This is a genomic window from Haemophilus parainfluenzae, assembly GCF_003253005.1.
Taxonomy (GTDB): Bacteria; Pseudomonadota; Gammaproteobacteria; order Enterobacterales; family Pasteurellaceae; genus Haemophilus_D; species Haemophilus_D parainfluenzae_M.
Genome location: NZ_QEPZ01000001.1, coordinates 1 through 57,671 on the forward strand (window position 1 = coordinate 1; position 57,671 = coordinate 57,671).

At 39.5% G+C, this 57,671-nt stretch carries 52 protein-coding genes (1 of these 52 running past the window's edge); 22 read left to right on the forward strand and 30 right to left on the reverse strand.

The window, feature by feature from the left end; all coding sequences use genetic code 11:
* Positions 1-334 precede the first annotated feature (334 nt).
* The gene (locus DPV97_RS00005) at positions 335-1,156 is read left to right on the forward strand and encodes a DUF5718 family protein (protein WP_070714345.1); all 822 of its coding nucleotides are present in this window, start codon (positions 335-337) and stop codon (positions 1,154-1,156) included.
* An 88-nt stretch (positions 1,157-1,244) separates the two neighbouring features.
* On the opposite strand, the gene birA is transcribed toward DPV97_RS00005, so the two are convergent.
* Positions 1,245-2,159 carry a bifunctional biotin--[acetyl-CoA-carboxylase] ligase/biotin operon repressor BirA gene (birA, locus tag DPV97_RS00010; protein WP_083313300.1) on the reverse strand — a complete coding sequence of 305 codons (915 nt, stop codon included), beginning with the start codon at positions 2,157-2,159 and terminating at the stop codon, positions 1,245-1,247.
* A 132-nt stretch (positions 2,160-2,291) separates the two neighbouring features.
* Between birA and guaB the strand changes: the two genes are divergently transcribed.
* The 3 genes from guaB to DPV97_RS00025 all read left to right on the forward strand — a co-directional run bounded on the left by guaB (position 2,292) and on the right by DPV97_RS00025 (position 6,446).
* Positions 2,292-3,755, forward strand: a complete 1,464-nt coding sequence (guaB, locus tag DPV97_RS00015) for an IMP dehydrogenase (protein WP_070714342.1) — start codon at positions 2,292-2,294, stop codon at positions 3,753-3,755.
* Between the two features lie 109 nt (positions 3,756-3,864).
* Positions 3,865-5,424, forward strand: coding sequence for a glutamine-hydrolyzing GMP synthase (gene guaA, locus DPV97_RS00020; RefSeq protein ID WP_070714339.1), 1,560 nt, complete (start codon positions 3,865-3,867; stop codon positions 5,422-5,424).
* A gap of 125 nt (positions 5,425-5,549) precedes the next feature.
* Entirely contained in the window at positions 5,550-6,446 is an 897-nt protein-coding gene (locus tag DPV97_RS00025) for an AEC family transporter (RefSeq protein ID WP_243585041.1), read from the forward strand.
* Between the two features lie 17 nt (positions 6,447-6,463).
* On the opposite strand, the gene DPV97_RS00030 is transcribed toward DPV97_RS00025, so the two are convergent.
* From DPV97_RS00030 to DPV97_RS00070, 9 genes are all read right to left on the reverse strand, one after another.
* Complete coding sequence (locus DPV97_RS00030) at positions 6,464-6,709, reverse strand: YgjV family protein (RefSeq protein WP_070714337.1); 246 nt, start codon at positions 6,707-6,709, stop codon at positions 6,464-6,466.
* A 121-nt stretch (positions 6,710-6,830) separates the two neighbouring features.
* Complete coding sequence (locus tag DPV97_RS00035; RefSeq protein ID WP_070714335.1) at positions 6,831-7,160, reverse strand: branched-chain amino acid transport AzlD family protein; 330 nt, start codon at positions 7,158-7,160, stop codon at positions 6,831-6,833.
* Positions 7,157-7,882: an azaleucine resistance protein AzlC gene (azlC, locus tag DPV97_RS00040; protein ID WP_070714333.1), complete on the reverse strand. Its 726-nt coding sequence runs from the start codon at positions 7,880-7,882 to the stop codon at positions 7,157-7,159. The genes DPV97_RS00035 and azlC overlap by 4 nt, the downstream gene beginning before the upstream one ends.
* A 9-nt stretch (positions 7,883-7,891) precedes the next feature.
* Positions 7,892-8,821, reverse strand: coding sequence for a LysR family transcriptional regulator (locus tag DPV97_RS00045; protein WP_070714331.1), 930 nt, complete (start codon positions 8,819-8,821; stop codon positions 7,892-7,894).
* Between the two features lie 114 nt (positions 8,822-8,935).
* Positions 8,936-10,891, reverse strand: coding sequence for a site-specific recombinase (locus tag DPV97_RS00050; RefSeq protein ID WP_070714329.1), 1,956 nt, complete (start codon positions 10,889-10,891; stop codon positions 8,936-8,938).
* A gap of 145 nt (positions 10,892-11,036) precedes the next feature.
* Positions 11,037-12,089 carry a ferric ABC transporter ATP-binding protein gene (gene fbpC / locus DPV97_RS00055; RefSeq protein WP_070714327.1) on the reverse strand — a complete coding sequence of 351 codons (1,053 nt, stop codon included), beginning with the start codon at positions 12,087-12,089 and terminating at the stop codon, positions 11,037-11,039.
* Positions 12,090-12,113: 24 nt separating this feature from the next.
* A complete protein-coding gene (locus DPV97_RS00060; RefSeq protein ID WP_070714325.1) occupies positions 12,114-14,171 on the reverse strand; it encodes an ABC transporter permease in 2,058 nt (685 codons plus the stop codon).
* Between the two features lie 65 nt (positions 14,172-14,236).
* The gene (locus DPV97_RS00065; RefSeq protein ID WP_070714323.1) at positions 14,237-15,271 is read right to left on the reverse strand and encodes an ABC transporter substrate-binding protein; all 1,035 of its coding nucleotides are present in this window, start codon (positions 15,269-15,271) and stop codon (positions 14,237-14,239) included.
* Between the two features lie 137 nt (positions 15,272-15,408).
* Positions 15,409-16,449, reverse strand: coding sequence for an ABC transporter substrate-binding protein (locus DPV97_RS00070; protein ID WP_070714321.1), 1,041 nt, complete (start codon positions 16,447-16,449; stop codon positions 15,409-15,411).
* A 187-nt stretch (positions 16,450-16,636) separates the two neighbouring features.
* On the opposite strand from DPV97_RS00070, the gene udk reads away from it, so the two are divergent.
* Genes udk through DPV97_RS00090 form a run of 4 tightly spaced genes read left to right on the forward strand, consistent with a single transcriptional unit; the run spans position 16,637 to position 20,237 of the window.
* Positions 16,637-17,278 (forward strand): uridine kinase, encoded by a 642-nt coding sequence (udk, locus tag DPV97_RS00075; RefSeq protein ID WP_070714318.1) that lies wholly within the window; start codon positions 16,637-16,639, stop codon positions 17,276-17,278.
* 8 nt (positions 17,279-17,286) lie between these two features.
* Positions 17,287-17,868 (forward strand): dCTP deaminase, encoded by a 582-nt coding sequence (dcd, locus tag DPV97_RS00080; protein ID WP_070714316.1) that lies wholly within the window; start codon positions 17,287-17,289, stop codon positions 17,866-17,868.
* A 3-nt stretch (positions 17,869-17,871) separates the two neighbouring features.
* Positions 17,872-19,059 carry an AsmA-like C-terminal region-containing protein gene (locus DPV97_RS00085; RefSeq protein ID WP_070714314.1) on the forward strand — a complete coding sequence of 396 codons (1,188 nt, stop codon included), beginning with the start codon at positions 17,872-17,874 and terminating at the stop codon, positions 19,057-19,059.
* Positions 19,059-20,237: a sugar transporter gene (locus tag DPV97_RS00090; protein ID WP_070714312.1), complete on the forward strand. Its 1,179-nt coding sequence runs from the start codon at positions 19,059-19,061 to the stop codon at positions 20,235-20,237. The genes DPV97_RS00085 and DPV97_RS00090 overlap by 1 nt, the downstream gene beginning before the upstream one ends.
* Before the next feature lie 47 nt (positions 20,238-20,284).
* Here the strand turns inward: DPV97_RS00090 and DPV97_RS00095 are convergent, their stop codons facing one another.
* From DPV97_RS00095 to uvrD, 5 genes are all read right to left on the reverse strand, one after another.
* Positions 20,285-21,268 (reverse strand): peptide ABC transporter ATP-binding protein, encoded by a 984-nt coding sequence (locus DPV97_RS00095; RefSeq protein ID WP_070714309.1) that lies wholly within the window; start codon positions 21,266-21,268, stop codon positions 20,285-20,287.
* Positions 21,261-22,244 carry a dipeptide ABC transporter ATP-binding protein gene (gene dppD / locus DPV97_RS00100; RefSeq protein ID WP_070714308.1) on the reverse strand — a complete coding sequence of 328 codons (984 nt, stop codon included), beginning with the start codon at positions 22,242-22,244 and terminating at the stop codon, positions 21,261-21,263. The genes DPV97_RS00095 and dppD overlap by 8 nt, the downstream gene beginning before the upstream one ends.
* Positions 22,245-22,252: 8 nt before the next feature.
* Positions 22,253-23,149 carry an ABC transporter permease subunit gene (locus DPV97_RS00105; protein WP_070714306.1) on the reverse strand — a complete coding sequence of 299 codons (897 nt, stop codon included), beginning with the start codon at positions 23,147-23,149 and terminating at the stop codon, positions 22,253-22,255.
* A gap of 12 nt (positions 23,150-23,161) precedes the next feature.
* Positions 23,162-24,166, reverse strand: coding sequence for an ABC transporter permease subunit (locus DPV97_RS00110; protein WP_070714304.1), 1,005 nt, complete (start codon positions 24,164-24,166; stop codon positions 23,162-23,164).
* A gap of 108 nt (positions 24,167-24,274) precedes the next feature.
* Positions 24,275-26,452 (reverse strand): DNA helicase II, encoded by a 2,178-nt coding sequence (uvrD, locus tag DPV97_RS00115; protein ID WP_070714302.1) that lies wholly within the window; start codon positions 26,450-26,452, stop codon positions 24,275-24,277.
* Between the two features lie 143 nt (positions 26,453-26,595).
* On the opposite strand from uvrD, the gene DPV97_RS00120 reads away from it, so the two are divergent.
* Positions 26,596-27,642: an ABC transporter substrate-binding protein gene (locus DPV97_RS00120; RefSeq protein WP_049381459.1), complete on the forward strand. Its 1,047-nt coding sequence runs from the start codon at positions 26,596-26,598 to the stop codon at positions 27,640-27,642.
* Between the two features lie 67 nt (positions 27,643-27,709).
* Here the strand turns inward: DPV97_RS00120 and fdhD are convergent, their stop codons facing one another.
* Positions 27,710-28,519: a formate dehydrogenase accessory sulfurtransferase FdhD gene (fdhD, locus tag DPV97_RS00125; RefSeq protein ID WP_070714300.1), complete on the reverse strand. Its 810-nt coding sequence runs from the start codon at positions 28,517-28,519 to the stop codon at positions 27,710-27,712.
* A gap of 274 nt (positions 28,520-28,793) precedes the next feature.
* Between fdhD and fdnG the strand changes: the two genes are divergently transcribed.
* The 4 genes from fdnG to fdhE are packed head-to-tail and all read left to right on the forward strand — an operon-like array spanning position 28,794 to position 34,492.
* A complete protein-coding gene (gene fdnG / locus DPV97_RS00135; protein WP_148130216.1) occupies positions 28,794-31,877 on the forward strand; it encodes a formate dehydrogenase-N subunit alpha in 3,084 nt (1,027 codons plus the stop codon).
* 1 nt (position 31,878) lies between these two features.
* Positions 31,879-32,814, forward strand: coding sequence for a formate dehydrogenase subunit beta (fdxH, locus tag DPV97_RS00140; protein ID WP_070714293.1), 936 nt, complete (start codon positions 31,879-31,881; stop codon positions 32,812-32,814).
* Positions 32,807-33,523, forward strand: coding sequence for a formate dehydrogenase subunit gamma (locus DPV97_RS00145; protein ID WP_049365400.1), 717 nt, complete (start codon positions 32,807-32,809; stop codon positions 33,521-33,523). The genes fdxH and DPV97_RS00145 overlap by 8 nt, the downstream gene beginning before the upstream one ends.
* Before the next feature lie 60 nt (positions 33,524-33,583).
* Positions 33,584-34,492 carry a formate dehydrogenase accessory protein FdhE gene (fdhE, locus tag DPV97_RS00150; protein WP_070714291.1) on the forward strand — a complete coding sequence of 303 codons (909 nt, stop codon included), beginning with the start codon at positions 33,584-33,586 and terminating at the stop codon, positions 34,490-34,492.
* Positions 34,493-34,547: 55 nt separating this feature from the next.
* Here the strand turns inward: fdhE and rimI are convergent, their stop codons facing one another.
* From rimI to DPV97_RS00165, 3 genes are read right to left on the reverse strand one after another with little or no spacing between them, the layout of a single operon-like run.
* The gene (gene rimI, locus DPV97_RS00155) at positions 34,548-34,988 is read right to left on the reverse strand and encodes a ribosomal protein S18-alanine N-acetyltransferase (RefSeq protein WP_070714348.1); all 441 of its coding nucleotides are present in this window, start codon (positions 34,986-34,988) and stop codon (positions 34,548-34,550) included.
* Positions 34,989-34,990: 2 nt separating this feature from the next.
* Entirely contained in the window at positions 34,991-35,395 is a 405-nt protein-coding gene (locus DPV97_RS00160; protein WP_070714290.1) for a DNA polymerase III subunit psi, read from the reverse strand.
* A 3-nt stretch (positions 35,396-35,398) separates the two neighbouring features.
* Complete coding sequence (locus tag DPV97_RS00165) at positions 35,399-35,989, reverse strand: hypothetical protein (protein ID WP_070714288.1); 591 nt, start codon at positions 35,987-35,989, stop codon at positions 35,399-35,401.
* Between the two features lie 87 nt (positions 35,990-36,076).
* On the opposite strand from DPV97_RS00165, the gene rsmC reads away from it, so the two are divergent.
* Positions 36,077-37,069, forward strand: coding sequence for a 16S rRNA (guanine(1207)-N(2))-methyltransferase RsmC (rsmC, locus tag DPV97_RS00170; RefSeq protein ID WP_070714285.1), 993 nt, complete (start codon positions 36,077-36,079; stop codon positions 37,067-37,069).
* 10 nt (positions 37,070-37,079) lie between these two features.
* Positions 37,080-37,577, forward strand: coding sequence for a YbhB/YbcL family Raf kinase inhibitor-like protein (locus DPV97_RS00175; protein WP_070714283.1), 498 nt, complete (start codon positions 37,080-37,082; stop codon positions 37,575-37,577).
* Between the two features lie 76 nt (positions 37,578-37,653).
* On the opposite strand, the gene DPV97_RS00180 is transcribed toward DPV97_RS00175, so the two are convergent.
* Positions 37,654-38,004: a DUF496 family protein gene (locus DPV97_RS00180; RefSeq protein WP_070714280.1), complete on the reverse strand. Its 351-nt coding sequence runs from the start codon at positions 38,002-38,004 to the stop codon at positions 37,654-37,656.
* A 178-nt stretch (positions 38,005-38,182) separates the two neighbouring features.
* Between DPV97_RS00180 and serC the strand changes: the two genes are divergently transcribed.
* The 3 genes from serC (at position 38,183) to tpx (ending at position 40,945) form a co-directional block, all read left to right on the forward strand.
* Positions 38,183-39,265 (forward strand): 3-phosphoserine/phosphohydroxythreonine transaminase, encoded by a 1,083-nt coding sequence (gene serC / locus DPV97_RS00185; RefSeq protein ID WP_070714279.1) that lies wholly within the window; start codon positions 38,183-38,185, stop codon positions 39,263-39,265.
* Between the two features lie 64 nt (positions 39,266-39,329).
* A complete protein-coding gene (hisC, locus tag DPV97_RS00190; protein ID WP_070714277.1) occupies positions 39,330-40,439 on the forward strand; it encodes a histidinol-phosphate transaminase in 1,110 nt (369 codons plus the stop codon).
* Between the two features lie 8 nt (positions 40,440-40,447).
* The gene (tpx, locus tag DPV97_RS00195; protein ID WP_070714276.1) at positions 40,448-40,945 is read left to right on the forward strand and encodes a thiol peroxidase; all 498 of its coding nucleotides are present in this window, start codon (positions 40,448-40,450) and stop codon (positions 40,943-40,945) included.
* Between the two features lie 36 nt (positions 40,946-40,981).
* Here the strand turns inward: tpx and DPV97_RS00200 are convergent, their stop codons facing one another.
* From DPV97_RS00200 to gshAB, 4 genes are all read right to left on the reverse strand, one after another.
* Positions 40,982-41,767: a Cof-type HAD-IIB family hydrolase gene (locus DPV97_RS00200; RefSeq protein WP_070714273.1), complete on the reverse strand. Its 786-nt coding sequence runs from the start codon at positions 41,765-41,767 to the stop codon at positions 40,982-40,984.
* An 18-nt stretch (positions 41,768-41,785) separates the two neighbouring features.
* Positions 41,786-42,250 (reverse strand): rRNA maturation RNase YbeY, encoded by a 465-nt coding sequence (ybeY, locus tag DPV97_RS00205; protein WP_070714271.1) that lies wholly within the window; start codon positions 42,248-42,250, stop codon positions 41,786-41,788.
* Position 42,251: 1 nt separating this feature from the next.
* On the reverse strand, positions 42,252-43,340 hold the full coding sequence (locus DPV97_RS00210) for a PhoH family protein (protein ID WP_070714269.1): 1,089 nt from the start codon (positions 43,338-43,340) through the stop codon (positions 42,252-42,254).
* A 98-nt stretch (positions 43,341-43,438) separates the two neighbouring features.
* The gene (gene gshAB / locus DPV97_RS00215; RefSeq protein ID WP_070714267.1) at positions 43,439-45,712 is read right to left on the reverse strand and encodes a bifunctional glutamate--cysteine ligase GshA/glutathione synthetase GshB; all 2,274 of its coding nucleotides are present in this window, start codon (positions 45,710-45,712) and stop codon (positions 43,439-43,441) included.
* A 245-nt stretch (positions 45,713-45,957) separates the two neighbouring features.
* On the opposite strand from gshAB, the gene DPV97_RS00220 reads away from it, so the two are divergent.
* The 4 genes from DPV97_RS00220 to DPV97_RS00235 all read left to right on the forward strand — a co-directional run bounded on the left by DPV97_RS00220 (position 45,958) and on the right by DPV97_RS00235 (position 51,340).
* Positions 45,958-47,505, forward strand: coding sequence for a methyltransferase regulatory domain-containing protein (locus DPV97_RS00220; protein ID WP_070714266.1), 1,548 nt, complete (start codon positions 45,958-45,960; stop codon positions 47,503-47,505).
* A gap of 165 nt (positions 47,506-47,670) precedes the next feature.
* Positions 47,671-48,669 (forward strand): iron ABC transporter substrate-binding protein, encoded by a 999-nt coding sequence (locus DPV97_RS00225; RefSeq protein WP_070714263.1) that lies wholly within the window; start codon positions 47,671-47,673, stop codon positions 48,667-48,669.
* Positions 48,670-48,753: 84 nt separating this feature from the next.
* Positions 48,754-50,274, forward strand: coding sequence for an ABC transporter permease (locus tag DPV97_RS00230; RefSeq protein WP_049370161.1), 1,521 nt, complete (start codon positions 48,754-48,756; stop codon positions 50,272-50,274).
* Positions 50,275-50,287: 13 nt separating this feature from the next.
* Positions 50,288-51,340, forward strand: coding sequence for an ABC transporter ATP-binding protein (locus DPV97_RS00235; RefSeq protein ID WP_070714261.1), 1,053 nt, complete (start codon positions 50,288-50,290; stop codon positions 51,338-51,340).
* Positions 51,341-51,378: 38 nt separating this feature from the next.
* Here DPV97_RS00235 and DPV97_RS00240 read toward each other — a convergent pair whose 3' ends face one another.
* The 6 genes from DPV97_RS00240 to msbA form a co-directional block, all read right to left on the reverse strand.
* Positions 51,379-52,098, reverse strand: coding sequence for a TerC family protein (locus DPV97_RS00240; protein ID WP_070714258.1), 720 nt, complete (start codon positions 52,096-52,098; stop codon positions 51,379-51,381).
* Positions 52,099-52,166: 68 nt separating this feature from the next.
* Complete coding sequence (gene uvrC, locus DPV97_RS00245; RefSeq protein WP_070714257.1) at positions 52,167-53,993, reverse strand: excinuclease ABC subunit UvrC; 1,827 nt, start codon at positions 53,991-53,993, stop codon at positions 52,167-52,169.
* Between the two features lie 9 nt (positions 53,994-54,002).
* Complete coding sequence (gene kdsB / locus DPV97_RS00250; RefSeq protein ID WP_070714255.1) at positions 54,003-54,761, reverse strand: 3-deoxy-manno-octulosonate cytidylyltransferase; 759 nt, start codon at positions 54,759-54,761, stop codon at positions 54,003-54,005.
* Between the two features lie 9 nt (positions 54,762-54,770).
* Positions 54,771-54,950, reverse strand: a complete 180-nt coding sequence (locus DPV97_RS00255) for a Trm112 family protein (protein ID WP_005696424.1) — start codon at positions 54,948-54,950, stop codon at positions 54,771-54,773.
* 17 nt (positions 54,951-54,967) lie between these two features.
* Positions 54,968-55,948, reverse strand: a complete 981-nt coding sequence (lpxK, locus tag DPV97_RS00260; RefSeq protein WP_070714252.1) for a tetraacyldisaccharide 4'-kinase — start codon at positions 55,946-55,948, stop codon at positions 54,968-54,970.
* Between the two features lie 53 nt (positions 55,949-56,001).
* Positions 56,002-57,671, reverse strand: partial view of a lipid A ABC transporter ATP-binding protein/permease MsbA gene (msbA, locus tag DPV97_RS00265; protein ID WP_070714250.1) — the 3' portion only. It continues 94 nt past the right edge of the window; the window shows 1,670 of its 1,764 coding nt (coding positions 95-1,764); its start codon lies beyond the right edge, outside the window — the gene reads right to left on this strand; its stop codon occupies positions 56,002-56,004.

Here is a 57,671-nt window from a genome sequence, read left to right on the forward strand (position 1 = left end):
ACTTAAAAAGTATTATGAATTTCTAGTTAGCACCTATTAAGACTTCAAAATTAAAAAATATTTTTAAAACAAGTCAATCAACAAGTGCCCACACAGATTGTCTGATATATTGTTAAAGAGCAAAAAAGAACGACGCACCGGTTTTATAAAGCTTCACAACAGCGCGTCGTTGTGTGGGGCGTATTATAGGACTTTCAGGATTCTTTGCAAGTGCTTTTTTATAAAAAAATTCAATTTTTTTATTGCTTGATGATTTAATCATCAATGTGAATTGTCTTTATTCAATATTCAAGGTAAATTACCTCCAAAGAGTAAGCAATCTAATGAGGTCTTTATGAATTTTGAACAAATGATTGGTTTCGGGGTAGCAGGCAATTTTGCAGGACATTTAGAACAAGCCGGCGAGGCGGCTGATTTCACTCAAGTAAAAACAGAAAATGCCATTCAACCCAAAGCGATTTTCCCATTTTATATGCCAAGCGAAAAAGCTGGCTTTCTTTCTACCTTTCCTTTAAGTCACAATCAAATTAATTTTCCACAAGGTGCTGATAATCTGCAAATTGAGCCTGAAATTGCGCTTATTTGTGATCTGATCTATAAAGGAAAGCTAGTTGAGCATATTATTCCGCACTATTTTGCCGCCTATAATGACTGCTCTATTCGTCGTCCTAATGCGAAAAAAATCTGTGAAAAGAAAAACTGGGGAGCGGCAAGTAAAGGCATTTCACCAAAACTGATTCCTCTTTCTTCCTTTATTAAAGGAAGTGAAATTGATCAATATCGTATCGCTTGCTTCCATAAACGCAATCGCGAACTGAATACTTATGGTATTGACAGTCCTGCTATTGGTTATAGCTATTTCCACCAACAATTATTAGATTGGATCGTTGATAGAATGAATAATCAACCCGATGAGGGACCGATGAATCATATTGCTTCTTTATTAGAGCAAGCAAACTATCCGAAACAAGCGATTATTTGCATTGGCGCCACCCGTTATACCGAGTTCGGCGAAACACATTTCTTGCAACCTAATGATCTGAGTATTGTTGTCGTGTATAACGGTGAAAAATATTCTGCTGAGGAAATTGAGAAAATGGCAAGAGATGAAAAATTTGCAGATGACATTTCAGCGCTTATTCAAAAAGTGGTTTAGCATACATATAAAAAAATCTGCACCTCAATTGTTGGTTTGTTGAGTCCAACTTTTGGGGGGCAAAGCAATTTTGACCGCACTTTTTTGTTTACTTCCTTCTTAAAGAAACCTCTCCGGCATTAAAATAGCGCTCGCCTTCATCGGTTATGACTTTTAAATAACCGCGTTTATCAATTCCCTGCTCTATACCTGAAATCACACCTTGCTCAGTAAAGACATTCACTTCATCACCAAAAAATTCATTATGGTTTATCCATTGTTGCATGAATTCTTCATCAATGCCCTTTTCTTCAAATTGAGCCAATCGAGAATAAATACGTTGAATCACTTTAACAAGGATCTTTTCACGATTTATATCAGGATCCTGTTCGGTTAATTGTGCATACGGCTGACTAATTTTGGTTGATTGTGGCAATTTTACATTGATTCCAATACCAACCACTAAATTAAGCAACCCATTCTTGTGATTAATGATCTCCACCAAGATACCGCCTAGTTTTCGCCCTGAAAGCAAAATATCATTTGGCCATTTCACTTTCGCATTTAACGCTTCTACAATAGCTAAACCAATCACCAAACTTAATCCATCCAATGCTTTTTTAGGATCGATAGTCCAATAAAAACTGAAAATTAACTGCCCTGCAAACGGTGAAAGCCATTGGCGACCACGACGCCCACGCCCTGCTGTTTGATATTCAGCCAAACACAAATCACCTTTTTTTAATTGCTCAATTTGTCTTGATATAAATTCATTTGTTGAAGAAATGGTTTGATGATAATGCACAGAATAAGGGAAAAGTGCGGTCGAAATTGTTTGCGGATTTAACAAAGGCATTTCTGGCACTAACTGATAAACATCATTTTCTTCTTGAATATTCAATCCCGCTTCTCTCAAGAATGCCGTTTCTTGCGCCAATTCATTTGATGCAATATTTAAAAACGACATTAAATCTGACCGCACTTTAGGTTGGCAATCAGACAAGCAATCTAATAACGATGACATATTCATTCCTTCTCATAAAAACCTTGGCAAATCTTACCATAAAAGCGAAAAAATTCATTTTCAACCACATGAAAAATCTGTATAATCTCGCCGCAATATTTTTGAAACAATTTTTAACAGCGAGATATTGCCATGCTTAGAATTAAACAAGAAGCTCTGACTTTTGACGACGTTCTACTCGTCCCAGCTCATTCAACTGTTCTTCCGAACACAGCTAACCTCTCAACTCAACTCACCAAAGAAATTCGCTTAAATATTCCTATGCTTTCTGCTGCGATGGATACTGTCACAGAAACCAAATTAGCGATCTCTTTAGCACAAGAAGGTGGCATCGGCTTTATTCACAAAAATATGACGATCGAACGCCAAGCAGATCGTGTTCAAAAAGTGAAAAAATTCGAAAGCGGTATTGTTTCCGAACCAGTAACAGTTTCTCCAGATTTAACTCTTGCAGCACTTGCTGAAATGGTGAAGAAAAACGGCTTCGCTGGCTACCCTGTTGTAGACGGTGAAAATAACTTAATCGGTATCATCACAGGTCGTGACACGCGTTTTGTAAAAGATTTAAGCAAAACTGTTTCACAATTAATGACGAAAAAAGAAGACTTAGTTACCGTAAAAGAAGGTGCAAGCCGTGAAACAATTTTAGAATTAATGCATCAAAACCGCGTAGAGAAAGTACTTGTAGTGGATGGTGCATTCAAATTAAAAGGCATGATCACCGTTAAAGACTTCCAAAAAGCGGAACAAAAACCAAATGCATGTAAAGATGAATTTGGTCGTTTACGTGTCGGTGCGGCTGTAGGTGCAGGCCCAGGTAACGAAGAACGTATTGATGCTTTAGTGAAAGCCGGCGTAGATGTATTGTTAATCGACTCTTCTCACGGTCACTCAGAAGGCGTATTACAACGTGTTCGTGAAACTCGTGCAAAATATCCAAACTTACCTATCGTTGCGGGTAACGTAGCAACGGCTGAAGGTGCTATCGCATTAGCAGACGCAGGCGCAAGCGCAGTGAAAGTAGGTATCGGCCCTGGTTCAATTTGTACAACTCGTATCGTGACCGGTGTAGGTGTGCCACAAATCACTGCTATCGCAGATGCTGCTGCGGCATTAAAAGACCGTGGTATTCCAGTTATCGCGGACGGTGGTATCCGTTTCTCTGGTGACATTGCAAAAGCCATCGCTGCAGGCGCAAGCTGTGTAATGGTTGGATCTATGTTTGCCGGTACTGAAGAAGCACCGGGTGAAATCGAACTTTACCAAGGCCGTGCATTTAAATCTTACCGTGGTATGGGCTCATTAGGTGCAATGGCGAAAGGCTCATCAGACCGTTACTTCCAATCTGATAACGCTGCAGACAAGCTCGTACCAGAAGGTATCGAAGGCCGTATTCCATACAAAGGTTACTTAAAAGAAATCATCCACCAACAAATGGGTGGCTTACGTTCTTGCATGGGCTTAACTGGCTGCGCAACCATCGAAGAATTACGCACGAAAGCAGAATTCGTTCGAATCAGTGGTGCAGGTATTAAAGAAAGCCACGTTCATGATGTAACCATTACCAAAGAAGCACCAAACTATCGTATGGGCTAATCCGCAAGGTGGGCTTTGCCCGCCTTTTGTTATTTTAAAGTGCGGTTAATTTTTGCAAAATTTTGGAGAAAATTGACCGTCTACATTATCAATAATAAGAGCATTATAAATGACAAACATCCACAACCATAAAATCCTGATCCTCGACTTCGGTTCACAATATACTCAACTGATTGCACGTCGTGTGCGTGAAATTGGTGTGTACTGCGAACTTTGGGCATGGGATGTGACTGAAGAACAAATCCGTGAATTTAATCCAGACGGTATCATTCTTTCTGGTGGTCCAGAAAGTACCACTGAAGAAAACAGCCCGCGTGCACCTGAATACGTATTTAATGCTGGCGTGCCTGTATTGGGTATTTGCTACGGCATGCAAACCATGGCAATGCAACTTGGTGGTTTAACTGAGACCTCTGATCATCGTGAATTCGGCTATGCTTCTGTTTTAATGGATAATCCAACCGCACTTTTCGCTCATTTAAATGATGGCGATAGCAAATTAGATGTTTGGATGAGCCATGGTGATAAAGTCACTCGTTTACCTCAAAACTTCCAAGTTACCGGGACTACTCCAACCTGCCCAATTGCAGCAATGTCTGATGAAAGCCGTCGTTTCTACGGAGTACAATTCCACCCAGAAGTAACCCACACCAAAAAAGGTTTAGAATTATTAACTAATTTTGTCGTGAATATCTGTGGTTGCGAAACCAAATGGACAGCAGAAAACATCATTGAAGATGCCGTTGCTCGCATTAAAGAGCAAGTAGGCGATGATGAAGTGATTTTAGGTTTATCTGGTGGTGTAGACTCTTCTGTGGTTGCATTACTTTTACACCGTGCTATCGGCAAAAACTTACACTGCGTATTCGTGGATAACGGTTTGCTCCGCTTACACGAAGGTGACCAAGTCATGGAAATGTTCGGTGATAAATTCGGTTTAAATATTACCCGTGTTGATGCTGAAAGCCGTTTCTTAGGCGAACTTGCAGGCGTATCAGATCCTGAAGCGAAACGTAAAATTATCGGTAAAGTATTCGTAGATGTATTCGATGATGAATCGAAAAAACTCACTAATGTGAAATGGTTGGCACAAGGTACGATCTACCCTGACGTGATCGAATCTGCAGCAAGCAAAACTGGTAAAGCACATGTAATTAAATCACACCACAACGTAGGTGGCTTACCTGACTATATGAAACTTGGCTTAGTTGAACCTTTACGTGAATTATTTAAAGATGAAGTACGTAAAATCGGTTTAGCATTAGGCTTACCGGCTGAAATGATCAACCGCCACCCATTCCCTGGCCCAGGTTTAGGCGTGCGCGTATTAGGTGAAGTGAAAAAAGAATACTGCGATTTATTACGCCGTGCAGATGCGATCTTTATCGAGGAATTACGCAATAGCGGTTGGTATGAAAAAACCAGCCAAGCCTTCAGCGTATTCTTACCGGTGAAATCTGTCGGTGTAATGGGAGATGGCCGTAAATACGATTGGGTTATTTCTCTACGAGCAGTAGAAACAATCGATTTTATGACCGCACATTGGGCACATTTGCCTTATGATTTATTAGGCAAAGTATCTAACCGCATCATCAACGAAGTGAACGGCATTTCCCGCGTCGTGTATGACATCAGCGGAAAACCCCCAGCAACGATCGAGTGGGAATAACCTAAATCAATTTAAAGGGCAAATTATTTTGCCCTTTTCTTTTATCTATTGTTTAATATCCACAACTTTTCTTATCAAGATTCACTATGGATATCACTTTTTTACTCGGCACTAAAATTATTTAACTGACACTCATTGTACTTATTGGCTATGGGTTGGTTAAATCAAAATTATTAAAATCTGAAGATAGCAAACCACTTTCCATTATTGGGCTTTATGTCATCAGCCCATCGGTGATGATTGAAGCATTTCAAATTAATTACACATCTGAAATCCTGCAAGGTTTGCAGCTTTCACTGCTTATGGCAGTATTTCTTCACATCATTCTGATTATTATTGGCCGTTTATTAAAGCGTCTATTAAACCTTGATCCTATTGAGCACGCCACTTCCATTTATTCTAATTCTGGCAACTTGATTATTCCGATTGTGATGTCGCTATTTGGTAAAGAATGGGTCATTTACGCCAGCTGTTTTATTGTGGTTCAAACCTTTCTATTTTGGACACATTGCCGTTTGATTATTGTAGGAAAAGGAAATTTATCGCTGAAGACGATTGCCAAAAACATCAATATTTGGTCAATTCTCGTCGGAGCATTTTTGTTTGCTTTTCAAATTAAGTTGCCAAACATTATCAATGGCACGCTCTCTTCTATTGGTTTGTTTATTGGTCCGAATGCCATGCTTGTTGCAGGTATGCTGATTGCTGCAATTCCTTTACGAACCATCGTAGCATCCAAACGCATTTATTTAGTTACGCTATTGCGCTTGTTGATTATTCCGCTTGTATTATTGGTATTAATAAAGCTCATTGGCTTTGTACATTGGGTTGAAAAAGGTGAAATTATCGTGCTGATTAGCTTTTTAGCTACCACTAGCCCTTCAGCTTCGACAGTGACACAAATGGCGGTGATTTATAACAACAATCCACAAAAAGCCAGCGCCATTTATGGGATAACGACGCTGCTTTGTATGTTTACTATGCCACTAGTGATTGCGTTATATCAAATGTGGAGTAAATAGAAGAAAAGTGCGGTCAATTATTTAAGCACTTTTGATGCCGGTTGCTCTTTCTTCAAGCGATAAAGTTGATACAAATTAACGAAAACTAAGAATGCGTTTAGAAGTGCAACTGGATAAGATTTGATGATCAAACTGTAAATGACAAAGAGTATCGCCCCAATAGCATTGACAACTCTCAAATGAACAATTGATTTAAATAAAAAAGACACAGCCACAAAGAATGTTGCCAAATAACCTAATAATTCAATGAAATTAAATTCCATAAATCTCTCCGTCAACAATGATTGAAGCGGCATCATAAAAGATTTTGGAATTCAGGGAAAGAGGCGAAATAAAAGCAACCGATTGCAATATCAAGAAATTTTTATTTCGCTCAACATTCGCTTAGATAAAGACTTTTTGCACTAAAAACATATAAAAAATTGTGCCTGCCGAGATGGAAATAAACATATTCTTTTTCCAGAAATGCAATCCCAATACCAAAGCTCCCGCAATAAAATCGGGCAAGCCGTGATAACTACTCAACACATCCACATTTTTATAGCAATACACTACTAACATTCCAAACATCGCGGCAGGTAATACTTTGCCGAGATAACGGATATATTCTGGAATAGGGCGATTTTCAGGAAAGATCCAGAAAGGCAACAAGCGGGTAAATTGCACGCACAAAATACAAATAGCAATGGTGATAATCTGTTCCATCAATGTCATTTTAGTGCCTCCAATTTAGGTGAAAGTTTAGGACGTCGTACCGTTAATAGAATCCAGATACTGATTAGCGTTGGCACTAAAAAGTGTTCTTTCCCCACAATTAACAGAGATGCAAAAGCCACGCCTAAACCTAACAATGAACTTTCGTGAGATTTTTCTTTTAGCCAGTTTTCAGCAAAGATTACGAGGAAAAGTGCTGTCATACCAAACTCTACCCCTTTTAAATCAAAAGGAATGATTGAACCAAATAGGTTACCTAATCCGGCTCCAACGACCCAATAGAGGTGGAGATAAAAACTGACAAAAAACATGTACCAGCCTTTATCTAAATGATCGGGGATCTTCGCCATATAGTTTAGGGAAAAACTTTCATCTACTAGAGTACTAATTAAATACCAACGTTTTTTCCCAATTTGAGTACCATATTTTTCTAACATGGAAATGGCATAAAAAATCTGACGACCACTTACCATCAGCGTAACTAATGCAACACTTAAAGGCGAAAAAGGCATAACTAAGGCGGCGGCTGCAATAAATTCAACAGATCCGGCATAAATTAATGCTGCCATTGCAACGGGGAACCAAACACCGAATCCAAGTGCTTTCATGTAAATGCCGTATGCAATGCCTAAAAATAAAAAGCCAGCAAGCATTGGCATGCTGTAAGGAAATGCTGCTTTTGCCGCGGCTTTGATGGGATTTTCTGTCACTACTTCTGACATCTTGACCTACTACAACGCTAAAACAGACAAACCAGGTAAGGTCGAAAAACTTTGTGCTTTTACTGTTTGATGGAAATCTTCGATATAAGCTAAATTGGCATCTTCTTTACGAATTGCCGCATAAAGGTTACTGTACAACCCTTCTTCTGTAATTTTACGTGCTACTACATACCCTTTTTCTAAATAAGGCAAGGCAGCCCAATAAGGCACAGTGGCAATACCACGACGACTCGCCACTAACTGGATCAAGGCGATCGTTAGCTCTGTCGTACGACGAGGCGGATTAATACCTTTTGGTTTCAACACTTGACGATATAAATCTAACATATCATCAGGCACAGGATAGGTTACCCAAGTTTCCTCAACAAAATCTTCCGCCTGCCAAACATCTTTATTCGCTAATGGATGATCTTTAGAACAAATTCCCACCATTTCATAAGAAAACAGCGGCTTAAATAAAACATCATCATTTTGTTCAACGTCTGACACAATTGCCCAATCTGCACGATGAGATAATAACAATCCTACCGGATCGGTATGGAAACCTGAGACGATATCCAATTCTACCAAGCTCCAATGTTGACGAAATTCATCCATCGCAGGCATTAACCAGTCGAAACAGGTATGACACTCTACTGCAATTCGTAATTGCCCTGCATCACCGTGTTTTACACGTGCTAGCTCACGTTCGGCATCAACCACTTTTGGAAGAATTTCATTGGCAAGACGAATCAAACGATCGCCTGCTGCAGTAAAACGCAATGGATTACTTTTACGCTCAAAAAGAGGTAAACCGAATTGCTCTTCCATTAACTTAATTTGATGAGAAAGTGCCGATTGTGTTAAATAAACACGTTTTGCCGCCATCGAGACGCTGCCCGTTTCCTTTAAAGCAAGCAAGGTTCTTAGGTGACGAAGTTCAAGAAATGTGGGTTTCATTAGAATAATTCATAAAGTTATAGCATTAGATGAGCGACATGATAACGCAAATTAAATTTGTCGAAAAGAAAGTGCGGTCAAAAACGTTGATATTTTTGACCGCACTTAAGACGATTATTTATCTAATTGAACGGGAAGAAATAAGCTCAATGGACGTTTTTTCACAATTTGGCAAACTTCATGCCAAATTGGCCACCAACTCTCAATTTCCGCATTCAAAGAACGCAGTGCAACCCAAAGCGTTAATGAAAAACTGACAATTAAATTCACTAAACCAATCAACAATACAAAACCAATGCATTGTAAAAGCAATGAGTAGGTGAATTGTCCGCTCACAGCAATATAGCCTACATTCGCAGATGAAAATGCCACATGACGAATATCTAACGGAAGGTGCGTTAAGTAACCTACCACACCCGTAAGACCAAGCAGCATACCAAAGCAAAGATTACCGATAAGCGAGCCATAATTCTCATGCATATAATTCGCAAATTTAACGCGAGATTTCTCAGACATTAATTTTTTCAATAATGGATGCTGCGTTAAACGCATACGCATATTCAAATAATTGCTGCGGTTATCAAAATAGCCAGAAATAATCCCTGAACAGAATAACCATACACCCGCAATGGCTGCAAACCATAAGGTTCCCGCAAAAGGATCAATGCTATGCAACTGATAAGCGATTTGATCAGCATTCATCAACGGCTCACCTGTTTTATATTGGTAACCAAAAGCAATCAATGCAGCCAATCCCATCGCAATAAGTACATTGCCTAGCACCGCAATACTTTGAGAGCGAAATACATCTACTAATAATTGAGCTAATTTCATATTGACGCTTTTACCTTGAGGCGTTTTCTCAACAGCCTCAGCAAAACGGGCTGCAGTCATGGCTGGCTGTTTCGTCGCTACCGTAAAATGCAACATAAAGATCACCATAAAACCTAAGCCGTAATTTAAGCCTTCGGCAATCCCTTTCCAGACTTTGTCATCAATAATGCTACCTAGATAGATTTTAAATAGCGCCATCAGTGCAATTAATACTCCACCACCTGCCGCAGAATAAAACATTGCCCAGTACTCTTTTTTATCTCGAGTAATGTAATGCTCGCCATGATCGCCCGCATTTTGGGTAATGCTACGTGAAATTAATCTTGAGCTTTGTTTCCATAATCGGGTGATGCTATGTTTTTCTGCTGCTGCGCGGGCAAAACAGCCAGTTAATAACAATATTCGGCGTGGTAAATAGCGATTTGAAACAAAAATCGCCATCAAGGTTTCTAATCGTTCTAAGGTCTGAGAAAGACGCTCCAGTAAATAAGCCGTATTTAAAGAAAAGCCCACCACGGCTCCACGTTTTTGCAAACGCTCAACCAATTTTTTACATTGGCTAAACATTACCTGTAAATGGCTATCATCAAAAACGGTTGATTGGCGACGTGCCTGTAACCAATTCACCACTTCATGGTGCAATGCGACAAAAGGGGAATCAGCATTCAACAGAGAGGGCTCCATTCGCATCAGTTCAGGATCCATATCTTCAGCTGCAATCCAAATTGAAAGCATCTCAATGGCAAATAACCCTTCACTTTCAATATGATTTTTTAAACGTTCCCGATCTTTTTGTTCTGTATAACGGGTTAAAACGCCAAATACGCCTCGCCACGTTTTTAATGGGACGGCATCAATCCAGCGCGCATCATTTTTATCGCTAAACAATAAATAAAAAATATCACGTAAATCATTAATATCTTTAAAAGAGGGGTTAAAACGCTCATAAATACGCGTTTTCATTTCTTGCCCAAAACCGCCACGCGTAAGAATACCACTGCTAATAAACAACGGGTAAAGACGTAAACCACATAACCAACCACATAATAATTTCGAAACAGAACAGCCTAATTCTTTGTCGTTCTTTAAGATAAACTTAAACAAATGCAAGGTTGGAGAAATTTTTTCTGTAGGGCTGCTACGTAATAATTGGCACAGTCCTTCCACAAGACCAAAGGCATCATTTTCCTCGACTTTATTACGCAAAAATTGCGGTAAAGTATCCGGTTTTATCATGCTTTCCTCCTGTAATCGTTTATATTCAAAGGGTAAATATTATACAGATCTGTTAGGGAAAATAAAAATGAAAGAAAAAGTGCGGTCAATTTTGAAAGGGTTTTAAAAGAAAAGGCGTATGTTTCCATACGCCTTTAGATTGATATTATTTCTCTTTCTTCAGCAAGAAAATGCCTTGTTCAGAGAAGTTCACATAAGCTTGTTTCAGATTAGCATTGAAGTCTTCAGGTTTGGTGTTAATGAGTAATTCTTTGCCAGCCCAAATCGCCACCACTTCCCAGTGGTTACCCATATAGACCGCACTCTTAATTTCACATTGTTGTGCTGCCTCGCCTTCTGCTTTTAAGTAAATCGCTTCAGGACGTACGCCCACTAAGCATTCGCCATCTGGTAAATTAAATTGTGCCGCATTACTTAATGGCAATTTGTAGCCATTCACGTCAATGGTGTTATTTTCCAATTTACCTTCAAAGATGCTAGATTCACCCATGAAGTTTGCCAGGAATAAAGAGTTTGGACGCAAATAAAGCTCTTTTGCCGGGGCTTTTTGCATGATTTTACCTTTATTCATGACGATAACTTCATCGGACACCGCAAATGCTTCAGTCTGGTCGTGAGTCACATAAAGTGAGGTAATACCTAAACTTTGTTGTAATTCACGGATTTTTTCACGCATAGAACGACGTAAGTTTGCATCCAAGTTACTTAATGGTTCATCAAAAAGTAAGACTTTTGGTTTTAATACTAACGCACGTGCTAATGCTACACGTTGTTGTTGACCACCCGAGATTTGATCCACGAAACGATCTTCAAACCCCGCTAAGTCAACCAACTCTAACGCTTCTTTTACACGTTTAGCGCGCTCTTCTTTGCTCACGCCTTGCATACGCAAACCATAACCTACGTTATCACCGATACTCATGTGCGGAAACAATGCGTAAGACTGGAATACGATACAAATATCACGATTTTGAATAGATGATTTGGTTACATCTTCGCCATCGATAAAAATTTGACCTGAAGTTGGATTTTCTAAGCCTGCTACTAAACGTAGCACCGTGGTTTTACCACAACCAGATGGACCTAATAAGGTTACCATGGTGCCACGTTTAATGGTTAAATCTAAATTATCAATGACTGTGGATTTACCAAAAGATTTAGTGATATTTTTTAATACTAAGAAATCATTATTACTCATAATATTTACCTACAACTTAACGAGTTAATTCATTTTTTTCGCTTTAGAACGGGAAATTCGGGTATCACCCACAATCCAGTCAAAGAATAAAATAATGGCCATCATCACGATGATTAAAATCGAACCGTATGCAATCGCAACACCATATTCACCATCTTCTACACGGTTTAAAATATAGGCGGTTGCCACACGTGTATCAGCGGTGACTAAGAAGATAATCGCACTCACGGTGGTCATCGCACGAACGAAGCTGGTGACCAATGCAGAAAGTAACGCTGGTTTTAACAATGGTAAAACGATAAACCACAAGGTTTTCCATGAGCTACCTTTTAAAGAAAGAGATGCTTCATCGAGTGATTTATCTAATTGACCAAGACCTGCAATGGCTGCACGCATACCGATTGGTAAATCACGCATGACCATTGAGATGATCACGATAATGCTAGTACCTGTAATATAAAGCGGCGCATTGTTAAAGGCTAAAATATAAGATACCCCTGCAACGGTTCCTGGTACCGCAAAACAAAGCATGGTTAAGAACTCAAGAGATTTTTTACCTTGGAAATCTTTACGCACCACAATATACGCAATTAATAAACCGAAAAGTGCGGTCAATGGTGCGGCAATTCCCGCATAGATTAAGGTATTAATCAATGATGGCCATGCTCCATCGCTTAAACCTTGGCCGAATAACATCGCATAGTTTTTCAAGGTTAAGGTGTAATCTACGCCCCAGTTTACGGTGAAACTACCGTAGAAAATACTGCCGTATAACGCTAAGTTAAAGAGTACCCAGAAACCAAGCATACCGATGATGGTATATTTCAAGCCGGTAGGTAAATCTTGTACATCACCACGATAGGATTTGCCTGAAACGGTCACATAAGAACGGTTACCAATCCAAATATATTGGATGATAAATACGGCTAATGAGAAGATTAAAAGCATCGAACCTAAGGTACTTGCTGAAGCATAATCTAGTTGTGAGCCCGCAATATAGAAGTAGATTTGTGTTGCGATTACGTCAAAGCTACCGCCCAATACTAACGGGTTACTAAAGTCAGCTAAGGATTGGATAAACACGATTAAAAATGAGTTTGCCAATGCCGGACGCAATAATGGGAAGATGATATTGAAGAAGGTTTGGTAACGATTTGCACGTAAGGTGTAAGACGCTTCTTCAATTGATGGGTGAACAGATTTTAATGCCCCATCTAAAATCATGAATGAAATCGGTGCAAAAGCAAGAATCTGTGCAATGGCAATTCCGTTAAAACCGTATAACCAGTTGTGGTTCTCAAATCCAAATGTTGAAGCTAAGAACTCTGTCACATAACCTGAACGGCCAAGCATCAATGTTACCCCTAAGCCCACAACAAATGGTGGTGTAACGATTGGTAAAATAGAGAAAATTTTACCAATAAATGCCGTTCTACGAGCAATACGGGTGGTATAAAGTGCAAAAGCTAAACCGAAAATCGTTGATACGATACCTACAAAGCCAGATAAGAATAACGAGTTACTAATAACACGTACAATATAGCTTTGAGTCAGAATTCGCATCACTTGTTGCGGTGCAAAGGTATCACCGTCATAGAACATTGAAACAAAGATTGCCAATGTTGGATAAACGATGAAGAAGAAAATTAATAAGATAATGCAAAGTAAAGAGGCGATAATAAATTTATCCCCTTGCATCACTTTCAATTTAGCGAAAGAAAACGTCGCCAATGCGGTTAAACTCGCGATTAATACAATCACTGAATAACCCATGCTGACTTTATAAATTGTCGCACTGACAAAGATAAACAATGTCGCCGCAGCAACAAGATAAAGCTCTGCTTTCGCTTGCGTATCCTTCGGTAATTTAAGAAGTGGCATCAAACCGTATAAAAGAACCGGTAAAAACCATAATGCCGTAATATTTAACGAAGACCAACCCATTGCACCGAGGTATTCATCACTTGTACTTTCAAACAAGCCATAATCTAAAGCGTGGGAAGGCAGAAGAAGAAATGCAATAATAGCAAGAATTATCCAAAAGTTAGCAGATTGGATAATAGGAAATTTATTTGCGTTCATACAACCTCGCATAAAAGAAAAAAGCGAAATAATATAATAGCTATTATTTCGCTATGTATACATCATTATTTTGCTAATTTAACATCATCAACCCATTTGGTGATCAAACGTTTACGTAAATCACTTGAGCCGTATTTGTCAAAATCATAATTAATTAAATTAATGGATTTAAAATCGAGCGCATAAGGCGATTGCTCAGCGGTGCTATTGGTTAAAATAGAATACGCTTCCCCTTTTTTCCAGGTTAGCTCTTGTGCTTCTTTTGATAACGCCCAATCCACAAATAATTTCGCATTTTCAAGGTTTCTTGCACCTTTAATCACGCTCACACCACCGATTTCATAACCGGTACCTTCACAAGGTACGACTAATTCTACTGGAGCTCCTTTTGCTTTCTCTAAAGAATATTCATGTAAAAAACCAATTCCGATTGCGGTTTCACCACGTGCCGTATTACGGGTTGCGGTATTACCTGATTTGGTATATTGGGAAACGTTTTTATTGAGTTCTTTGAGATATTTGAAGGCTTCATCTTCCCCCCAAAGTTGAATATAGGTCGCTAACTGAGTATAACCTGTTCCAGAACTTTGTGGATCTGCCGCTTGGATCTCATTACGATAAGCAGGATCAGCTAGATCTTTCCAACATTTTGGTGTCGGTAAATTAAGTTTTTTCAAACGTTCAGGATTGATACCAAAGCCTAATACACCGAGATAAATTGCGGAGGAATAGTTTCCCTTAATTTTAGCGGGATCTCTAAACTGTTCAGGAATTTGCGCGAGATTTGCGGATTTATAAGCTTCAAGTAAGCCCATTTCACCTGCTTGAGAATGAGGATCAAGCGTACCGCCATACCACACGTCCCCTTGAGGGTTGTCTTTCTCAGCATCAATTTTGGCTAAAATTGTGCCTGTGCCACCTCGGATAAAACTGGTTTTGATACCGTATTTTTTCTCGAAAGCCATGGTCTCTTGCTCGCACATCGTGTTTTGTGCACTACAATAAACAACTAAACGGCCTGCTGCTGATGCGTGAGAACTCAGTAACACTCCACCAAATACAACACCAGAAAGTGCTAAAGCAACGTTAGACATTTTCATTGGTTCACTCCTGTGTTTATAAAATAAGATGAGCCTAGACGCTCATCGTAGAAACCCACGTAAAAAACTATTTAGTGGGGCTAAAATGGCAAAAGTGCGGTCAAAAAATCTCATGTTTTTCAACCGCACTTTAAACATTATTTCGCTAATTTAACGTCTTGAACCCATTTTTCAATTAAGGCTTTGCGTTGTTCGGTCGCACCGTATTTTTCAAAGTCATAATTGATCAGGTTAAGTTTGTTTGGATCAAACGCAGTTGGCGATTGTTCCGCAGTGGTGTTAGTTAAGATTTGTAAAGAATCACCTTGTTTCCACGCTAACTCTTGACCTTCTTTAGATAATGCCCAATCCACGAATAATTTTGCGTTATCGATGTTACGCGCACCTTTTAAGATACTCACGCCACCTAACTCATAGCCGGTACCTTCACAAGGAACCACTAATTCCAATGGTGCGCCTTGACGTTTTTCAAGTGCATAATCGTGTAAGAAACCGATACCTACTGCAGTTTCACCTCGTGCTGCATTACGAGATGGGGTAACACCTGATTTGGTGTATTGCGATACGTTTGGATGTAATGCTTTTAAGAAATCAAACGCTTTATCTTCGCCCCAAAGTTGAACGAAAGTAGCCAACGCGGTGTAAGCTGTACCCGCACTTTGTGGGTCAGCAATTTGCACTTCACCTTTTAAGCGAGGATCGGTTAAATCTTTCCAGCATTTGGGTACTTCTTTAATACCTAATTTTGCTAAACGCTCGGTATTCACACCAAAACCTAAGATCCCCATGTAAATAGCGGATACGTAATGTCCTTTGGTTTTCGCTGGATCACGGAAACGTTCTACGATTTCATCAATGTGTTTAGATTTATAAGGTTCGATTAAGCCTAATTCAGCCGCTTGTGCTTGAGGGTCGAATGTACCACCAAACCATACGTCTGCTTGCGGGTTATTTTTTTCTGCTTCAACTTTTGCAAAAGTACTGCCTGAACCGTTGCGAATAAATGAGGTTTTCACATCATATTTTTCGCCAAACGCTTTCGTTGTCGTTTCACAAAGAATGTTGGTCGCACTACAATACACCACCAAACGCCCTTGAGCATTAACAGCTGATGATGTCATGAAGCCTGCGGCTAAAAGTGCGGTTGAAATGGAGAGAGAAATTTTATTCATTTTCATCGTACACTCCTCATAAATAACACTGATGAAATAATAAAAACGAACACATCGTAAGCGAAAATGAAAGAAATTTCCGTGAACTACTTCACAAATTTAAAAAATTTAAATAAAAAAGAAAGGTGAATTTAAACTGATTTTTCTTTATAATCCCAATAATTTTTACCTTCCGTTTTTTTGAGGACGTTTTATGTCAAACTCATCTTGTATCATCATCGCCATTACAGGGGCATCCGCTTCAGGAAAAAGCTCCATTGCATCTACCGTTCACAAAGAACTTTGTAATGAATTAGGTTGCCAAGAAATTGGTATCATTGCGGAAGATAGCTACTACAAAGATCAAAGTCATTTGGAAATGAGTGAACGTGTGAAAATGAACTACGACCACCCGAATTCAATGGACAGAGATTTACTTATTCAACACTTAAAAGACTTAAAAAACGGAACTGCTGTGGATATTCCTGTCTACAGTTATGTTGAGCACACCAGAACAGGCGAAACCAAACACTTTACGCCAAAGAAAATTGTTATTTTAGAAGGGATCTTATTGCTTACAGATGAACGAGTTCGCCAGTTAGCCGATATTTCTGTCTTTGTGGATACACCATTAGATATTTGTTTTATCCGACGTTTACAACGTGATATGGAAGAACGTGGCCGTTCATTACAATCTGTAATTGACCAATATCGTGCAACTGTTCGTCCAATGTTTTTGCAATTTATTGAACCATCAAAACAATATGCGGATATCGTCATTCCTCGTGGTGGTAAAAACCGCATTGCGATTAATATGTTAAAAGCTCAAATTCTTCATTTATTAAATCAAAAATAGGAAAAATCATGCGTCTTTGCGATACCGATATCGAACGCTATCTAGATGATGGCATTATTTCTTTAACGCCTCGTCCTGACAACGACAAAATCAATGGTGCAACCATTGATGTGCGTTTAGGCAATTCATTTCGCGTATTTCGTGAACATTCAGCCCCTTATATTGATTTAAGTGGCCCGAAAGAAGAGGTCTCAGCTCAACTTGAATCCGTAATGAGTGATGAAATTATTATCGGTGATGATGAAGCCTTCTTCTTACATCCAGGTATGTTGGCGTTAGCGACCACATTAGAGTCTGTAAAACTCCCTGCCAATATTATCGGCTGGCTAGATGGTCGTTCCTCTCTTGCCCGTTTAGGCTTAATGGTGCATGTGACCGCTCATCGTATCGACCCTGGTTGGGAAGGTAAAATTGTGTTGGAATTCTACAACTCCGGCAGATTACCTTTAGCATTGCGTCCGAATATGGTGATTGGTGCATTGAGTTTTGAAGTGTTGAGTGGCCCAGCAGCGCGCCCTTACACCAGTCGTAAAGATGCCAAATATAAACATCAGCAAAATGCGGTGGCTAGCCGAATTAATGAGGATTAATCAATGAAAAAGATCGCAATTAGCCTGTTGATCGTGCTGTTTGCGATCTTTGCTTTTTTCTACATTCAACTTAATCAACTGAAAAATAGTATTGCCGATCATTTAGCGCAATATGATATTCAAGCACATGATTTTTCACTAAGCCTTCTACCTCAACCAACGGTAAATTTATCGGGTTTGAAATACCATCAACTTTCAGCTGAAAACATTGAAGCTAAATTTTCGCTCTTCCCTCTGTTTTCAGGTAACCCTATTTTAGAAGAAGTACAAATCACTCATTTTAAGCTCAGTGAACAAGCCTTAAACTATACCAATATTCATGGTCGCTTTACTGATTTTTCACTTAAAAATATTTTTAACCAAAACATTGCGTTTAAAGGTGAAAGTGCGATTACTCTTTCTCTTGATAAACCGATTTATGGCACAAATACAAAATATCAGTTTGTATTTAGCAAGGGAAATATTAACCTAAACCATCAAGGCAAAAATCTGATTCAATTTGTCAATTCCCGTTTAAATCAACAACCACTGGGTTACATTGAAACTTACGTTGATTTCTCAAAACCGGTTAAAACAGTCAATGCCTATTTACAGCCAGATTGCCAACATTGTTTAGCCACTTTTAAATTTAGTCATAAAGAGCAACAAAGTGCGGTCAATTTTTCCGGTAAAAATTTCCCAATGACACAGATCACCGCCTTACTGAATGTTCCCAATACATTAACCGGTAATGCTGATTTTAATATCCAACTCGCGCTAACCAATTCTGGACTCACCAAAGGAGAATTTAGTTTCGATGCTCAAAATGGTGAACTTTTAGGATTAAATTTATTGGATATGGCGGCACAGTATTTACCAATTAACTACAACAGTGATTTAACCGCCAGTAGAAATATGAACACCCCTTACGAGCGTCTTGAGTCACATCTTTTATTTGAAAACCACTTACTCACAGTGGATAAAATAAGATTAAAAACAACCGCACTTTTAGGTGAGGGTTCTGGAGCCATTGATTTAGATAATGTACAATGCGACATCGATTTAACTTTAAGATCGACTAACGAAAAATACAAAAAACTTGCATTACCTATTCGTTTTTTCGATAGCTGTTACGCCCCACAATATAAGTTAAATATCGATAAAAATGTCCGCCATCAACTTAAGGAATTAATTAAAGAGAAATTAAAATAATGTCGTTTTACCAAAAAGCAGAAAAAACTCAATTTTGGCGCGTAGTTATCATGGCTTGCGCCGCTTTTATTTTTAATACCACGGAATTTGTACCTGTTGCTTTACTCACCGATATCGGACAAAGCTTTAATATGCAAACCTCTGATGTCGGCTTAATGATGACCGTTTATGCCTGGACAGTTCTTATTATGTCCCTGCCTGCAATGCTTGCCACAGGTAAAATGGAACGTAAAAGCTTACTCGTTAAGCTTTTCATCATTTTTATCATCGGACATATTCTTTCCGTAATTGCATGGAATTATTGGATTCTTCTTATTGCCCGTATGTGTATCGCGGTGGCCCATTCCGTATTCTGGTCCATCACCGCTTCTTTAGTGATGCGTGTTGCACCTAAAAATAAAAAGACACAAGCAATTGGTATGTTAGCCATTGGCACATCACTGGCTACAATTCTCGGTTTGCCACTAGGACGACTAGTCGGTCAACTTGTGGGATGGCGCATTACCTTTTCGATTATTGGTATATTAGCTTTGGTGATAATGTTCTTAATTATTCGCTTATTACCAACATTACCGAGTAAAAATGCTGGGTCAGTTTCAAGTTTGCCTATTTTGGCTAAACGTCCACTATTAATTGGACTTTATGCAACCACGGTAATTATTGTTTCGGCCCACTTTACAGCCTACACCTACATTGAGCCATTTATGATTCAAATCGGACATATGGATCCTAATCTCGCCACTATGATTCTCTTGGTCTTTGGCATTTCAGGTGTAACCGCTAGTGTGATTTTTAACCGATTATACCGTTTAGGTGCCGCACAATTTATTATCCATGCGATACTGTTATTAGCGCTTTCTTTAGGATTTATGCTTACTTCAGCTGGCTATACCGCAACAATGTTTGCCTTAGCCTTTATTTGGGGAATTGGCATTTCCTGCATTGGTTTAGCACTACAAATGCGTGTATTGCAACTTGCCCCCGATGCCACTGACGTAGCAACAGCCATTTTCTCGGGTATTTTTAATGCGGGAATTGGAGCTGGAGCACTCTTCGGGAATCAAATTATGCGACATGTAGGGCTTGAATACATTGGCTTTAGTGGTGCAGCATTAGCCATTATTGCACTAGGAATCTTTGTCTTATTCAACTTACGCTATCGCAATCAAAACGCCTAAAAAAATGACCGCACTTACTCAAGTGCGGTCATTTTCTTTTCTCTTTTCTAATCGAGATGGAAGCAAGCAATGAGCTTACCATCAGGATATTTTTCCAATTTAGGCTGCTCATTTCGACATTTATCGGTCTCTTTCCAACAACGTGGATTAAATGCACAGCCTTTTGGTGGATTAATCGGACTTGGTAATTCCCCGGTTAATTTAATCCGTTGACGACGTAATTCAGGTGACAATCTTGGTGTCGCTGAAAGTAAAGCTTGCGTATAAGGATGTTGTGGATTTTTAAAGATCTGCTCTTTTGTGCCCATTTCAACACAGCGGCCTAAATACATCACCATCACTTCATCAGCAATGTGTTCAACCACTGAAAGATCATGTGAAATAAACACATAAGATAAACCAAGCTCAGCTTGTAAATCCATCATCAAATTCAGCACTTGTGCACGAACAGATACGTCTAAAGCTGAAACAGGTTCATCCGTTACAACCACGTCAGGATCAAGCATTAGACCACGAGCAATCGCGATACGCTGACGTTGACCACCCGAAAACATATGTGGATAGCGATCATAAAACTCGGCACTTAATCCCACTTTCGCCATCATGGATAACACTTTTTCTTTACGTTCTTTTGCCGATAGATTGGTATTGATGACTAATGGTTCTTCCAAAATTGTGCCGATTTTCTTACGCGGATTTAGTGATGCATAAGGGTTTTGAAACACAATTTGGATTTTCTGACGGCGCAATGCTTTCGTTTCGTGATCATTCACTAAGAAATTTTGCCCGTTGTAATATAACTCCCCTTCTGTCGGTTCTTCTATCATCGTCAAAAGACGACCAAGCGTCGATTTACCACAACCTGACTCACCCACTACAGCGAGGGTTTTACCTCGCTCTAAGGAAAAAGACACGCCATCTAATGCTTTCACTTGCTGTGTTTTAGCAAACATCCCTTTTTTGACAGGATAATATTTCTTCAGCCCAATGGCATTGAGCAATGGAGCATTTTCTTGTGCGACATCAGACATTGCTAGGTTCTCCTTGGGCATTTAATGGGGTATGACATTTAACTTGTCTATTCCCTACTTGGCGCAATTCAGGTTCCACTCGTCGACAAAGATCCATTGCATACGGACAGCGTGGATTTAACAAACAGCCTTGTGGGCGATCGTATTTACCTGGCACCACTCCGGGTAAAGATTGCAAACGAGATTTACCTTCTGCAAACTCCGGTAAAGAACGCAATAACGCTTGAGTGTAAGGATGTTTTGGTTCACGGAAAATATCTTCTGCTCGTCCTTCTTCCACTACTTGTCCCGCATACATCACAATAATACGATGCGCCGCTTCTGCAACTAACGCAAGATCGTGCGTGATCAGAATCAACGACATACATTCTTTTTGCTGTAACTCAAGCAACAAATCTACAATTTGAGCTTGAATGGTCACATCCAGTGCGGTGGTTGGTTCATCTGCAATGAGCAATCTCGGTTTACATGCAATCGCCATAGCAATCATAACGCGTTGGCTCATCCCGCCAGAAAGCTGATGCGGATAAACATCAATACGTGATTCAGGATCAGGAATACCGACTAAGCGTAATAGCTCTAAGGTGCGTTCACGGCGTTCTTTTTTGCTGCCGCCTTGATGCGCCTTAATCGCTTCCATAACTTGGAAACCTACGGTATAAGCAGGGTTTAAGCTTGTCATCGGGTCTTGGAAGATCATGGCAATATCTGCGCCAACTAATTTCCGCTTTTCTTTTGGCGGTAAGCTTAAAAGATCTTTTCCGTCAAATTCTAGGCCTTTCGCTGATACACGCCCTGGAAAATCAATCAAGCCCATCACTGCAAGGGAACTCACTGATTTCCCTGAACCCGACTCTCCAACAATGCCTAATACTTCGCCTTGATTAACTTGGTAGCTAATACGATCCACCGCTTTAAAAGGTGCTTTTTCATCACCAAAGTGAACAGAAAGCGCTTTTACATCTAACAATGCCATTCTGCCCCCTATTGTTTTAATTTTGGATCGAGTGCATCACGCAACCCATCACCCATTAAGTTAAATGCTAAAACAAGCGATAAAATTACTAAACCTGGAATAGTAACCAACCAGTTTGCAGCCTGCATAAAGCTACGTGATTCAGATAACATAGTACCCAATTCTGGTGTTGGTGGTTTGGCACCAATACCTAAGAAACCTAAAGTCGCTAATTCTAAAATAGCGTTAGAAATCCCCATCGTCATTTGTACAATGAGAGGTGCTAGGCAATTCGGTAAAATGACAATAAACATTAAACGTAATACGCTTGCTCCCGCCACTCGTGAAGAGGTGACATAATCTCTGTTTTTCTCATTCAATACCGCCGCACGTGTTAAACGCACATAACTTGGAATGGATACCACGGCAATCGCCAACGTCGCATTCGTTAAAGAAGGCTCTAAAATTGACACCACCACAATGGTTAAAAGCAAGTTTGGGATAGCCAACATAATGTCAATAAAACGAACAATTAATGTATCTAATGCCCCGCCATAATAGCCGGCAAGCAAACCAAGACTCGTCCCTAAAATGCAAGATAAAATCACAATAATGAAACCCGCAAAAACAGAAATGCGTGTACCATAAATAATACGAGAAAGAATATCTCGGCCAATGTCATCTGTACCCAGTAAATAAGCAGAATTACCACCGTCATACCAAGCTGGTGGTAGCAATAAAGCTGAACGATTTTGTTCGATAGGATCAAAAGGTGCTATCCAAGGGGCAAAAATACTGATTAATGCCACAGCAAGGATAAAAGTGAGGCCAATCACCGCCCCTTTATTTTGTTTGAAATAAAACCAAAACTCCTGCAACGGTGTGCGAGGAGCAAAAGTTTCAATAGATAGAGTTTGTTCCGTCATTAATAAGGCTCCTTATTGATGGCGAATACGTGGGTTTACCACGCCATAAAGTAAATCGATCGTCAAATTCACCACAATAATAATTGTAGCAATAATCAACACGGCGCCTTGTAAGACGGGATAATCGCGATTGATAATCGCATCAATGATCCATTTACCAATGCCTGGCCATGAGAAAATTGTTTCGGTTAAAACTGCACCAGATAATAATTGTCCTACAATCAAGCCCACAACGGTCACAACAGGGATAAGTGCATTGCGTAGCGCATGAAAAATGACAATTCGGGAATAACTTAAGCCTTTCGCTTTTGCAGTACGAATATAATCTTCCCCTAACACTTCCAACATTGAAGAACGTGTCATTCTAGTAATTACTGCAAGTGGAATAGTACCTAATACAATAGCTGGTAGAATCAATGACTTAACTGCATTTTCAAAAGCGCCTGGCACACCTGAAAGCCAAGTATCGATTAACATAAAACCGGTTGGTGTATCGATCCAGAAACTGTCTTCTAAACGTCCCCCTTGTGGCAAACCAAACCAAGGTGAAACATATAAGATCAAAATTAATCCCCACCAGAAAATTGGCATGGAATAACCAGTTAAGGACATGGCTGTCACAGTATGAGAAATCCAGCTATCTTTTTTGACGGCCGCAATCGTTCCTAACGTAATGCCAGCAATTAACGACCAAAATAGCGCAAAGAAAGCCAATTCAAACGTGGCAGGAAAGAGCGTGAAAAACTCCCTCAGAACAGGTTGTCGAGTACGGAATGATTCACCAAAATCGCCTTGTATTACATTACCAATATAATTGAAATATTGTTGATACAACGGTAAATCAAGACCAAGTTGCTTCATCATTTGTTGATGAACTTCGGGTGTTAAACCTCGCTCTCCCATCATAATCTCCACGGGATCACCCGGAATAAAATGAATGAGAGCAAAAGTCACAAAAGTAATGGCGATAAAGGTAGGAATCACCATTAAAATACGTTTTAAAATAAATTTAAACATCTACTTCCCACATGATAAAAGTGCGGTCGTTTCTTCGAACGTTTTCGCACTGGCATATTGAATATGAACACTACTATTCATACTCGTTGCAATAAAATCCTCCCGATTCTACCGCACTTTTTCTAATTTTGCCAAATGCGCAATCAGCCACTTAATGCCTTGAGCTTGGAAAGCAATTTGTAAACGGGTGTTATTGTCTGAGCCTTCAACGTTTATGACAGTGCCAAAACCAAACTTTTCATGTTTCACTTTTTGTCCCATTTTCCATTCATTTTCTGGCAAACTCGTGCTTAAACTTCCTACTTTCGCTTGGTTTAATGCTCGAGTCACCGTTCCGCGCAAACGGATTTCTTGAATACACTCTGGTGGCAATTCTGTAATAAAACGTGAAGGTAAATGGCGTTCTTCTTTCGTGTAAACACGACGGCTTTCTGCATAACAAATCGTCAGTTTTTGCTTAGCTCGAGTAATGCCCACATAAGCAAGACGGCGTTCTTCCTCCAAACGACCAGGCTCTTCAAATGAACGGAAACTTGGGAATACGCCCTCTTCTACTCCCACCATAAATACGCGCGGGAACTCCAAGCCTTTTGCAGAGTGTAAGGTCATCATTTCCACACAAGATTGATGCGGCGAAGCCTGCTCTTCTCCCGCTTCTAAAGAAGCATGAGTTAAAAAGGCGGTAAGATCGGTCATATCCTCTGCTTCATCAGGTTTGATAAATTCTCGGGTTGCCGTCACCAATTCTTCTAAATTTTCAATGCGCACTTCACCTTTCTCGCCTTTTTCCTGTTTATACATATCGTATAAGCCAGAATGTTTAATCACGAAATCGGTCTGTGCAAACAGTGGCATCTCGGCTGTATCCACCTGTAAAGAATTAATCAACTCCTGGAAACGCAATAATGCAGTTGAAGCTCGCCCCGTTAGCATATTTTCTTGTGTGGCCACTTGCACAGCTTGCCATAAGGTAATTTGACGTTCACGGGTTAAATTTCGTAACACATCTAAAGTACGATCGCCAATACCACGTGTAGGGGTATTAATTACTCGTTCAAACGCGGCATCATCTTGACGATTATTAATTAAACGTAAATATGCCAACGCATCTTTAATTTCTTGGCGTTCGAAGAATCGCATCCCGCCATAAATTCGATAAGGAATTTGACAACGAATCAAGGCTTCTTCAATGACACGAGATTGGCTATTACTACGATATAAAACAGCACAATCATCTAATTTCCCACCGTCATCTACCCAGTTTTGGATTTGAGACGCCACAAATTTCGCTTCATCTAACTCATTAAATGCTGCATAAATACCAACTGGCTCGCCCATTTCACCGTCGGTCCATAAATTCTTACCGAGACGATCGCTATTATTCGAAATAAGTTGGTTGGCACTTTTCAGAATATTGCCGGTAGAGCGATAATTTTGCTCCAAACGAATAGTTTCAGCATTGAAATCTTTTAGGAATTTTTGAATATTTTCGACCTGTGCACCACGCCAACCATAAATGGATTGGTCATCATCGCCCACAATCATCACTTTGCCCGTATTACCGGCAAGAATTTTGATCCAGGCATATTGGATTTTATTGGTATCTTGAAACTCATCCACCAAAACATGCTGAAAACGTTGCTGATAACGTTGCAAAATCACGGGCTTTTTAGCAAATAATTCATACGCACGAATTAACAATTCAGCAAAATCCACCAAGCCCGCACGATCACAAGTATCTTGATAAATTTGATAAATCTTAATCCACTCTTTTTCCTGACGGTCACCAAAATCATTAATATCTTGCGGTCTTAAACCTTCATCTTTTTTATTATTGATATACCAGCACGCTTGTTTCGGCGGAAACGCTTTATCATCATAATTGTGTAATTTCATCAAGCGTTTCACTAAACGAAGCTGATCTTCAGAATCCAAAATTTGGAAATCTTGTGGCAAGTTCACATCTAAATGGTGAGCGCGTAATAATCGATGGGCAATGCTATGGAATGTGCCAATCCACATGCCAAATAAATTGGATTGAGCATGTTTGGATAAAGTATCTTGAATACGATGTCGCATTTCAGCAGCGGCTTTATTGGTAAAAGTAACCGCCATAATGCTGCCTTCAGAAATACTTTCTACGGCAATCAACCAAGCAATACGATGAGTCAATACACGAGTTTTACCACTTCCAGCACCAGCAAGCACAAGGTAATTGCCACGTGGTGCAGCCACTGCTTCACGTTGTTTATCATTCAAGCCATCAAGTAATTCTGAAATATCCATTGCTCTTATTTTAATCTGGTTAAATTTACAGGGATTATAGTGGGAATTATACTTTTAAACAATATATTTACAAATATCCCCCATCCGCTTAATATTAGCCGCCCTAACAATACTTATAAATTAAGGAACCAAAAGGAAACACAATGTCAATTAAAACAACGCTAAAATTAACCGCACTTTCAGCCCTAACCGCCCTCGCGTACACTTCTCACGCACAGGCTGAAGGAAAACTTACCGTCTATTGCAGCGTACAAAACGTACTATGCGAAAAAGTCACGCAAGCCTTTAGTAAAAAATACAATGTAGATGCACAATTTGTGCGTAATAGTACAGGCGTCGTATTAGGCAAAATTAAAGCTGAAAAAGAAAACCCACAAGCTGATTTCTGGTTTGGTGGCACCATTGAACCTCATCTTCAAGCGGCTGAATTAGGCTTACTTGAATCCTATCGTTCCCCATTACAAAAAGACATCATGCCACAATTTAAATCTTTAATGGAGCAACGTGGTAATTTCACTTCTATTATTTACTTAATGGAACTAGGCATTGGGGTCAATACTAAAAAATTGAAAGAATTGAATATTCCTGCCCCAAAATGTTATGCAGATCTGATAAAACCAGAATATCAAGGTCAAATTCAATATCCAGATCCTCGCGTTTCGGGTACAGGTTATTCACTTATCAGTACTTTTTCCACATTATGGGGAGAAGAAAAAGCTTTCGATTATTTGAAAAAATTAGAACCTAATCTCATGCAACATACCAAAACAGGTCTTGCGAGCAACTATTTGGCTAACGGTACCGTAGCGATTGATTTAGGTTTTATGCTGGTTTACCTGCGTGAGAAGAAAAATGGTGCGCCAGTTGAAGGTATTTTACCATGCGAAGGCGTAGGTTATTCTTTAGGCGGGGCAAGCATCATTAAAGGATCTAGAAATCTTGATAATGCCAAACTGTTTATGGATTTTGTGCTAAGCAAAGAAGCCCAAGAAATTCCTTGGAAAGAATCAGACTCTTATCAACTTCCAACCAATATCCATGCAGAACCTGCACCAGGTTTCCTGCCAGCTAGCAAATTAAAACTGATAGATATTGATTTTATGAAATTTGGTACGGATCAAGAAGGCAAACGCCTGACTCAACGTTGGGTTTCTGAAGTACTCTTAGAGGGTAAATCGCCAAAAGAATAAACGGAATAAAAAAAAGTGCGGTCAAAAATAAGAATGTTTTGACTGCACTTTTTTTTAACATATGAAACTAAGCTAAAACAAATCGCTCTTTCCCAGAATAAATATTGGCTTTTCCTGGGCGAGCAAAGCCGATAAGGGAAAGATTGTGTTGTTCAGCCATATTGACGGCAAGATCTGTTGCTGCAGAAATCGCAACAAGTAATTCGATACCACAAGCTACCGATTTTTGAACCATTTCATAACTGGCTCGACTTGAAACAAGTACAAATCCTTGCGGTTGATTTTGTTTAGCATGCCAGCCAATTAATTTATCTAGCGCTACATGTCGCCCTACATCTTCTCGAATCGCAAGTAAATTGCCGGATAAATCAAAAAAGGCCGCTGCATGTGTTGCGCCTGTTTCTTTTCCGAGTTCTTGATTGGCTTGTAATTGTTCTAAACAGCCATCTAATAAATTTAAATTAACTTGGAAAGTGCGGTCTAATTTTGGCAATTTTTTATAAACTTGTGAGATTTGTTCTGTGCCGCAAATGCCACATCCTGTTCTGCCTGTTAATGTTCGACGATGATCTTTTAATGCCACAAATTGACGGCTAGACAATTCAATTTGCACTTCAATACCATTGCATACTTCCACCACATCAATGCCATAAATATCCGATTTTTTCTCAATAATACCTTCTGCGAGTGAAAAGCCTAAAGCAAAATCCTCTAAATCTTGTGGAGAACACATCATGACGGTATGCGCAATACCATTATAGACAAGAGAAACAGGGACTTCCGCAGCCAGACTATCTTGTTTTTCAATGAAAAGTGCGGTTGGATTTTCAGGTGTTTTTTTTAAAAAATTGATTGTTTTTTGGATTATCCAGTGCATTACTTTTTCCCAATAAAATGACTGTTGTAAAAATGTTACTTTTTTTTAACAAAAAATGTTTGTTTTGTGATCTATCTCAAGTTTTAAAGCGATTATAACAAGTTTTGATTATAGATTTTCGGTTAAAAAATAGTTAAAATCGGCTCCGTTTAAATTGGTTATTATTATAATCAATTTAATGGTTGATACGTTATTTTAACGAAATCAAATAAATTATCTACACGAATTTATACTATCGAATATCTTAACGGTTCGCCGTTATGAAGGAGTGATTATGCAGGTCTCTAGACGTAAGTTCTTTAAGATCTGTGCAGGTGGTATGGCGGGGACGTCTGCGGCAATGTTGGGCTTTGCACCATCATCGGTCTTAGCAGCACCACGTGAATACAAATTATTACGGGCGTTTGAATCCCGTAACACCTGTACATATTGTGCAGTGAGCTGTGGTATGTTGTTATATAGCACAGGCAAACCTTACGATGCTTTAAGCAGCCATACAGGCACCAATACCCGTTCTAAATTATTCCACCTTGAAGGTGATCCAGACCATCCGGTAAGCCGTGGGGCATTATGTCCTAAAGGTGCTGGCGCGTTGGACTATGTTAATAGTGAAAGCCGTGCATTATACCCTGAATATCGAGCACCGGGTTCTGACAAATGGGTTCGTCTTTCTTGGGAAGAAGCAATCAAACGAGTTTCTCGTTTACTTAAAGATGACCGTGATGCTAACTTTGTTGAAAAAGATGCAAGTGGCAAAACCGTTAACCGTTGGACAACTACAGGTATTATGACCGCCTCCGCCATGAGCAACGAGGCCGCACTTCTTACTCATAAATGGGTGCGGATGTTGGGCATGGTTCCGATGTGTAACCAAGCGAATACTTGACACGGACCAACGGTAGCAAGTCTTGCTCCATCATTTGGTCGCGGTGCCATGACAAACAACTGGGTTGACATCAAAAACGCCAATCTTATTATTGTTCAAGGTGGTAACCCTGCTGAAGCTCACCCTGTTGGCTTCCGTTGGGCGATCGAAGCGAAGAAAAAGGGTGCGAAAATCATCGTGGTTGACCCTCGCTTTAACCGTACAGCTTCTGTAGCTGACCTTCATGCGCCAATTCGTTCCGGTTCTGATATCGCATTCTTAATGGGTGTGATCCGTTACTTATTGGAAACGAATCAAATTCAACACGAATACGTTAAACATTATACCAATGCTTCATTCTTAGTTGATGAAGGCTTCAAATTTGAAGATGGTTTATTCGTAGGTTTTGATGAAGAAAAACGTGCTTACGATAAATCAAAATGGAATTATCAATTTGATGAGAATGGTTTTGCTAAACGTGATATGACCTTACAAAATCCACGTTGTGTGATTAATATCTTGAAAGATCACGTTTCTCGCTATACACCAGAAATGGTTGAACGTATCACCGGTGTTAAACAAAAACTCTTCTTACAAATCTGTGAGGAAATTGGTAAGACCTCTGCACCAAATAAAACCATGACGCACTTGTATGCGTTAGGCTTTACTGAGCACACAATCGGTACACAAAACATTCGCTCAATGGCGATGATCCAATTACTCTTAGGTAATATGGGGATGCCAGGTGGCGGTATTAATGCATTACGTGGACACTCAAACGTACAAGGTACAACTGATATGGGCTTGTTGCCGATGTCTTTACCGGGTTATATGCGTTTGCCGAATGACAAAGATACGTCTTACGAACAATACATTAATTCGATTACGCCAAAAGATATCGTACCAAACCAAACAAACTACTATCGTAATACCTCGAAATTCTTCGTGAGTATGATGAAAACGTTCTATGGTGATAAAGCAACCAAAGAAAATGGTTGGGGTTTCGATTTCTTACCTAAAGCAGACCGCTTATACGACCCTATCACTCATGTTAAGTTAATGAATGATGGCAAATTGAACGGTTGGATTTTACAAGGTTTCAACGTATTAAACTCATTACCGAACAAAAACAAAACTGTTGCAGGTATGAGCAAATTGAAATTCTTAATCGTGATGGATCCGCTTCAAACTGAATCTTCTGAATTCTGGAAAAACTTTGGTGAATCAAACAATGTGAATCCAGCAGATATTCAAACTGAAGTATTCCGTTTACCAACCACCTGTTTCGCAGAAGAAGATGGTTCTATTGCTAACTCTGGTCGTTGGGCTCAATGGCACTGGAAAGGCTGTGACCAACCAGGTGAAGCGTTACCAGATGTTGAAATTCTTTCTATGATTCGTGAAGAAATGCATCACCTTTATCAAAAAGAAGGTGGCCGCGGTATCGAATCTTTCGAAGCGATGACTTGGAACTATGCTCAACCGCATTCACCAAGTTCTGTAGAATTAGCGAAAGAATTAAACGGTTACGCACTAGCTGATCTTCTCGATGCAGATGGCAACGTCATGTATAAAAAAGGTCAATTACTCAGTGGATTCGCTCACTTACGTGATGATGGTACAACTTCATCAGGTAACTGGATCTATGTGGGTCAATGGACTGAAAAAGGTAACCAAACCGCAAACCGTGACAACTCTGATCCATCAGGGTTAGGTTGTACATTAGGTTGGGGCTTCGCATGGCCAGCAAACCGTCGTATCCTTTACAGCCGTGCTTCACTTGATATTAACGGTAACCCTTGGGATAAACACCGTCAATTAATCAAATGGAACGGTAAAAACTGGAACTGGTTAGATGTGGCTGACTATGGCACACAACCGCCGGGTTCTGATGCAGGTCCATTCATTATGTCTGCTGAAGGTGTAGGTCGTTTATTCGCTGTAGATAAAATTACAACGGGTCCATTACCTGAACACTATGAACCAATTGAAAGCCCGATTGACACTAACCCACTACACCCAAGTGTAGTCTCTGATCCGACTGTTCGTATTTATAAAGAAGACCGTGAATTTATCGGTTCAAACAAAGACTTCCCTTATGTGGCAACGACTTATCGTTTGACCGAGCACTTCCACAGTTGGACAGCTCAATCTGCGTTAAATATTATCGCCCAACCACAACAATTCGTGGAAATTGGTGAGAAATTAGCAGCAGAAAAAGGCATCCAAAAAGGTGATATGGTGAAAATTACTTCTCGCCGTGGCTACATTAAAGCCGTTGCAGTGGTAACAAAACGTTTGAAAGATTTAGAAGTCGACGGACGTACCGTACATCACGTGGGTATTCCAATTCACTGGAATATGAAAGCCTTAAATGGTAAAGGTAATCGTGGTTTCTCCACCAACACCTTAACACCATCTTGGGGTGAAGCAGTCACTCAAACACCAGAATATAAAACATTCTTGGTAAACATTGAGAAAGCGGAGGCATAATATGGCAGGAAGTGGTCAAGGCGTTCAATCGCAAGACATTATCAAGGTCTCCGCTACGTCTGGTTTAACACCAGCACCTCAAGCGCGTGATCATAAAGTTGAAGTCGCAAAATTAATCGACGTATCCACCTGTATCGGTTGTAAAGCCTGTCAGGTGGGCTGTTCAGAGTGGAATGACATCCGTTCTGATGTTAATGCTCAATGTGTGGGGATCTACGATAACCCTATAGATCTCAACGCAAAAGCGTGGACAGTAATGCGCTTTAACGAAGTTGAAGAAAATGATCGTTTAGAATGGTTAATCCGTAAAGATGGTTGTATGCACTGTTCAGAACCAGGCTGTTTAAAAGCTTGTCCTGCACCAGGCGCAATTATCCAATATGCGAACGGTATCGTGGATTTCCAATCTGATAAATGTATCGGTTGTGGTTACTGTATCGCAGGTTGTCCGTTCAACATTCCACGTATGAACCCAGAAGACAACCGTGTGTACAAATGTACCCTTTGTGTGGATCGTGTATCTGTGGGCCAAGAACCGGCTTGCGTGAAAACCTGTCCAACCGGTGCAATTCGTTTCGGTTCTAAAGAAGAGATGAAACTCTACGCAGAACAACGTGTTGCTGACTTAAAAGCACGTGGTTACGAAAATGCGGGTATCTACGACCCTGAAGGCGTAGGTGGTACACACGTAATGTATGTATTACACCATGCAGATAAACCTGAGCTTTATTCTGGTCTTCCAAAAGATCCAAAAGTTGACCTCACCGTCACCCTTTGGAAAGATGTCTTGAAACCAGTAGCGGCTGTAGCAATGGGTGGTCTAGCACTTGCTGAAATCGCTCACTACTTAGCTGTGGGTCCAAACGTTGAAGAAGACGTAGAAGATCATCACCATGAATTTGAAGAAGAAGATAAAAAAGGGGGCAAAGATGAGTAAGATTGAGATTAGCAATGATACTCGAATCATTCGTCATAGAACGCCTGCTCGTTTTAGCCACTGGTTACTCGTAATCTGCTTCTTTATGACAATGTTCACTGGTGTGGCATTCTTCTTCCCAGATTTTGCGTGGTTAACTGAGATTTTAGGTACTCCGCAACTGGCTCGAGCAATTCACCCGTTCACCGGTATCATTATGTTCGTTGCCTTTATTTTCCTCGGCTATCTTTACTGGGATCACAACATTCCAGAGAAAAACGATATTCGTTGGTTAAAAGGCATCGTTGAAGTATTAAAAGGGAATGAGCACGCTGTTGCAGATAATGGCAAGTATAACCTTGGTCAAAAAATGTTGTTCTGGACATTGAACTTGGCGATGGTCACTTTACTTGTAACCGGTATCATTATGTGGCGTCAGTATTTCTCGCACTACTTCTCTATTCCGGTATTGCGTTTTGCGATTTTCCTTCACTCTTTAAGTGCATTCATGTTGTTCACCGGTATTTTGGTACACATGTACATGGCATTCTGGATTAAAGGATCTATTCGCGGTATTGTGGAAGGTTGGGTAACCGTCCGTTGGGCGAAAAAACACCACCCGAAATGGTATCGAGATGAAGTACTTCCTAAGCTAGAAGAAGACCTTGAAAATGAAGCTGAAGGTAAAAAAGTAAAAACCAAAGCATTGTTCAAAGGTATCAATGGCTAAAATCAAAAAGTGCGGTTAAAATTGACCGCACTTTTTCTTATCAATACTTAAGAGATTATTATGAGTATCAAAATCTTATCTGCAGACGAAATCAAACAAAAAAAGAATTCATACGATATTCCACCTGTTTTGTTTGCTAACCCTAAAAATCTTTATCAACGTCGTGCAAAACGTTTAAGAGAATTAGCAAAAAATCATCCATTGGCTGATTATTTACTCTTTGCTGCAGATGTTGTAGAAAGCCAATTAAGCGTATTTGAAAAAAATCCATTAGAAACACAGCAATTCGATAACTTAAACGAAATCGAGCCGTTAAATGCTAAAACATTTAAACGCTCAAGTATTTGGATTGAATATCTCAAAGAAATTTTACATAGCATTAAACCAAAAGCGAATGAACAGGTTATTGCTACCATTGAAAATCTTGAAAAAGCCTCTGATAAAGAGCTTGAAGAAATGGCGACTCATCTTTTAAGCCAAGAATTTAATTTAGTGAGCACTGATAAAGCTGTCTTTATATGGGCGGCACTTTCTCTTTATTGGTTACAATTGGCGCAACAAATTCCTCATAACAGCCGCCAAGAAGGGACTGACAATCTACATTACTGCCCTGTTTGTGGTTCGGCTCCTGTTGCAAGCGTGGTGCATATTGGCACATCACAAGGTTTACGTTATTTACACTGTAGCCTTTGTGAAAGTGAGTGGAATTTAGTGCGTGCTCAATGTACTAACTGCAATGAACACAAAAATCTTGAATTGTGGTCATTAAATGAAGAGCTTGCACTCATTCGTGCTGAAACCTGTGGTGATTGCCAAAGCTACTTAAAAATCATGTTCCAAGAAAAAGATCCGAACGTTGAAGCGGTAGCGGATGATTTAGCATCGATTTTCTTAGATATTGAAATGGAAGAAAAAGGCTTCGCGCGCAGTGGATTAAATCCATTTGTCTTCCCAGCAGAAGAAGTGTAATGTCTTACTTTTAAGATAAGCAAAGTGCGGTCAAAATTGACCGCACTTTTGCATTCTAGAGATAACATGCCATCACAACAGCATTTTCTCGTCCACCATCCGGTTTGGGATAATAATTCTTACGAATATCAACCTCATTAAATCCCAACTTTTCATAAAGAAAACGAGCCGGATTCGACTCTCGTACTTCCAGCCAAAGGGTTTGAATACCTTTCTCTTTAAGCTCATTCATTAAACCTTGCAATAAAAACGAACCATAGCCCTTTCCTTGTTGAACCGGATCTATCGCAATATTGAATAATGTGGCTTCATCTAATACCGTTTGGCAAATAGCAAAACCAAGCACTTGCTCTTTTTCCACTAATTTCAAATTGAGATAACGCTCGCCGACATTATTTTTCAATGTTCCCAATGACCAAGGCACAAGGTGTGCTGCTTGTTCAATTTCATATAAGCGATCCATATCGCATTCTTCAATAGGAAAAAGAGAAGGCATAATTAAATTTGTTGGATTTGTTGCCAAAGCTCACGCTTAGCTTGGCTATTTTGCTGGAATTGTTGCCAATCAACAGAGCGATAAACACGCTCTGCATTTAAGCAATAAGGTAAAGTGCGGTCAATTTCATCTGCATTTTCAGCTAATAACCAATACCGCACAGAATGTTGTAATGTTATATGTTGAATTTGATCGAAATTCAGGCAAAGGCAATCTTCTTTGTTTAACTCGAGTGCGAGTCGAACATCTGAAAAAAGCGGGGAGTTAGATACATTATCTTTTGCCACCACAATAAATTTCACTTGTTCAGAAACACTCACACCGACCGCCCCTTGTAATACTTCTGGACGATGGAGCTGCCAACGGGTTATCCCCATTTCATTTAAAAGAAGATTGCGTCTATCCATAGATTAACGAGCGATAGTATCTAGCGGATAATCTCTTAAACCTTTAACAATTGCTTGTTCTTGCGCTTCGGTTGGTTTTTCTTGATATGCTTTTAAGCTACGGAAAGAAAGAATATTTTTCGCTTGATAAACCACGGCGATAAAACGTTGGAAATCTTTACCATCACAAGCATAGTAAACATCTGAAGCGCTACCAATTGTTTTTAACTCACATACTTTTTTGTTTGCATCAAGATATTTTGTCGTTAATGCAGGAACATGTGAAACATCTTTTAGATAATAGGTTTCACTCATAATGAATTTACGATTGCTACGATCTACATTCGCCGCTCCACTTAAGAAACGCGGATCTTCTGATTTATCAAAAGCTTTCGTTTGTTTATAAAATTTTTCGCCGTTGAAAGTAACTTCTTGGTTACCTTTTTTGATACGCTCAAACTGCGCATCTAAGCTTTGTGCTTGTGCTGCAGGTAATTCAACTGTTGAGCTTGTTGGTAAGGTTGAAGGTTGTTGTTTGCTACCTTGAAGTTGTTCGATTAATTGACAGCCGGACAATAAACTTGCCATTGCGACTGCAGTGATGATTTTTTTCATAAATAATTCCTTAATAAATACGTTTAAATCGTTTTCTTTTGTTAGAATAGCGCGTAATTTTAACCAATAAACCACAGGATTTAAAGCGTGATTTCTCTCGAAAGCGAAGTTTTACAACGCCATCTTCCCCTTTTTAGCGGTAAATCAATTCTTCTTGCCGGCGGCATTAATGATGATTTTCCTCAAATATTGCAAAAACATTGCCAATCCGTGCAGGTTTGGAGTTGGTATTTTGATTATGCCAAAACCCAAAGTGCGGTCAATTTTGAGGTTGAATTTCAGCCGCAAGCCGATTTGATTATTTATTATTGGACGAAGAATAAACAAGAAGTGAATTTTCAGCTGATGCAACTACTCGCCAAAAGTAAAATTGGTCAAGAAGTGTTAATTATCGGAGAAAATCGTTGTGGTGTCCGCTCTGCTGAAAAACTGCTTGAACCTTATGGTGAAATTGGCAAAATCGACTCTGCGCGTCGTTGTGGCTTATATCATTTTTCCTTACAAAAACAACCGCACTTTGATCTTCAATCTTATTGGAAATGCTACCAAAATGATGCATTAGGCGATCTCCGTATTTACAGCTTACCGGGGGTATTCAGTGCCAATGAACTTGATAGCGGCACATCACTTCTACTTTCTACCTTAACATCACCAATTCAAGGGAAAGTGTTAGACGTTGGTTGTGGGGCGGGTGTCATTGGCTCCATGATCAAAAAACATCACCCTAAAGCGGATATCACAATGACCGATATTCATGCGATGGCAATTCAATCTGCCCGTCAAACACTTGCTGAAAACCAGCTTGAAGGTCAGGTTATCGCAAGTGATGTGTTTTCCCATATTGAGGGAAAATTTGATCTGATTATTTCAAACCCGCCTTTCCACGATGGAATCGATACCGCTTATCGTGCGGTGAAAGAACTTATTCAACAAGCAAAATGGCATTTGACCGCAGGTGGTGAACTTCGTATTGTTGCTAATGCATTTCTGCCCTATCCCGATTTATTAGCACAACATTTCGGTAAGTTTGAAATCCTTGCTCAAACCACCAAATTTAAAGTGTATTCCGTGAGAAATTAAGGAGAAAACAATGTTTGTAACCAGTTCAGCCATTCAAAATGGTGCTTTTGAAGACAAATATGGCAAACGCGGCACACAATTTAGCCCCAATGGTATGCCAACCTACTCTATTCCCTTTGAAATTCACGATGCCCCTCAAGGCACTAAATCCTTTGCAGTTGTCTTAGAAGATAAAGACGCAATTACGGCAAGTGGCTTTGTGTGGATTCATTGGCTTATCGCGGATCTTGAACGTACCGTTATACACGAAAATGAAAGCCAAACCGCAACAGATTATGTACAAGGTGCAAATACTTGGGCGAGTAAATTAGGTCAATTTGATATCGAAGAAGCGTCATTCTATGGCGGTATGGCACCACCAAACTGCTTGCATCGTTACGAGCTTATTGTATATGCGCTCGATACCAAACTTAACCTGAAACCGGGATTCCGTTTTAATGATCTACATTTTGCGATGCAAGGGCATATATTGGATCAAGCTGTGATAATGGGCACTTATGATGTTTAATCATTTATAACTCATCCTAAAAACACCATAAAAAATGACCGCACTTCAACAAAGTGCGGTCATTTCTTTTAAGATTTTATAACGTGATTTTATTCGCGTCTTGCACTAATTTCGCGTGTGCTTTTTTCTGTTCTTTCATCTTATTGCTCGTTTCACGGCGTTGAGTAGAAAGATCCGCATTACGAATATTATAGTCATCAACACGACTTTCGTAGTCATCACGCATATTTTCGATAATCGCACGAACATCTTCAATGCTCATATCATCGTGAATATATTGATTTAAGTTATCCAACAACAACACTCTTTTTTGATTGTCGCGAATTTTACGGTTGTTATCTTCAATGTCTCGCTTAAGTTTATTTTTTAAACGATATAAACGTACATACTCTAACACTTCTTGGAAGGATTTATTTACATTTCCCATGATCGACTCTCTCAAAGTTAAAAACAAACTTCAGGTAATGTAGCTTTTTTTTTCGTCTCCGTCAAAAGCTTAACTTTAAATTGATGGATTAGATCAAAAAACTGTTTGATTTAGTTGATTATCCTATTCGGTAGTGGTAAAAATGAAGAATCTATTCAAAATAAAATAAGGAAACACAATGTCAAAAGTCTTTAATTTTAGTGCTGGTCCAGCCATGATTTTCCCTGAGGTCCTACAAAAAGCACAAGCTGAGCTCACTAACTGGCTTGATCAAGGTGTATCGGTAATGGAAGTCAGTCACCGTGGCAAATATTTTATGGAATTGATTGCTCAAGCAGAAAAAGATCTACACGAGGTGTATCACATTCCAGATAACTATCGTGTGTTATTCCTACAAGGTGGGGCTCGTGGTCAATTTGCGGCATTACCGATGAACTTAATCGGTGAGAAAGGCAAAGCACTTTATTTAAATAGCGGCCACTGGTCTGCAACTGCAGCGAAAGAAGCACGTAACTTTGCTGAAATTGATGAAATTACCATTGTGGAAAATGGTGAGCATACACAGATCACCAATCTTGATTTCAGCGAAATCGCTGAACAATACGATTACGTTCACTACTGCCCAAATGAAACAATCAGTGGTGTGGAAATTTTTGATGTACCAAATGTTGGAAATGCTGTTCTCGTGGCGGATATGTCATCTAATATCCTTTCTCGTGAAATTGATATTAGCAAATTTGGTGTCATTTATGCGGGTGCGCAAAAAAACCTTGGCCCCGCAGGAATTACGCTCGTGATTATTCGTGATGATTTAATTGGTCATGCTCGCCAAGCAACCCCATCTATTTGGAATTACGCCACACAACGTGATGCTGACTCCATGATCAATACCCCACCAACCTTTGCTTGGTATCTCTGTTCATTGGTCTTCAAACATATTCAAGCAATCGGTGGCTTAAAAGAAATTGCAAAACGTAACGCAGTGAAAGCACAAACCCTTTATGACTACATTGATAGCAGTAAACTCTATCGTAACGTCGTAGCTAAAGAAAACCGTTCAACCATGAATGTGACATTTGTAACAGGTAATCCAGAACTTGATGCTAAATTTGTCGCAGAATCTACAGCTGCCGGTCTTCAAGCCTTAAAAGGCCACAAAGTGCTAGGTGGCATGCGCGCCTCTATCTATAATGCAATGCCATTAGAGGGTGTACAAGCGCTCATTGAATTCATGAAAAAATTTGAAGCTGAAAATAGCTAATTATCTGATTCATTAAACTCAACATGCGGGCTGAAAGGCCCGCTCGTTTTTATAAGGAAAGCATATGCAATACATCAACGTCGCCAATCAAGGCGTAAAATCTCTTTCGCCTTATCAAGCGGGGAAACCAATCGAAGAACTCAAACGCGAATTAGGCATTACTAATATCGTTAAACTTGCCTCAAATGAAAACCCTTTCGGTTTTCCTGAAAGTGCGAAAAAAGCCATTCAAGCCCAACTTGATCATTTAACTCGTTATCCTGATGCGAATGGTTTTGAACTTAAAGCGGCTATTGCAAAAAAATTTGGTGTGCAACCAAACCAAATCACCCTTGGTAATGGTTCTAACGATTTATTAGAGCTCTTTGCTCATACCTTTGCGGGTGAGCATGATGAAGTGATTTATTCACAATATGCTTTTATTGTTTACCCTTTAGTGACCAAAGCCATTAATGCCGTCGCAAAAGAAATTCCAGCTAAGAATTGGGGGCATGATTTAAACGGATTTTTGACCGCACTTTCAGATAAAACCAAGCTGATTTTTATTGCCAATCCAAACAATCCAACTGGGAATTTCCTAACGGAAGCAGAATTGGATGCCTTCTTAGCCAAAGTGCCTGAAAATGTGATTGTAGTATTAGATGAGGCTTATACCGAATTTACTCATCCAAGCGAACGCGTTAATTCTTTTTCATTACTGGAAAAATACCCGAATCTTATCGTTTCACGCTCACTATCGAAAGCTTATGGACTTGCGGGTTTACGTATTGGCTACGCGGTCTCTAATCCTGAAATTGCAGATTTATTAAATCGTGTTCGTCAGCCATTTAACTGTAATAGTCTTGCTTTGACCAGTGCGATTGCGGTGATGAACGATGATGCCTTTGTCGAAAAAGTGGCTGAGAACAATCGCCAAGAAATGAAACGTTATGAGGCCTTCTGCCAACAATATGGTTTAGACTTTATTCCATCTAAAGGTAACTTTATTACCATTGATTTTAAACAACCGGCCGCACCAATTTATGATGCATTATTACGTGAAAGCGTCATTGTTCGTCCTATTGCTGGTTATGGCATGCCAAATCACTTACGCATCAGTATTGGCTTACCACAAGAAAATGACAAATTTTTTACTGCACTCGTTAAAGTGCTTAATTTAGGAAATGAAAAATAGGAGCTTTTATGACTCAAGTAACAATGATGGGTAATCCCATTGAAGTAAGCGGCAACTTTCCCCAAAAAGGAGAGAAAGTGACCGCACTTACGCTCACCAATAAAGAACTCACTGACGTCACGCTTGATACTTATGCAGGAAAACGCAAAGTTTTAAATATTTTCCCAAGTATTGATACAGGTGTATGTGCAACTTCTGTTCGCAAATTCAATCAACAAGCAGCTAATTTAAAAAATGCTGTGGTACTTTGCATTTCAGCTGATTTACCTTTTGCACAAGCACGATTCTGCGGTGCGGAAGGTATTGAGATCGTAGAAACGCTTTCTACTTTCCGTCATAAAGAAGTCCATGAAAACTTAGGGGTAAATATCACAACTGGTCCAATCGCGGGCTTGACTGCTCGTTCAGTGATTGTCTTAGATGAAAACAATAACGTGTTACATAGTGAATTGGTGTCTGAAATTAAAGATGAGCCAAATTATGAAGCTGCGTTAGCCACACTATAATGAATAAGGCGCTTTTTCATAAAAAGCGCCTTTTATTTATTCAGGAAAGATTTCGTTCAATATCAATGCTATCCCATCATCATTATGCGAAGCGGTGATACGATTCGCGGCCTGTTTAATCTCATCCGGTGCATTGCCCATTGCAACGCCTAATCCCACGCTTTCTAGCATATCTAAATCGTTAAAGTTATCACCGAAAGCGACACATTCTTCCATCTTCACATGAAAATAATCTTCAAGAAAACGTACCGCATTACCTTTCGTCGCTGACTTATGCATTACCTCAAGGAAATTCGCATGAGAACGGCAGATACTTAAATGTGGGAATTTCTCTTTCAAGACTTGCTCAATACTAATCACTTCATCCGTTTCACCAATGATTTGAATTTTATGCGGAGAATAGACCGCACTTTCATCATAAGGATCAATCTGAATGCCTGTCACGCTACGTTCATAAATCACCCATTTATTATTCAAATCGCGAGCGACACAATCATCATAAGTATAATAATTAACACCTAGTGCAGGATGATCTGCTAATACTTTGTTAATGGCTTGGATATCAGCGGGATCAATTTGTACCGAATAAATAGGTGTAGAGTTTTTATCTAAAATCAATGCACCACTGAATGCCACAATGATGTTGTAATTTTCAATGAGTTTCGCATAAGGCCAAATACCCAGTGGTGAACGAGCAGAGATTGGTGTAAATGGAATACCTTGTTTGGTAATACGTTGAAGTGCATCTAAGGTTTTAGACGAAATTCGATGATCCGACGTTAATAAGGTACCATCAAAATCGCTGAATACGGCTTTATACATAATTGCTCCAAATCGTCATTATTTTTCGGAAAGGTAAGGATCAGCAAAGCCTAAATCCTGCATAATTTCAGTTTCTAAACTTTCCATTTCTTCTGCTTCATCATCTTCAATATGATCGTAACCAAGTAAATGTAAGCTACCATGTACAATCATATGCGCCCAATGCGCCATTAAAGGCTTTTCTTGCTCGATAGCTTCGCGTTCTACTACCTGGCGACAAATCACCAAATCGCCCAACAGCGGTAATTCCACTTCGTCAGGACATTCAAAAGGGAAAGACAATACATTGGTTGGACGATCTTTTCCACGATAAGTCAAATTCAAGTCATGACTTTCTGCTTCATCCACAATGCGTACCGTCATTTCCACATTATCACTTTCTGGTTGCACTGCGGTGGTTGCCCATTGCAGAATTTGCGCTTCTGATGGCAAGCCTTCTGTATTTTCACAAGCCAGTTGCAAATCAATAATCATATTGCCCATGCTATTCTCCTAAATACGTTTCATTTTCTGACCGCACTTTTTGCTCACGTTCAGCTCGACGCTGCGCTGCGATTTCTTGACGGCGAATTTCATCTTGAGCTTCCCATTCTTCGTAAGCTTGCACCACTTTTGCTACCACAGGATGTCGCACAATATCTTTACTCTCAAAATAGTTAAAGCTTAGTTCTGACACTTTACTTAACACTTCCATAGCGTGGCGTAAACCAGATTTTGTGCTGCGCGGCAAATCGATTTGAGTCACATCCCCTGTAATCACAGCTTTAGAATTAAAACCAATACGGGTCAAAAACATTTTCATTTGTTCGACCGTCGTATTTTGGCTTTCATCTAAAATAATAAAGCTGTCATTGAGTGTACGACCACGCATATAAGCCAATGGTGCAATTTCAATCACATTTCGCTCCATCAACTTTTGTACACGTTCAAAGCCAAGCATTTCAAATAACGCATCATAAAGTGGTCGTAAATAAGGTTCAATTTTTTGGCCTAAATCACCGGGCAGGAAACCCAATTTTTCGCCTGCTTCCACCGCAGGACGAGTCAGCAAAATGCGACGAATTTCTTGGCGTTCTAATGCTTCAACTGCCGCAGCTACGGCTAAAAAGGTTTTCCCTGTACCAGCGGGGCCAATCCCAAAACTAATATCGTGCGTAAGAATATTATGCAAATATTGAATTTGATTTTCACCACGCGGTTTAATCAAACCACGCTTGGTTTTAATTGTGGTGCTATAGACGTGATTTTCACTACGTGACTCACTTCCCTCTTGCGATAAAATTCTGCTCTCTTGCAAGGCAATATGCACATCTTCTAAATCAAGTTCTTTCACTTTCCCTTTAATTGGTGCAGTCTCCACATATAATGTTTGGATTAATTTAGCCACACGAGCAATTAATTGTTCATGGGGATATTTGGGATTTTCATCATTTGATTTCACGGTAAAAGTGAAGTTATTGCGAGAAATATTGAGGTTAAATTCTTTTTCAATCAGTTTGATATTTTCATCAAATGCACCGCAAAGGGATTGCAGACGATCATTTTCTTGAGGTTCTAAGGTAAAAGTTATCATTAAATTTCGTTTTAGAATTGTGAATACTGTCTCCATTTTAGCCTAATTACGATGAATGTAAAACGGGCTTCACCAACTGATGAAGCCCGATAACCAAATTAAGGCAATTCAGGGAAAAGCATTTTAATCACATTCATTGTCAATCGTCGAGATTGTCCACTAAATGGAAAAATATGCATCATCATCATAGGATTAAAGTTTGCCTCAATCACACCCCACGAATGTAAACTCGGTTCTGCCGGCTGTTTCAAATCAGGAATAATTAAATCTACACCACAAACTGCCGCCCCCATTGTCTTGCTAATCCCTACCGCAATTTCTTTGTAACTGGCATGCATTTCATCCGTCATATCAATAGAATCACCGCCTGTACTAATATTAGAATTCGCACGTAATTGAACAAGTTGATCTTTTGCAGGAATAGAATTCACGGTTAATCCTTGCTCCTTAAGCTGCAACTGCTCAATATCCCCCAATGCTATTTTTTTCAATGGCGTACGACTGCCATCGCCCCGTAAAGGATGATCATTTTTAGCGGCAACTAATTCAACAACAGTATGTACACCATCTCCAATTACATTTGCTGGAACACGTAATAAGACGGCTAATGTTTGATCCCCCAGCACAAAAAAGCGATATTCAGTGCCAAGTAGATAATCTTCAACCATGATCTCTTTATCTTCACGGAAAGCAATCTCTACTGCTTTTGCAAAATCATCTCTATCCGTTACACCTTGTTGGAAAATACTGATCCCTAAACCAAAATTCGTTGATTTTGGCTTAATCACGACAGCTCGATTCTCAAAAAGTGGGAAATTTTCGACCGCACTTTTCACATTGGTAAACTCGATGCTTTGCGGTACATTAAATCCGGCTTTCGCTAACACTTTCTTCGTCACCACTTTATTTTCCATAATGAGCGGGGAAATATAGCTATCGTGAGAAGTCATATTACCGTTTTTCACATATTCCAAATGATCGCCAAATTGAAGACTGATAAATTGATCGCGTTCATCTAAAATCTCAATCTTTAGCCCTTTTTGGATTGCATCAAACAATAACGCTTGTGTGGACAGTTCCATATTATCAAACGCAGTTAATGCATAAAAACGTTCAAAGGCTTTTGCTTTATTAGATTGCGCAATATCGGCCCCTAATTGTTGGTAACTGCCGACCTGTTCAATTGCCGCAACCACTTTTGCACAAAGCGTTTGGCTTGGATCCGCAAATTGTCCTAATTTGTCTTTAACAATCGTTTTAATCTCATCACTCACATTGAGTTGCTCAAGCATTTTGAGCATTTCAAGGAGGACTAATTCCCCTTCTACCGCATAAGCACTTTGCTGTCTTGGGTCTTCCCATGCCACTTCAGCAAGACGTGCTTTACCTAATTTTAGGCCCTCTTGATCAGCGGTATCGTCAAGCCATGCCATTAACAAAATAAAATAATGAATGAATTTTGCGTCAGCGAGTTCCATTCCATAAGGTGCAAACGGATTGAGATCAAACAAACGAAATTCTAAATATTGAATTCCTTTTTGAAGTAAATCGCGCGCTTTTTTAGCACCTCGCAAACGTACGCTTGAGTAAAACTCTTTTTCCGCAATCAAATCACCCGATTTCACCCAGTGTTCTAACGTCTCAACATACTCTTGCAAACTGTCATAAGAAACGTGGATCTTCGGATCATTCACATAACCATATTTCCCTGAACGTAAACTCCGCACATATTGATGCGGTTTAAGAGGGGAATTGCCTCTGAAATATTTATCCTCTACCGTCGGTGTTGCAGAAAACAGATAAAGCAGAATCCATTGATAGCGTAAGAAGTTTTTTGCTATTTTTAGGTAAAAATCATTTTGAAAATCAACCGCACTTTGTGTTTCATTTTGTGCATGAAATAAGGCATCAATAAACTTAGGGTCAATTTGAAAATTGTAATGAATACCACTGACCATTTGCTTATATTTACCGTAAGACTGGACTAAATGCTCACGATAAGCCACATCTTCCTGATTATCTAATTGTGCAACCTTAATTTGCTCTTCTGGTGGTAACCCTGCAGGCATACTAAAAGGAAAAATAAATTCATCCTCCGGTAAAGTTCGCAAAGTCACTTCATGAATGGCTGAAAGCCAACGTAATGTATCCTCTAATTTTTTCATCGGAGGGGTTACCAATTCCAACTGACTTTCTGCAAAATCAGTTTGAATATAAGGATGAAAACGACGATTACCAAAAGCTTTAGGATGCGGTGACGTCACAATTGAACCATCTGCATATACCCGTTGACTTTCCTTCTCTATGCCGAAAGAGCCCTGTTGAAATAAGAGTTCTAAATGATGTTGTTTAATAATTTGCTGAATATTCATATCTGTCCTTATTAGAAATTTCTACCAGACATTATGGAGAAAAATCAACGTGGGGAGAAGTAAGAAAATAGAATGGAATATGAAATTTTGATATAAGAAAATCTATCTAATGAGGATACTAAGCTGGTGAAAATTGCGGTTATTCTAGCGTAATTACCACTTCATGGGAAATAATCATCGCTTTGTTTTCATCCCTATTCCCTCTATAATATGTGCCCTCAATTATGTGACAAACTGGATAGATTATGACCAAACAAAATAACCGCTACGACGAACTTAGATACTACTCAAAACCCTTTTCTTACACGAGCATTGCGCTTTTGGAAGGAAATGCAACATTATGGGGATTAACCCCACCAGCACTCAAAGGTGCTAAAGTATTAGAATTAGGTTCTTCTTTTGGTGGAAACTTAATTTCTCAAGCGGTTTATTATCCAGATACTGAATTTGTCGGCATTGATTTAGCAGATAGTCAAATTACTCAAGGTAATGAAATTATTAAATCAATGGGATTAACAAACGTTCGTTTAGAAACAAAAAATATTCTCGATATTACGCCTGAATTTGGCATGTTTGACTATATCATCGTGCATGGTATTTATTCTTGGGTACCTGATAATGTTAAAGATAAAATCCTTGAAGTTTGTCGTGAGAATTTAAAGCCAAATGGTATTGCTTATATTTCTTACAACACCTATCCCGGTTGGAAAAGCCGAGAAGTTGCACGTGATATTATGCTTTATGCGAATAAATACACTCAGAATTTACCGCTCTCTGAGCAAACTCGTCGTGGCAAAGCCGTTGTTCAATTATTCTCAGATGCAATTAAATCGATTGAGTCTGAAAAATCTAAAAATCAAAGTAGAATTGAGAATTTTGATGGAATTCAAACAAAAGACAACCATTATGTTGCCCATGAATATCTCGAATATAATAACCATCCTCTCTATTTGAATCAATTTGTTGATAGCCTACATCAACATCAATTAGCTTATATTGGTGATACAGATTTCCAACTTTCATATATTTCTTGGATGCCACAACATTTACAAGACATGATCAATCAATTATCAGAAACAGATTATATCGCACGTGAGCAATGCCTCGATTATCTTTACGATGTAGCATTTAGAAGAAGTTTACTATGCCATGCTCATTTACAAGATAAAATTAACCGCACCGAGAATATAGATATAAGTTTATTGGATAAATTAACCTTCATTAATCAAGGTAGAGAAAATAATCTAGGTAATATATTCAATAATCAAGATGTAGAAAAATTACTTGAACACTTTATCTATCAAGTAGGTAATTTCACTACTCAATCATTAATTGATTACGTTGCTGAACATAAAGAATTTGCAAACCTCACAGAGGATAAAATTTACTCTTCCGTATTGTTAGCAATTATCTTGGGTTATATCAATGTTTTTCTCACACCTTATCAAACATATACATTTGAAGATAACAAAACTTATGTACCAAAACGATTTACTCAATATATACAAGTCTTATTAGAAGGTGCAGATCAATATATCGGTGCGGGCAATATGTATAATGGAGGCGTTGAAAATTTAAATGCACTCCATCTTTATGTGATGTCTCAAATGGAAAAACCGACAACTAAAGCAGCGCTTAATTCATCACTCAAAGCATATTTAATTCAAAATAGCTACAAAGATATGAACAACAACGAAAAACTCATTGATGAAGAGTTTGATTGTTCAGGATTATGTGATTCTATTTGTACAGTATTAGCAAACTTGGGTTACACTCAACCAGCCACACTATAAGCAAAATTCAAAGCAATCAATATATTGAAGGAGAGCTAACCGCTCTCCTTTTGTTTTGCTAAAAGAAAATTTGAGAATTATTTGCATTTAAACAAATTTATAAATAGAATAAAGGCTATTCAAACTTAACTAAAACATTCATTCTCATAAAACAAGGAGTTTTCAATGACATTCAAATCTTTCAAAATTGCGACACTCGCTGCCGCGCTTACATTCTCAGCAAGTAGCTTTGCCGATATTACCGTTTACAACGGCCAGCACAAAGAAGGTTCTCAAGCTGTTGCTGATGCATTTACAAAAGCAACGGGCATTAAAGTGACCTTAAACAGTGCTAAAAGTGATCAACTTGCAGGTCAATTAAAAGAAGAGGGCGATAAAACCCCTGCTGACGTATTCTTTTCTGAACAAACTGCACCTTTCGCTGCTCTGTCTGATGCGGGCTTATTAGAACCGCTTTCTGCAGATACTATTAAACAAACTGCACACAAGGGTGTGCCTGTTGCACCGAAAAAAGACTGGGTCGCATTAAGCGGTCGTTCTCGTGTTGTGGTTTACGATCACACTAAATTATCTGAAAAAGACATGGAAAAATCCGTGTTAGATTATGCAACACCAAAATGGAAAGATAAAATTGGTTACGTTCCAACTTCAGGCGCATTCTTAGAGCAAGTTGTTGCGATTACCAAATTAAAAGGTAAAGATGCTGCTCTTAAATGGTTAAAAGGCCTAAAAGAAAACGGTAAACTTTATGCGAAAAACAGTGTTGCCCTTCAAGCGGTTGAAAATGGTGAAGTACCAGCAGCGTTAATCAACAACTATTACTGGTATACTTTGGCAAAAGAAAAAGGTGCTGATAACCTCAAAACACGTCTTTACTTCATTCGTCATCAAGATCCAGGTGCATTAGTGACCTATTCTGGTGCAGCGGTATTAAAAGGTTCTAAAAATAAAGAAGAAGCGAAAAAATTCGTTGATTTCTTAGCAAGTAAAGAAGGACAACAAGCGTTTGTTTCAGTACGTGCAGAATACCCACTTCGTACCGATGTGGTTTCTCCATTTAACATGGAACCTTATGCGAAATTAGAAGCGCCTGTTGTTTCGGCAACCACTGCTGAAGACAAAGACAACGCCAATAAACTTATTGAAGAAGCTGGTTTGAAATAAGTTTAATTTGCTATGCAATATAGGGCGTGTAATACACGCCCTTCTGTTATTTACTCTACACTAATATTTTCAAAGGATTTTTCTGTGTCTAATCGCCCACCTCGCTGGCTTATAGCCTTAATCGTGCTGATTAGTTTGCCATTATTACTCCCTTTTTTATATGTTATTGAGCGTGCTGCAGATGTCGGATTGGCTCGCAGCATTGAATTACTTTGGCGCCCAAGAATGTGGGAATTGCTCAGTAATACCCTACTTTTAATGGTATTTGTCACACTTTTTGCCATTATTCTCGGCACACTATGTGCGTTTTTATTAGAACGTTATCGCTTTTGGGGAAAAGGCTTTTTCCAAGTAGCCATGACGCTCCCTCTTTGTATTCCGGCTTTTGTCAGTTGTTTTACGTGGATCAGTCTTACCTTCAGAGTGGAAGGCTTCTGGGGAACCATCGGCATTATGACGCTGAGTTCTTTCCCGCTTGCTTATCTCCCTGTCGCGGCGACCTTAAAAAGACTCGACCGCTCTTTAGAAGAAGTGAGCCTTTCATTAGCTAAAAGCCATGCTTACACATTTTGGCATGCGATTTTTCCACAACTCAAACCCGCCATCGGTAGCAGCGTATTATTAATTGCGCTTCATATGTTGGTAGACTTTGGCGCCGTGTCTATTTTAAATTACCAAACCTTCACTACGGCAATTTTCCAAGAATATGAAATGGCCTTTAATAACAACACCGCCGCCTTACTTTCTGGTGTGTTAATGGTGATCTGTATCTTTGTTGTGATGGGGGAAATTCGTTTTAGAGGCACACAAACACTCTATCAAAGCGGCAAAGGCGTAATACGTCCGTATCCGTTGAAAACCCTCTCAGCAGGAAAACAAATTTTAGTCGTGAGCTTTTTCACGACCATTTTTGTGCTCAGTATTGGTGTGCCGATTACTATGCTGATTTATTGGCTAACTGTGGGAAGCTCCATTGAAGGTGCGGTCGATTTTGGGGAATTTTTTACCGCCTTCACAAATTCACTGACTATATCAACACTGGGTGCAACACTTACCGTTATTTGTGCACTACCATTGGTATGGGCTGCGGTACGCTATCGCAGTAAATTGACGATTTGGCTTGATCGAATCCCTTATCTACTTCACGCTGTGCCAGGGCTTGTTATCGCATTATCATTGGTCTTCTTTACCATCAACTATGCGTATTCGCTTTATCAAACCTTTGCCATGGTTATCGTCGCCTACTTTATGCTTTATCTTCCAATGGCGCAAACGACCTTGCGTAGCTCGCTTGAACAAATGTCTAGTAACATTGAAAAGGTAGGGCAAAGCTTAGGCCGTAGCAACTTTTATATTTTCCGTACCTTAGTTATTCCAGCCATGTTGCCAGGGATTGCAGCCGCCTTTGCTTTAGTGTTCTTAAACTTAATGAAAGAGCTCACCGCAACCCTATTGCTGACCCCAAATGACATTAAAACGCTTTCAACCGCCGTATGGGAATACACCTCTGATGCACAATATGCGGCAGCAACGCCTTATGCCATTATGTTAGTGCTATTTTCAGGGATTCCTGTATTTTTACTGAAACGATACGGTTTTAAATAACGAGAAGATAAAAATGACAACATTACTCGACATTAAAAATTTGAATAAATCCTTTAATGGGCACCAGGTTCTACACAATATCTCTCTGCAATTAGAGAAAGGTGAAATTCTGTTTCTTCTCGGTGCATCCGGTTGTGGAAAAACCACCTTATTGCGTAGCATTGCTGGTTTTGAACAACCAACAAGCGGTGAGATTTGGTTAAAGAATCAACCTATTTTTAAAGAAAACCTCAATGTGCCAACCCAGCAGCGCAAATTAGGCTATGTGGTACAAGAAGGCGTGTTATTTCCTCATTTAAATGTTTACCGCAACATTGCTTATGGCTTAGGCGATGGTAAAGGAAAAACGGAAGAGGAAAAACAACGAATACAGGAAGTGATGAAACTCACGGGCATTAGTAGCTTAGCTGACCGTTTTCCACACCAGCTTTCCGGTGGTCAACAGCAACGTGTCGCACTTGCTCGAGCACTTGCACCAAGCCCTGAGTTAATCCTGTTTGATGAGCCATTTAGTGCGTTAGATGAACATCTAAGAAATCAAATTCGTTACGATATGTTGCAAGTATTAAGAGAAAGTGGTTCCTCTGCCGTATTCGTGACCCATGATCGTGATGAAGCGCTATGTCATGCAGACAAAATCGCAGTGATTCAAGAAGGAAAAATTCTCCAAATTGCGACACCTAAAACGCTCTATTGGTCACCTCAGTATTTGTCTATTGCTAAATTTATTGGGGACAGCATTATTCTTCCTGCAACATTAAAAAGCGATAGCATCGCGACCTGTCAATTAGGTGAAATTGCCGTCGAAAATAAAGGAAATGGCCATACACAAGGGAAAGTGTTATTCCGCCCTGAGCAATTCTCTCTTGCGAAAAAAATCCAAGATCCGACCGCTTCTTTTAACGGTGAGATTAAACGGATTGAATCAAGAGGACGAGCTATCAATATTTGTATTGATGTTAGCGGTTATGAATTGAATATCAATGAAGATCTCATTAACGAATATCATACTGGCGAACAAGTCACGCTGTATTTATATGGGAAAGGGGTATTCTATAATGACTAAAAAAAGGCGGAACACATTGTTCCGCCTTTTTATATGATTTAATGACCAAGTGATTTTCGCATTTTGATGTTGAGCATTTCAACTACTGCTGAGAAGCCCATTGCAAAGTAAATGTAGCCTTTTGGAATATGGATATCCAAACTTTCAGCAATTAAACTTACTCCAACTAAAATTAGGAATGCTAAGGCTAAAATCTTCAATGTTGGGTGGGTATCAACAAAATCACCAATTGGTTTCGCCCCAAACATCATCACACCTACTGCAATCATAATTGCTAAGATCATCACTGGAAGGTGATTTGCCATCCCTACGGCTGTGATCACTGAGTCTAAAGAAAACACAATATCTAAAATCGCAATTTGGATTAATACACCCAAATAACTGACTTTCTTCTTGTTATTCTCTTCTTCATGATGTGCTTCAGGATGCATCGCTTCTTTAATTTCGCCTGTACTTTTCACAATCAGGAATAAGCCCCCAAGGAATAAAATCAAATCGCGGCCTGAAATTTCCTGACCGACTAAAGTGAACAGTGGTTCCGTTAATTTCATCATCCAAGAAAGGGAAACAAGAAGTAAAATACGGGTAATCATCGCTAACCCAAGACCGATAATACGACCAGATTGGCGTTGATTCGCAGGTAAACGTCCCACTAAAATACTAATAAAAATAATGTTATCGATACCCAAGACGATTTCAAGTGCGGTTAAAGTTAGCAATGAAATCCATGCTTCGGGATCAACAAGCCATTCAAACATAATATGTTCCTATATAAAATCCGAAAGGTTGAATCATAGACAGTTCGCGTAGAAAATCAAGATTTTTCCTAACTTTTTAAGGTCTCGAAAATCTTTTCTGCTAACGCTTTAGAAATACCAGGTACAGAGGCGATTTCATCCAACGTGGCATTTTTGACACCTTGCAATCCACCTAAATATTTCAACAAGGCTTGGCGTCGTTTAGCACCTACCCCTTCAATGGTTTCCAATACACTTTGGGTAAAGGCTTTTTGGCGTTTTTGACGATGGACGCTAATCGCATGATTATGGCTTTCATCTCGAATATGTTGGATTAAATGCAGTGCAAGGCTATCATCCGGCAAATGGATTTCACGATCTTGTTTGCTGATAATCAACACTTCTTGTCCCGCTCGACGATCTACACCTTTTGCAACACCAATTAAGTGCGGTCGGTTTTTATCCCATTTTACATTAAGTTGATAGAACACCTCTAAAGCACGATTAAGTTGTCCTTTACCACCATCAATAAAAATAATATCGGGAATTTTATCTTCATCAAGATCGCGGTCGTAACGTTTCTTTAAGGCTTGCTCCATCGCGGCATAGTCATCGCCGCCAGTAATGCCTTCAATATTAAAACGACGATAGTCTGATTTCAGTGGGCCTTCCTGATTAAAGACTACACAGGATGCCACGGTTTGATTACCCATCGTATGGCTAATATCAAAGCATTCCATGCGTTTAATTTCAGGCATATCGAGCAATTCACAAAGCGCTTGATAACGTTCGTGCATTCGGGAAGATTGTTTAAGTTGAGTCGCTAAAGCCGCTTTGGCATTAATTTGTGCCAACTGCAAATACTTGCCTTTATCACCTTTAGCGGATTCTTGTATCACTACTTTTCGGCCAGCTTGTTCAGTTAATAAGGCCTCAAGCTCCGCTTTTTCATCTAATTTATGATCCACAATAATACTATTTGGGATACTTCTTCCCTGATGACCTTGCAAATAGAACTGCCCAACAAAAGTGGCTGTGAGTTCAGATAAATCAGTATTAGCAGGCACTTTCGGAAAATAACTGCGATTACCTAATACTTTACCTTGACGAATAAACATTACCTGAACACAAGCTAAACCGTGCTGATACGCAATGGACATAATATCCATGTCGTCCAAACGCTCATTGGAAACAAATTGTTTTTCGATAACAGCACGAACCGCTTGAATTTGGTCACGATAACGTGCCGCGCCTTCAAAATCCAAGTCTCGGCTCGCCTGCTCCATTTTGCCAATGAGATAATCTAATACTTGCTGATCTTTCCCTTGTAAAAATAGTCGTGCTAATTCAACTTGTTGGTTATATTCCTCATCTGTCACATAACCTGCCACACAAGGTGCGGAGCAACGCCCGATTTGATATTGCAAACAAGGGCGGGAACGATTGTTATAAACCGAATTTTCACATTGACGAACAGGGAATAATTTTTGCATTAACGACAAGGTTTCACGCACTGCACCCGCATGAGGATAAGGCCCGAAATACTCACCTGCAATTTTTTTCGTTCCGCGATAAGAAGTAATGCGAGGATGGCGTTCTTTTGTCAATAAAATAAAAGGATAGGATTTATCATCTCGCAATAACACATTATAACGAGGTTGATAAAGTTTAATGAAGTTGTGCTCTAGCAATAACGCTTCAGTTTCTGAAGAAGTAATCGTCGTATCAATATGATGAATTGACGACACCAAGGCTTCTGTTTTTTTGCTGCTTAAGTTTTTTCGGAAGTAGCTGGAAAGGCGCTTTTTTAGATCTTTCGCTTTGCCCACATAAATAACCTGATCTTTATCGTCATACATACGATAAACACCAGGTTCATGAGAAACGTCTGAGAGAAACTTTTTAGAATCAAACATCAGTAAAAACTACGCCAAAATTGACCGCACTTTTTCTAAATCTTCAGCTGTATCCACACCAACAGCAGGGACTTCTTTCGCCAATTCCACATGGATACGCTCACCGTACCACAATACACGGAGTTGCTCTAATTTCTCTAAGTTTTCTAACTGCGTTGGTGCCCATTGCACATATTGTTTAATAAAGCCTGCACGATAAGCATAAATACCAATATGACGAAGATACGCATCAGCCAGTTGTGCCTTTGAGGTATCCGCTAATTGCATAAACTGGTCACGATCGTAAGGCATCACGGAACGGGAAAAATATAAAACGTAGCCATCTTTATCGGTGACGACTTTCACAGCATTTGGGTTAAATAACTCTTCCGCTTCGTGAATTTTTACCGCAAGTGTCGCCATATTCACGTTAAACTTCGCTAAATTCTCTGCCACTTGACTCACAATAACGGGTGGAATTAACGGCTCATCCCCTTGGATGTTTACAATAATTTCATCATCAGCAATACCAAGCTTACTTACCACTTCCGCTAAACGCTCAGTACCAGAATTATGTGCTTCTGATGTCATACAAACTTCTGCCCCAAAAGCTTTTGCTGCCTTTTCAACTTGTTCGTTATCTGTGGCAATAATAACTCGGCTCGCGCCTGATTGTTGAGCTTTCTCAAAAACATGTTGAATCATGGGTTTACCGGCAATATCAGCTAAAGGTTTACCTGGTAAGCGGCTCGATGCAAAACGAGCAGGGATAATAACTGTAAATGACATAATCATTCCTTATTCTTTCAGTGTTTCGGCTTTTTCTGCCAACAAAACCGGTACGCCGTTTTCAATAGGATACGCCACTTGCTCAAAAGGGCAAATGAGCCGTTGATTTTCTTGATCGTATTTCAATCTTGCCAAACATCGCGGGCAAGCGATCACTTCTAATAATCGAGGATTGAGTTTCTCACGCATATTTCACTCGAATAGAGTTAAACTAAATGACGGATTTTTCCCCACAATTGTGGAAGTTTTTGGCCTTGGTTTTCAGCCTCAACAATCTCCGCATCAACTGGAACATACCACCAATTCTCTTTAGCAAAAGCTTGGCATTTTACTGCGTCCTTTTCGGTCATAAAGAGCGGTTGGTTTTCAGCGAGTTTTTCTAATAATTGCGGCTCAAAATGTTGATGATCTTGAAAAGCTTTCGTATTTTCTAAACGAATATTTAGATTTTCCAACATCGTGAAAAAACGCTGTGGGTTACCAATTCCCGCAATGGCTGAACCTTGGGTAAACTCACTTAGTAATCGTTTTTCTGCCGTCAATAAATTAATGGCATAATGAGGAACTAATTGCATAATGGCATCAGAATAAGCATTTTTTCCGCCATTAGTAATCACAAAGTCCACATTTTTTAAACGACTTGGTAACTCACGCAAAGGCCCAGCAGGTAGCACAAAGCCGTTCCCTAAAGCTCGCTCTGCATCCATCACAACAATTTCAATATCACGTCGCAACTTATAATGTTGTAATCCATCATCAGAAATAATGAGATCGCAATCCTGTGTTTTCAAAAGTAATTCAATAGCTTGTTGACGATTCGGTGAAATCACCACGGGTACACCTGTTCTTTTAGCGATTAAAACAGGTTCATCGCCCCCTTGAACAGGATCTGTTTTAGGTGTGACAAGTAAAGGATAGGTTTTAGATTGGCTACCATAGCCACGAGAAATCACGCCTACAGCTAATCCTTGTTTTTGTAACTCTTCAACTAACCAGACAACGACAGGGGTTTTACCATTTCCACCAACAGAAAGATTGCCGACAATAATGATCGGTTTCGGAGATTTATAAGAGGATAAAATATTAAGAGAAAATAGAGCTCGGCGAATTTGGCTAATCAACCAAAATAGCAGTGAAAAAGGAAGAAGCAACCAAGCAAGCTTTGAATTAGAGTACCAAAAAGGCATTTCATTTATCCTATATTGATTTTGGGCGAACACATCGGTTCGCCCTTATTATTTTATCCGCTAAACTGCATACTGTTTAATTGTTTATACGCACCATCAAGCGCTAATAAATCTTGATGCGTACCACGTTCTTTAATTTCACCATGTTCAATGACTAAGATTTCATCAGCATTTTCAATGGTTGATAAACGATGTGCAATCACTAATACCGTACGATCTTTTTTCAGCTCTTCTAATGCAGACTGAATCGCATGTTCAGATTCGGTATCGAGTGCAGAAGTCGCTTCATCTAAAATTAAGACAGGTGAATTACGTAGTAACGCACGAGCAATCGCTAAACGCTGACGTTGACCACCAGAAAGACTTGCGCCATTCTCACCAATAACGGTATCAAAACCTTGTGGAAGTTTCTCGATAAACTCTAGGGCATAAGCCGCTTTTGCTGCTTCGATAATTTGCTCACGGCTGTATTTATCTTCTGCCGCATAGGCGATATTATTGGCAATCGTATCATTAAATAAATGCACTTGTTGAGAAACAACAGAACAATTCTCACGTAAATTAGACAAACGATAATCTTGAATTCTCACGCCATCTAATAAAATCTCACCTTCATCGATATCGTAGAAACGCGTCACTAAATTGGCAATCGTTGATTTACCCGAACCTGAACGTCCTACTAAAGCCACGGTTTTGCCTGCAGGCACATTAAAAGAGATATTATTTAAGGCTTTCTCTTCTTTACCCTCATAAGCAAAACTCACGTTTTTAAATTCTAAATCACCTTTTGCGGGTTCGGCTTTATATGTGCCATTATCTTTCTCTGTTTCCAAATCCAAGATCGAAAATAATGTCTGACAAGCCGCCATGCCTCGTTGGAATTGTGAGTTTACATTCGTCAACGATTTTAACGGACGCATCATCGCTAACATGGAAGAAAAGACGACAGTGAAAGAACCTGCCGTTAAATTATGTTCTGCAATTAATGGTGTGGTTGCCAAATAAAGCACTGCCGCTAATGCCAAAGAGGCAATCACTTGTACAACAGGATCTGAAATGGCATCTGCTGTCACCATTTTCATACCTTTACGACGCATATCATTACTCACTTTATCGAAACGCTCTTCTTCCACTAACTGACCACCAAAAGAAAGCACCACTTTATGCCCTTTTAGCATTTGTTCCGTCGCAGAGGTTAATTCCCCCATAGAATCTTGCATGTTTTTACTAAGCTTACGGAAGATCTTCGATACAAAGCTAATAAGCACCGCAATAATTGGTCCGATAACGAAAAGAACCAAGGTCAGTTCCCAACTAGTGTAGAACATCACCACGAGCAATGAAATTAAATAGCCCCCCTCACGTATAATGGTCACTAATGAATTAGAGGAAGAATTGGCAATCATTTCTGAATCGTAAGTAATACGAGAAAGCAATTTCCCCGTTGAATTACGATCAAAGAAACTTACCGGCATAAACATCAAATGTTTAAACAAGCGGCGACGCATAATCATCACCACTTTGCCAGACACCCAAGCCAAGCAATAGCTGGAAATAAAGTTAGTCACACCACGCAACATAATCATACCAACCACAACAAACGCCATCAGTTTTAGGAAGGAATGATCTGCTTTCCCAAAACCATCATCGAGCAACGGTTTAAGCATATAAATCAGGCCAGAATCAGCCAATGCATTAAAAACGAGAGCGATAGCAGCGACAA

What these genes read in the sequence shown, in the direction of transcription:
- DPV97_RS00035 (WP_070714335.1), bottom strand. Translation starts at nt 7,160, where the DNA reads ATGACATTGATGGAACAGATTATCACCATTGCTATTTGTATTTTGTGC.
- DPV97_RS00255 (WP_005696424.1), bottom strand. Translation starts at nt 54,950, where the DNA reads ATGCGTGAGAAACTCAATCCTCGATTATTAGAAGTGATCGCTTGCCCG.
- DPV97_RS00200 (WP_070714273.1), bottom strand. Translation starts at nt 41,767, where the DNA reads ATGTATAAAGCCGTATTCAGCGATTTTGATGGTACCTTATTAACGTCG.
- gshAB (WP_070714267.1), bottom strand. Translation starts at nt 45,712, where the DNA reads ATGAATATTCAGCAAATTATTAAACAACATCATTTAGAACTCTTATTT.
- dppD (WP_070714308.1), bottom strand. Translation starts at nt 22,244, where the DNA reads ATGGCATTGTTAGATGTAAAAGCGCTTTCTGTTCACTTTGGTGATGAA.
- fbpC (WP_070714327.1), bottom strand. Translation starts at nt 12,089, where the DNA reads ATGAGTAATAATGATTTCTTAGTATTAAAAAATATCACTAAATCTTTT.
- DPV97_RS00085 (WP_070714314.1), top strand. Translation starts at nt 17,872, where the DNA reads ATGAAAAAGATCGCAATTAGCCTGTTGATCGTGCTGTTTGCGATCTTT.
- fdhE (WP_070714291.1), top strand. Translation starts at nt 33,584, where the DNA reads ATGAGTATCAAAATCTTATCTGCAGACGAAATCAAACAAAAAAAGAAT.
- DPV97_RS00220 (WP_070714266.1), top strand. Translation starts at nt 45,958, where the DNA reads ATGACCAAACAAAATAACCGCTACGACGAACTTAGATACTACTCAAAA.
- DPV97_RS00090 (WP_070714312.1), top strand. Translation starts at nt 19,059, where the DNA reads ATGTCGTTTTACCAAAAAGCAGAAAAAACTCAATTTTGGCGCGTAGTT.
- udk (WP_070714318.1), top strand. Translation starts at nt 16,637, where the DNA reads ATGTCAAACTCATCTTGTATCATCATCGCCATTACAGGGGCATCCGCT.
- dcd (WP_070714316.1), top strand. Translation starts at nt 17,287, where the DNA reads ATGCGTCTTTGCGATACCGATATCGAACGCTATCTAGATGATGGCATT.
- DPV97_RS00145 (WP_049365400.1), top strand. Translation starts at nt 32,807, where the DNA reads ATGAGTAAGATTGAGATTAGCAATGATACTCGAATCATTCGTCATAGA.
- kdsB (WP_070714255.1), bottom strand. Translation starts at nt 54,761, where the DNA reads ATGTCATTTACAGTTATTATCCCTGCTCGTTTTGCATCGAGCCGCTTA.
- birA (WP_083313300.1), bottom strand. Translation starts at nt 2,159, where the DNA reads ATGTCATCGTTATTAGATTGCTTGTCTGATTGCCAACCTAAAGTGCGG.
- DPV97_RS00065 (WP_070714323.1), bottom strand. Translation starts at nt 15,271, where the DNA reads ATGAAAATGTCTAACGTTGCTTTAGCACTTTCTGGTGTTGTATTTGGT.
- DPV97_RS00180 (WP_070714280.1), bottom strand. Translation starts at nt 38,004, where the DNA reads ATGGGAAATGTAAATAAATCCTTCCAAGAAGTGTTAGAGTATGTACGT.
- DPV97_RS00120 (WP_049381459.1), top strand. Translation starts at nt 26,596, where the DNA reads ATGTCAATTAAAACAACGCTAAAATTAACCGCACTTTCAGCCCTAACC.
- DPV97_RS00030 (WP_070714337.1), bottom strand. Translation starts at nt 6,709, where the DNA reads ATGGAATTTAATTTCATTGAATTATTAGGTTATTTGGCAACATTCTTT.
- DPV97_RS00050 (WP_070714329.1), bottom strand. Translation starts at nt 10,891, where the DNA reads ATGATAAAACCGGATACTTTACCGCAATTTTTGCGTAATAAAGTCGAG.
- DPV97_RS00160 (WP_070714290.1), bottom strand. Translation starts at nt 35,395, where the DNA reads ATGGATAGACGCAATCTTCTTTTAAATGAAATGGGGATAACCCGTTGG.
- uvrD (WP_070714302.1), bottom strand. Translation starts at nt 26,452, where the DNA reads ATGGATATTTCAGAATTACTTGATGGCTTGAATGATAAACAACGTGAA.
- fdxH (WP_070714293.1), top strand. Translation starts at nt 31,879, where the DNA reads ATGGCAGGAAGTGGTCAAGGCGTTCAATCGCAAGACATTATCAAGGTC.
- ybeY (WP_070714271.1), bottom strand. Translation starts at nt 42,250, where the DNA reads ATGGGCAATATGATTATTGATTTGCAACTGGCTTGTGAAAATACAGAA.
- DPV97_RS00105 (WP_070714306.1), bottom strand. Translation starts at nt 23,149, where the DNA reads ATGACGGAACAAACTCTATCTATTGAAACTTTTGCTCCTCGCACACCG.
- DPV97_RS00060 (WP_070714325.1), bottom strand. Translation starts at nt 14,171, where the DNA reads ATGAACGCAAATAAATTTCCTATTATCCAATCTGCTAACTTTTGGATA.
- guaA (WP_070714339.1), top strand. Translation starts at nt 3,865, where the DNA reads ATGACAAACATCCACAACCATAAAATCCTGATCCTCGACTTCGGTTCA.
- fdhD (WP_070714300.1), bottom strand. Translation starts at nt 28,519, where the DNA reads ATGCACTGGATAATCCAAAAAACAATCAATTTTTTAAAAAAAACACCT.
- serC (WP_070714279.1), top strand. Translation starts at nt 38,183, where the DNA reads ATGTCAAAAGTCTTTAATTTTAGTGCTGGTCCAGCCATGATTTTCCCT.
- tpx (WP_070714276.1), top strand. Translation starts at nt 40,448, where the DNA reads ATGACTCAAGTAACAATGATGGGTAATCCCATTGAAGTAAGCGGCAAC.
- DPV97_RS00235 (WP_070714261.1), top strand. Translation starts at nt 50,288, where the DNA reads ATGACAACATTACTCGACATTAAAAATTTGAATAAATCCTTTAATGGG.
- DPV97_RS00165 (WP_070714288.1), bottom strand. Translation starts at nt 35,989, where the DNA reads ATGAAAAAAATCATCACTGCAGTCGCAATGGCAAGTTTATTGTCCGGC.
- DPV97_RS00045 (WP_070714331.1), bottom strand. Translation starts at nt 8,821, where the DNA reads ATGAAACCCACATTTCTTGAACTTCGTCACCTAAGAACCTTGCTTGCT.
- lpxK (WP_070714252.1), bottom strand. Translation starts at nt 55,948, where the DNA reads ATGCCTTTTTGGTACTCTAATTCAAAGCTTGCTTGGTTGCTTCTTCCT.
- rimI (WP_070714348.1), bottom strand. Translation starts at nt 34,988, where the DNA reads ATGCCTTCTCTTTTTCCTATTGAAGAATGCGATATGGATCGCTTATAT.
- DPV97_RS00070 (WP_070714321.1), bottom strand. Translation starts at nt 16,449, where the DNA reads ATGAAAATGAATAAAATTTCTCTCTCCATTTCAACCGCACTTTTAGCC.
- DPV97_RS00175 (WP_070714283.1), top strand. Translation starts at nt 37,080, where the DNA reads ATGTTTGTAACCAGTTCAGCCATTCAAAATGGTGCTTTTGAAGACAAA.
- DPV97_RS00210 (WP_070714269.1), bottom strand. Translation starts at nt 43,340, where the DNA reads ATGATAACTTTTACCTTAGAACCTCAAGAAAATGATCGTCTGCAATCC.
- DPV97_RS00240 (WP_070714258.1), bottom strand. Translation starts at nt 52,098, where the DNA reads ATGTTTGAATGGCTTGTTGATCCCGAAGCATGGATTTCATTGCTAACT.
- DPV97_RS00110 (WP_070714304.1), bottom strand. Translation starts at nt 24,166, where the DNA reads ATGTTTAAATTTATTTTAAAACGTATTTTAATGGTGATTCCTACCTTT.
- uvrC (WP_070714257.1), bottom strand. Translation starts at nt 53,993, where the DNA reads ATGTTTGATTCTAAAAAGTTTCTCTCAGACGTTTCTCATGAACCTGGT.
- guaB (WP_070714342.1), top strand. Translation starts at nt 2,292, where the DNA reads ATGCTTAGAATTAAACAAGAAGCTCTGACTTTTGACGACGTTCTACTC.
- azlC (WP_070714333.1), bottom strand. Translation starts at nt 7,882, where the DNA reads ATGTCAGAAGTAGTGACAGAAAATCCCATCAAAGCCGCGGCAAAAGCA.
- DPV97_RS00225 (WP_070714263.1), top strand. Translation starts at nt 47,671, where the DNA reads ATGACATTCAAATCTTTCAAAATTGCGACACTCGCTGCCGCGCTTACA.
- DPV97_RS00095 (WP_070714309.1), bottom strand. Translation starts at nt 21,268, where the DNA reads ATGTCTGATGTCGCACAAGAAAATGCTCCATTGCTCAATGCCATTGGG.
- DPV97_RS00005 (WP_070714345.1), top strand. Translation starts at nt 335, where the DNA reads ATGAATTTTGAACAAATGATTGGTTTCGGGGTAGCAGGCAATTTTGCA.
- hisC (WP_070714277.1), top strand. Translation starts at nt 39,330, where the DNA reads ATGCAATACATCAACGTCGCCAATCAAGGCGTAAAATCTCTTTCGCCT.